General features: G+C 70.3%; 55 protein-coding genes, 3 tRNA genes and 1 riboswitch (2 of these 59 cut by a window edge). Of the genes, 34 read left to right on the top strand and 24 right to left on the bottom strand.

What is annotated here, in order from left to right:
* The 4 genes in view from ACIHFD_RS50990 to ACIHFD_RS50975 are tightly spaced (each overlapping or abutting the next) and all read left to right on the top strand, a layout consistent with a single transcriptional unit that may run on beyond the window.
* Positions 1–526: the final stretch of an ABC transporter substrate-binding protein gene (locus ACIHFD_RS50990; RefSeq protein ID WP_397373067.1), read on the top strand. It extends 527 nt beyond the left edge of the window; the window shows 526 of its 1,053 coding nt (coding positions 528–1,053); the start codon falls outside the window, past its left edge; it ends in the stop codon at positions 524–526.
* The gene (locus tag ACIHFD_RS50985; protein ID WP_350729627.1) at positions 523–1,275 is read left to right on the top strand and encodes an ABC transporter ATP-binding protein; all 753 of its coding nucleotides are present in this window, start codon (positions 523–525) and stop codon (positions 1,273–1,275) included. Before ACIHFD_RS50990 ends, ACIHFD_RS50985 begins: the two co-directional genes overlap by 4 nt.
* Entirely contained in the window at positions 1,272–2,021 is a 750-nt protein-coding gene (locus ACIHFD_RS50980; protein WP_350729629.1) for an ABC transporter permease subunit, read from the top strand. The genes ACIHFD_RS50985 and ACIHFD_RS50980 overlap by 4 nt, the downstream gene beginning before the upstream one ends.
* A complete protein-coding gene (locus ACIHFD_RS50975; RefSeq protein ID WP_355208791.1) occupies positions 2,018–2,791 on the top strand; it encodes an ABC transporter permease subunit in 774 nt (257 codons plus the stop codon). Before ACIHFD_RS50980 ends, ACIHFD_RS50975 begins: the two co-directional genes overlap by 4 nt.
* Positions 2,792–2,924: 133 nt before the next feature.
* On the opposite strand, the gene ACIHFD_RS50970 is transcribed toward ACIHFD_RS50975, so the two are convergent.
* The 3 genes from ACIHFD_RS50970 to ACIHFD_RS50960 form a co-directional block, all read right to left on the bottom strand.
* On the bottom strand, positions 2,925–3,698 hold the full coding sequence (locus ACIHFD_RS50970; protein ID WP_397373065.1) for a CAP domain-containing protein: 774 nt from the start codon (positions 3,696–3,698) through the stop codon (positions 2,925–2,927).
* A 164-nt stretch (positions 3,699–3,862) separates the two neighbouring features.
* Positions 3,863–5,407, bottom strand: coding sequence for a D-alanyl-D-alanine carboxypeptidase/D-alanyl-D-alanine-endopeptidase (gene dacB / locus ACIHFD_RS50965; protein WP_397373064.1), 1,545 nt, complete (start codon positions 5,405–5,407; stop codon positions 3,863–3,865).
* A gap of 106 nt (positions 5,408–5,513) precedes the next feature.
* Complete coding sequence (locus ACIHFD_RS50960; protein ID WP_350729636.1) at positions 5,514–6,065, bottom strand: DUF1707 and FHA domain-containing protein; 552 nt, start codon at positions 6,063–6,065, stop codon at positions 5,514–5,516.
* 88 nt (positions 6,066–6,153) lie between these two features.
* Between ACIHFD_RS50960 and ACIHFD_RS50955 the strand changes: the two genes are divergently transcribed.
* From ACIHFD_RS50955 to ACIHFD_RS50945, 3 genes are read left to right on the top strand one after another with little or no spacing between them, the layout of a single operon-like run.
* Positions 6,154–6,675, top strand: coding sequence for a PadR family transcriptional regulator (locus tag ACIHFD_RS50955; protein ID WP_397373062.1), 522 nt, complete (start codon positions 6,154–6,156; stop codon positions 6,673–6,675).
* Entirely contained in the window at positions 6,672–7,352 is a 681-nt protein-coding gene (locus ACIHFD_RS50950; protein ID WP_350729640.1) for an ABC transporter ATP-binding protein, read from the top strand. Before ACIHFD_RS50955 ends, ACIHFD_RS50950 begins: the two co-directional genes overlap by 4 nt.
* Complete coding sequence (locus ACIHFD_RS50945) at positions 7,349–9,904, top strand: FtsX-like permease family protein (RefSeq protein WP_397373061.1); 2,556 nt, start codon at positions 7,349–7,351, stop codon at positions 9,902–9,904. Before ACIHFD_RS50950 ends, ACIHFD_RS50945 begins: the two co-directional genes overlap by 4 nt.
* Here the strand turns inward: ACIHFD_RS50945 and ACIHFD_RS50940 are convergent.
* Both ACIHFD_RS50940 and ACIHFD_RS50935 read right to left on the bottom strand, forming a co-directional pair.
* Positions 9,864–11,225: an MFS transporter gene (locus tag ACIHFD_RS50940; protein WP_397373060.1), complete on the bottom strand. Its 1,362-nt coding sequence runs from the start codon at positions 11,223–11,225 to the stop codon at positions 9,864–9,866. The two genes, ACIHFD_RS50945 and ACIHFD_RS50940, sit on opposite strands and share 41 nt — an antisense overlap.
* Positions 11,226–11,322: 97 nt before the next feature.
* Positions 11,323–12,084, bottom strand: a complete 762-nt coding sequence (locus tag ACIHFD_RS50935) for a hypothetical protein (protein ID WP_357743582.1) — start codon at positions 12,082–12,084, stop codon at positions 11,323–11,325.
* Between the two features lie 333 nt (positions 12,085–12,417).
* Here ACIHFD_RS50935 and serA point away from each other — a divergent pair, with 333 nt between their 5' ends.
* On the top strand, positions 12,418–14,007 hold the full coding sequence (gene serA, locus ACIHFD_RS50930; RefSeq protein WP_350729647.1) for a phosphoglycerate dehydrogenase: 1,590 nt from the start codon (positions 12,418–12,420) through the stop codon (positions 14,005–14,007).
* A 351-nt stretch (positions 14,008–14,358) separates the two neighbouring features.
* Here the strand turns inward: serA and ACIHFD_RS50925 are convergent, their stop codons facing one another.
* Genes ACIHFD_RS50925 through ACIHFD_RS50905 form a run of 5 tightly spaced genes read right to left on the bottom strand, consistent with a single transcriptional unit; the run spans position 14,359 to position 19,031 of the window.
* Positions 14,359–15,174 (bottom strand): class I SAM-dependent methyltransferase, encoded by an 816-nt coding sequence (locus tag ACIHFD_RS50925; protein WP_397373059.1) that lies wholly within the window; start codon positions 15,172–15,174, stop codon positions 14,359–14,361.
* A 4-nt stretch (positions 15,175–15,178) separates the two neighbouring features.
* Positions 15,179–16,030, bottom strand: coding sequence for an ROK family protein (locus ACIHFD_RS50920; protein ID WP_397373058.1), 852 nt, complete (start codon positions 16,028–16,030; stop codon positions 15,179–15,181).
* A complete protein-coding gene (locus ACIHFD_RS50915; RefSeq protein WP_363976111.1) occupies positions 16,027–17,211 on the bottom strand; it encodes a sugar ABC transporter permease in 1,185 nt (394 codons plus the stop codon). The genes ACIHFD_RS50920 and ACIHFD_RS50915 overlap by 4 nt, the downstream gene beginning before the upstream one ends.
* The gene (locus ACIHFD_RS50910) at positions 17,208–17,927 is read right to left on the bottom strand and encodes an ATP-binding cassette domain-containing protein (protein WP_397373057.1); all 720 of its coding nucleotides are present in this window, start codon (positions 17,925–17,927) and stop codon (positions 17,208–17,210) included. The genes ACIHFD_RS50915 and ACIHFD_RS50910 overlap by 4 nt, the downstream gene beginning before the upstream one ends.
* The gene (locus ACIHFD_RS50905; RefSeq protein WP_397373056.1) at positions 17,928–19,031 is read right to left on the bottom strand and encodes a sugar ABC transporter substrate-binding protein; all 1,104 of its coding nucleotides are present in this window, start codon (positions 19,029–19,031) and stop codon (positions 17,928–17,930) included.
* A 100-nt stretch (positions 19,032–19,131) separates the two neighbouring features.
* On the opposite strand from ACIHFD_RS50905, the gene ACIHFD_RS50900 reads away from it, so the two are divergent.
* Positions 19,132–20,298: an ROK family protein gene (locus tag ACIHFD_RS50900; RefSeq protein WP_397373055.1), complete on the top strand. Its 1,167-nt coding sequence runs from the start codon at positions 19,132–19,134 to the stop codon at positions 20,296–20,298.
* A gap of 32 nt (positions 20,299–20,330) precedes the next feature.
* Here ACIHFD_RS50900 and ACIHFD_RS50895 read toward each other — a convergent pair whose 3' ends face one another.
* Positions 20,331–20,861, bottom strand: a complete 531-nt coding sequence (locus ACIHFD_RS50895; RefSeq protein ID WP_397373054.1) for a C40 family peptidase — start codon at positions 20,859–20,861, stop codon at positions 20,331–20,333.
* 48 nt (positions 20,862–20,909) lie between these two features.
* Positions 20,910–21,053, bottom strand: a riboswitch (cyclic di-AMP (ydaO/yuaA leader).
* Positions 21,054–21,154: 101 nt separating this feature from the next.
* Between ACIHFD_RS50895 and ACIHFD_RS50890 the strand changes: the two genes are divergently transcribed.
* Together ACIHFD_RS50890 and ACIHFD_RS50885 are read left to right on the top strand one after the other, a co-directional pair.
* Positions 21,155–22,201, top strand: coding sequence for a 3-isopropylmalate dehydrogenase (locus tag ACIHFD_RS50890; RefSeq protein ID WP_397373053.1), 1,047 nt, complete (start codon positions 21,155–21,157; stop codon positions 22,199–22,201).
* 217 nt (positions 22,202–22,418) lie between these two features.
* On the top strand, positions 22,419–23,516 hold the full coding sequence (locus ACIHFD_RS50885) for a branched-chain amino acid aminotransferase (protein ID WP_397373052.1): 1,098 nt from the start codon (positions 22,419–22,421) through the stop codon (positions 23,514–23,516).
* Positions 23,517–23,554: 38 nt separating this feature from the next.
* Here ACIHFD_RS50885 and ACIHFD_RS50880 read toward each other — a convergent pair whose 3' ends face one another.
* Entirely contained in the window at positions 23,555–24,199 is a 645-nt protein-coding gene (locus tag ACIHFD_RS50880) for an O-methyltransferase (protein WP_397373051.1), read from the bottom strand.
* Between the two features lie 59 nt (positions 24,200–24,258).
* Between ACIHFD_RS50880 and ACIHFD_RS50875 the strand changes: the two genes are divergently transcribed.
* Entirely contained in the window at positions 24,259–24,903 is a 645-nt protein-coding gene (locus ACIHFD_RS50875; RefSeq protein ID WP_397373050.1) for a DsbA family protein, read from the top strand.
* A 192-nt stretch (positions 24,904–25,095) separates the two neighbouring features.
* Positions 25,096–26,673 (top strand): citramalate synthase, encoded by a 1,578-nt coding sequence (cimA, locus tag ACIHFD_RS50870; RefSeq protein ID WP_397373049.1) that lies wholly within the window; start codon positions 25,096–25,098, stop codon positions 26,671–26,673.
* 194 nt (positions 26,674–26,867) lie between these two features.
* Here the strand turns inward: cimA and ACIHFD_RS50865 are convergent, their stop codons facing one another.
* Positions 26,868–27,818, bottom strand: coding sequence for a GNAT family N-acetyltransferase (locus ACIHFD_RS50865; RefSeq protein WP_397373048.1), 951 nt, complete (start codon positions 27,816–27,818; stop codon positions 26,868–26,870).
* Positions 27,819–28,066: 248 nt separating this feature from the next.
* A complete protein-coding gene (locus ACIHFD_RS50860; protein WP_397373047.1) occupies positions 28,067–28,849 on the bottom strand; it encodes a helix-turn-helix domain-containing protein in 783 nt (260 codons plus the stop codon).
* A gap of 96 nt (positions 28,850–28,945) precedes the next feature.
* Between ACIHFD_RS50860 and ACIHFD_RS50855 the strand changes: the two genes are divergently transcribed.
* On the top strand, positions 28,946–29,770 hold the full coding sequence (locus ACIHFD_RS50855; RefSeq protein WP_397373046.1) for an SDR family oxidoreductase: 825 nt from the start codon (positions 28,946–28,948) through the stop codon (positions 29,768–29,770).
* Positions 29,771–29,804: 34 nt separating this feature from the next.
* Here ACIHFD_RS50855 and ACIHFD_RS50850 read toward each other — a convergent pair whose 3' ends face one another.
* Complete coding sequence (locus tag ACIHFD_RS50850; protein ID WP_397373045.1) at positions 29,805–30,689, bottom strand: helix-turn-helix domain-containing protein; 885 nt, start codon at positions 30,687–30,689, stop codon at positions 29,805–29,807.
* 77 nt (positions 30,690–30,766) lie between these two features.
* Between ACIHFD_RS50850 and ACIHFD_RS50845 the strand changes: the two genes are divergently transcribed.
* The 3 genes from ACIHFD_RS50845 to ACIHFD_RS50835 all read left to right on the top strand — a co-directional run bounded on the left by ACIHFD_RS50845 (position 30,767) and on the right by ACIHFD_RS50835 (position 32,556).
* The gene (locus ACIHFD_RS50845; RefSeq protein ID WP_397373044.1) at positions 30,767–31,603 is read left to right on the top strand and encodes an alpha/beta fold hydrolase; all 837 of its coding nucleotides are present in this window, start codon (positions 30,767–30,769) and stop codon (positions 31,601–31,603) included.
* A 116-nt stretch (positions 31,604–31,719) separates the two neighbouring features.
* The gene (locus tag ACIHFD_RS50840; RefSeq protein WP_397373043.1) at positions 31,720–32,082 is read left to right on the top strand and encodes a VOC family protein; all 363 of its coding nucleotides are present in this window, start codon (positions 31,720–31,722) and stop codon (positions 32,080–32,082) included.
* Between the two features lie 93 nt (positions 32,083–32,175).
* Entirely contained in the window at positions 32,176–32,556 is a 381-nt protein-coding gene (locus tag ACIHFD_RS50835; RefSeq protein ID WP_397373041.1) for a nuclear transport factor 2 family protein, read from the top strand.
* 14 nt (positions 32,557–32,570) lie between these two features.
* On the opposite strand, the gene ACIHFD_RS50830 is transcribed toward ACIHFD_RS50835, so the two are convergent.
* Positions 32,571–33,191, bottom strand: a complete 621-nt coding sequence (locus ACIHFD_RS50830) for a TetR/AcrR family transcriptional regulator (RefSeq protein ID WP_397373040.1) — start codon at positions 33,189–33,191, stop codon at positions 32,571–32,573.
* A 73-nt stretch (positions 33,192–33,264) separates the two neighbouring features.
* On the opposite strand from ACIHFD_RS50830, the gene ACIHFD_RS50825 reads away from it, so the two are divergent.
* Positions 33,265–34,020: an SDR family NAD(P)-dependent oxidoreductase gene (locus tag ACIHFD_RS50825; protein ID WP_397373039.1), complete on the top strand. Its 756-nt coding sequence runs from the start codon at positions 33,265–33,267 to the stop codon at positions 34,018–34,020.
* 10 nt (positions 34,021–34,030) lie between these two features.
* Here the strand turns inward: ACIHFD_RS50825 and ACIHFD_RS50820 are convergent, their stop codons facing one another.
* A complete protein-coding gene (locus tag ACIHFD_RS50820) occupies positions 34,031–35,662 on the bottom strand; it encodes a heparinase II/III family protein (RefSeq protein ID WP_397373038.1) in 1,632 nt (543 codons plus the stop codon).
* Positions 35,663–35,812: 150 nt separating this feature from the next.
* Here ACIHFD_RS50820 and ACIHFD_RS50815 point away from each other — a divergent pair, with 150 nt between their 5' ends.
* Complete coding sequence (locus tag ACIHFD_RS50815) at positions 35,813–36,409, top strand: HD domain-containing protein (protein ID WP_397373037.1); 597 nt, start codon at positions 35,813–35,815, stop codon at positions 36,407–36,409.
* A gap of 30 nt (positions 36,410–36,439) precedes the next feature.
* Here the strand turns inward: ACIHFD_RS50815 and ACIHFD_RS50810 are convergent, their stop codons facing one another.
* A complete protein-coding gene (locus tag ACIHFD_RS50810) occupies positions 36,440–36,796 on the bottom strand; it encodes an antibiotic biosynthesis monooxygenase (protein ID WP_355208858.1) in 357 nt (118 codons plus the stop codon).
* A gap of 139 nt (positions 36,797–36,935) precedes the next feature.
* Between ACIHFD_RS50810 and ACIHFD_RS50805 the strand changes: the two genes are divergently transcribed.
* Both ACIHFD_RS50805 and gltX read left to right on the top strand, forming a co-directional pair.
* A complete protein-coding gene (locus tag ACIHFD_RS50805; RefSeq protein ID WP_185068095.1) occupies positions 36,936–37,712 on the top strand; it encodes a fumarylacetoacetate hydrolase family protein in 777 nt (258 codons plus the stop codon).
* A gap of 34 nt (positions 37,713–37,746) precedes the next feature.
* Positions 37,747–39,078: a glutamate--tRNA ligase gene (gene gltX, locus ACIHFD_RS50800; protein ID WP_397373079.1), complete on the top strand. Its 1,332-nt coding sequence runs from the start codon at positions 37,747–37,749 to the stop codon at positions 39,076–39,078.
* A 44-nt stretch (positions 39,079–39,122) separates the two neighbouring features.
* Here the strand turns inward: gltX and ACIHFD_RS50795 are convergent, their stop codons facing one another.
* Positions 39,123–41,090: a M3 family metallopeptidase gene (locus ACIHFD_RS50795; RefSeq protein ID WP_397373036.1), complete on the bottom strand. Its 1,968-nt coding sequence runs from the start codon at positions 41,088–41,090 to the stop codon at positions 39,123–39,125.
* A 163-nt stretch (positions 41,091–41,253) separates the two neighbouring features.
* Between ACIHFD_RS50795 and ACIHFD_RS50790 the strand changes: the two genes are divergently transcribed.
* Positions 41,254–41,325: transfer RNA gene (locus tag ACIHFD_RS50790), tRNA-Gln, on the top strand.
* Positions 41,326–41,327: 2 nt separating this feature from the next.
* On the opposite strand, the gene ACIHFD_RS50785 is transcribed toward ACIHFD_RS50790, so the two are convergent.
* Positions 41,328–42,257, bottom strand: coding sequence for an alpha/beta fold hydrolase (locus ACIHFD_RS50785; protein WP_397373035.1), 930 nt, complete (start codon positions 42,255–42,257; stop codon positions 41,328–41,330).
* A 109-nt stretch (positions 42,258–42,366) separates the two neighbouring features.
* On the opposite strand from ACIHFD_RS50785, the gene ACIHFD_RS50780 reads away from it, so the two are divergent.
* The 5 genes from ACIHFD_RS50780 (at position 42,367) to ACIHFD_RS50760 (ending at position 45,501) form a co-directional block, all read left to right on the top strand.
* On the top strand, positions 42,367–43,734 hold the full coding sequence (locus ACIHFD_RS50780; RefSeq protein ID WP_397373034.1) for a sensor histidine kinase: 1,368 nt from the start codon (positions 42,367–42,369) through the stop codon (positions 43,732–43,734).
* Positions 43,735–43,942: 208 nt separating this feature from the next.
* Positions 43,943–44,557: a response regulator transcription factor gene (locus tag ACIHFD_RS50775; protein WP_192787601.1), complete on the top strand. Its 615-nt coding sequence runs from the start codon at positions 43,943–43,945 to the stop codon at positions 44,555–44,557.
* Between the two features lie 115 nt (positions 44,558–44,672).
* Complete coding sequence (locus ACIHFD_RS50770) at positions 44,673–45,254, top strand: hypothetical protein (protein WP_397373033.1); 582 nt, start codon at positions 44,673–44,675, stop codon at positions 45,252–45,254.
* An 80-nt stretch (positions 45,255–45,334) separates the two neighbouring features.
* A tRNA-Glu gene (locus ACIHFD_RS50765) sits at positions 45,335–45,410 on the top strand.
* Between the two features lie 18 nt (positions 45,411–45,428).
* Positions 45,429–45,501 (top strand) — tRNA-Glu (locus ACIHFD_RS50760).
* Positions 45,502–45,831: 330 nt separating this feature from the next.
* On the opposite strand, the gene ACIHFD_RS50755 is transcribed toward ACIHFD_RS50760, so the two are convergent.
* The gene (locus ACIHFD_RS50755; protein ID WP_363976042.1) at positions 45,832–47,544 is read right to left on the bottom strand and encodes a hypothetical protein; all 1,713 of its coding nucleotides are present in this window, start codon (positions 47,542–47,544) and stop codon (positions 45,832–45,834) included.
* A 58-nt stretch (positions 47,545–47,602) separates the two neighbouring features.
* Entirely contained in the window at positions 47,603–48,319 is a 717-nt protein-coding gene (locus tag ACIHFD_RS50750; protein ID WP_350729701.1) for an IclR family transcriptional regulator, read from the bottom strand.
* A gap of 233 nt (positions 48,320–48,552) precedes the next feature.
* On the opposite strand from ACIHFD_RS50750, the gene leuC reads away from it, so the two are divergent.
* The 4 genes from leuC to ACIHFD_RS50730 all read left to right on the top strand — a co-directional run bounded on the left by leuC (position 48,553) and on the right by ACIHFD_RS50730 (position 51,145).
* Positions 48,553–49,938 (top strand): 3-isopropylmalate dehydratase large subunit, encoded by a 1,386-nt coding sequence (leuC, locus tag ACIHFD_RS50745; RefSeq protein ID WP_397373032.1) that lies wholly within the window; start codon positions 48,553–48,555, stop codon positions 49,936–49,938.
* Between the two features lie 14 nt (positions 49,939–49,952).
* Positions 49,953–50,540: a 3-isopropylmalate dehydratase small subunit gene (leuD, locus tag ACIHFD_RS50740; RefSeq protein WP_397373031.1), complete on the top strand. Its 588-nt coding sequence runs from the start codon at positions 49,953–49,955 to the stop codon at positions 50,538–50,540.
* Positions 50,519–50,746, top strand: a complete 228-nt coding sequence (locus tag ACIHFD_RS50735; protein WP_355208881.1) for a hypothetical protein — start codon at positions 50,519–50,521, stop codon at positions 50,744–50,746. The genes leuD and ACIHFD_RS50735 overlap by 22 nt, the downstream gene beginning before the upstream one ends.
* Before the next feature lie 99 nt (positions 50,747–50,845).
* A complete protein-coding gene (locus tag ACIHFD_RS50730; protein WP_350729708.1) occupies positions 50,846–51,145 on the top strand; it encodes an HU family DNA-binding protein in 300 nt (99 codons plus the stop codon).
* 91 nt (positions 51,146–51,236) lie between these two features.
* Here ACIHFD_RS50730 and ACIHFD_RS50725 read toward each other — a convergent pair whose 3' ends face one another.
* Entirely contained in the window at positions 51,237–51,476 is a 240-nt protein-coding gene (locus tag ACIHFD_RS50725) for a hypothetical protein (protein WP_350729709.1), read from the bottom strand.
* A gap of 57 nt (positions 51,477–51,533) precedes the next feature.
* On the opposite strand from ACIHFD_RS50725, the gene ACIHFD_RS50720 reads away from it, so the two are divergent.
* Entirely contained in the window at positions 51,534–52,742 is a 1,209-nt protein-coding gene (locus ACIHFD_RS50720) for an MFS transporter (RefSeq protein WP_397373030.1), read from the top strand.
* 33 nt (positions 52,743–52,775) lie between these two features.
* Here the strand turns inward: ACIHFD_RS50720 and cofC are convergent, their stop codons facing one another.
* On the bottom strand, positions 52,776–53,411 hold the full coding sequence (gene cofC / locus ACIHFD_RS50715; protein WP_397373029.1) for a 2-phospho-L-lactate guanylyltransferase: 636 nt from the start codon (positions 53,409–53,411) through the stop codon (positions 52,776–52,778).
* 80 nt (positions 53,412–53,491) lie between these two features.
* Here cofC and ACIHFD_RS50710 point away from each other — a divergent pair, with 80 nt between their 5' ends.
* Both ACIHFD_RS50710 and ACIHFD_RS50705 read left to right on the top strand, forming a co-directional pair.
* The gene (locus ACIHFD_RS50710; RefSeq protein ID WP_364262563.1) at positions 53,492–54,202 is read left to right on the top strand and encodes a lysophospholipid acyltransferase family protein; all 711 of its coding nucleotides are present in this window, start codon (positions 53,492–53,494) and stop codon (positions 54,200–54,202) included.
* Positions 54,203–54,206: 4 nt separating this feature from the next.
* A protein-coding gene (locus ACIHFD_RS50705; protein WP_350729715.1) for an NAD(P)H-dependent glycerol-3-phosphate dehydrogenase crosses the window boundary here: on the top strand, positions 54,207–54,692 show its beginning. The gene runs 525 nt beyond the window's last position; 486 of the gene's 1,011 nt are visible here — the first part of the coding sequence; the start codon lies at positions 54,207–54,209; its stop codon lies off the right edge, out of view.

Raw genomic sequence — 54,692 nt, 5'->3', positions numbered from 1 at the left:
CGTGCCGTTCCAGTCGGACCCCTCGATGCTCACCTCCGGGCAGCTCGACGGTTACGTCGGCTACGTCACCAGCGGTCCCGTACGCCTGCGGATGCAGGGCCACGACCCCGCCTACCTGCTGTTCGCCGACGCCGGCCTGCCGCTGGTCGCCGAGACGTTCACGGTGACGCAGGAGACGATCGACAAGGAGCGCGACAAGCTCAAGGCGTTCCTGACCGCCGAGATCAAGGGCTGGAGGGACGCCGTCGCCGACCCGGCCAAGTCCGCGGAGCTGGCCGCCACCGTCTACGGCAAGGACCAGAACCTCGACGTCAAGGAGCAGACCGAGGAGGCCAAGATGCAGAACGAGCTCGTGGTCACCCCCGACGTCAAGGCCAACGGCCTGTTCACGATGACGCCGGAGCTGATCGAGCAGAACATCGCCTCGCTCGCCAAGGCCGGCCTGACCATCAAGGCCGAGCAGCTCTTCGACCTGACGATCCTGGACGAGATCTACAAGGCTGACCCGAGCCTGAAGCTGTCATGACGGGGATCAGCATCGCGGGGCTGAGCAAGTCCTTCGGCAAGGGAGTGACCGCGCTGCAGGGCGTCGACATCCAGACGCCGAAGGGCTCGTTCCTGTCGCTGCTCGGTCCCTCCGGCTGCGGCAAGTCCACGGTGCTGCGCATCCTCGCCGGGCTGGAGGAGCCCACGTCGGGCGAGATCCGGGTGAACGGCGAGACGCCCGAGGAGCTGCGCAGGAGCCACCACCTCGGCATCGCCTTCCAGGACTCCGCACTGCTGCCCTGGCGCAGCGTCGCGGCCAACATCCGGCTGCCGCTGGAGGTCGCCGGGCTCAAGCCGGAGCCCGGCGTGATCGAGGACCTGATCAAGCTGGTCGGGCTGGAGGGGTTCGAGAAGGCCCGGCCCGCCGAGCTGTCCGGCGGCATGCGGCAGCGCGTGTCCATCGCCCGCGCGCTCGTGGTCAAGCCCAGCGTGCTGCTGCTCGACGAGCCGTTCGGCGCGCTGGACGACATGACCAGGCAGCGGCTCAACCTGGAGCTGCTGCGCATCTGGACCGAGAAGCCCGCCACGACGCTCATGGTCACCCACGGCATCGGCGAGGCCATCTTCCTCTCGGACGTGGTCGCCGTCATGAGCCCGCGCCCGGGGCGGGTCATCGAGATGGTGGAGATCGGGCTGCCCCGGCCCCGCACCCCCGAGATGATGCGTACGCCCGAGTTCCACGCGATCCACGACCACCTCAGCGACCTGCTGTTCGGGCACGGCGCATGAGGCGCGTCCAAGGGCTGCTCGGCGTCGTCGCGCTCGTCGCGCTGTGGTGGCTGCTCGCCGTCACCGTGTTCGCCGGCGGCGGCGCGGTGCCCACCCCGTGGGCGGTGCTGGCCGCCATGGGCGCCGACGGCTGGGCCTTCTACGGCCCGAACGTCTCGGCCACGCTCGGCGCGGCGGTCCAGGGCTTCCTGTGGGGCAACGGGCTGGCCATCGGCGTGGCGCTGCTGGTGCTGCTCGTGCCCCGGCTGGAGGCCGTCGCCACCCAGCTCGCCGTCATCAGCTACTGCATCCCGCTGCTCGCCATCGGCCCCATCGTGCTGGTGGTCTTCGGCGGCGACGCCACCGTGGTATTCCTCGCCGCCATCTCCGTCTTCTTCACCACGCTCATCGGCGCCCTGCTCGGGCTGCGCTCGGCCGACCGGGCCAGCCTGGACGTCGTCACCGTGTACGGTGGCGGCCGGCTGGCCAGGCTCCGCTACGTGCAGATCATCTCCGCCCTGCCCAGCACGTTCGCGGGCCTGAAGATCTCCGCACCCTCCGCGCTGCTCGGCGCGATCATCGGCGAGTACCTCGGCAGCAACGACTCCGGGCTGGGCGTCTCCCTGATGATCTCCCAGCAGCAGTTCCAGGTGCCGCGCACGTGGGGGCTCGCGCTCGTGTCCGGGCTGATCGCCGGGCTCGGGTACGCGATCGTCGCCCTCCTCGCCCGCGTGGTCACCCCCTGGTCGAGAGGCGAGTCACAGTGATCGGCCGCACCGTGCTGAGGATCGTCGGGCCGCTGGTTCCTTCCGTGGTCATCGTCGTGGCCGCGTGGTGGGTGGCTCTGGAGGCGTTCGGGATCAGCCCGCTCGTCGGCAAGCGCCCGCCGCAGGTCTGGGAGTACCTGACCTCGTCGGCCGCCCACCGCGAGGCCGTGTTCGGCGCGCTGGGCATCACGATCAGGGACGCGGCCATCGGGTTCGCCACCGGGATGATCGCCGCCATGGTCGTGGCGGTCGCGTTCGTGCTGTTCAGGACCGTCGAGCAGACGTTCATGCCGGTCGCGATGCTGCTGCGGTCGGTGCCGCTCGTGGTGATGACGCCGCTGATCACCCTGATCTTCGGCCGCGACCTGCTGGGCGTGGCCGTGATCGGCGGCATCGTGGTCTTCTTCCCCGCGCTGGTGAACATCGCCTTCGGGCTGCGCTCCGCCTCGCCGCAGGCCACCGACCTGATCATGGCGTACGGCGGGACGCGCCTGACCGTCCTGCGCAAGGTGGCCGTGCCGACCGCGATGCCCTCCGTCTTCGCCTCGGCCCGGATCTCCGTGCCCGCCTCGATCATCGGGGCGCTCATCGCGGAGTGGCTGGCCACCGGGCGGGGGATCGGCGCCGAGATCCTGCGGGCGATCGGCGGCTTCCGCTACGACGAGGTGTGGGCGGACATCGTGGTGGTCACCGCCGTGTCGATCCTGGCGTACGCGGTCGTCGGCGTGGTCGAGTCGCTGGTCCTGGCCCGCTTCTCCGACCGCTCGTAAGCGGGGAGTTTGCGGGCCCGGCCGCGGTCCTGTGTGCGGGGGAGACGCGGCCGGACCCGCTCGGAAGGGAGCGCGTGGGCGTGCGGTGGGATACCGGCGGGTGTGGCCGGTGGAGGCCCGACGCTCCCGTGGCTCAGTGGGTGGCGAGGACCTGGGTCCAGGTTGGTCCCTTGGCGTTGTGCCCGACACCGATGTGGGTGAAGGAGCAGTTGAGGATGTTGGCCCGGTTTCCTGAGCTCTTGAGCCAGCCGCTCATCACGGAGGCCGCGGTGGGCTGGCCCATGGCGATGTTCTCGGCGGCTGAGCTGAAGGAGAAACCGGCGGCCCTGATGCGCCGGTCGAACGTGCGGCCGTCGCGTGAGTCGTGCGAGAAGTAGTTGTTCTCCCCCATGTCGGCCGAATGGCGTTCGGCGGCAAGGTGCAGCCTGGGGTCGTGGACGAGGGGGCGGCAGCCCTTCTTCGCCCTGGCCCTGTTCGTGATCTTGACGACCTCCGTCTCGATCGAGGACGCGAAGCCGCCGCCCGACGCGCACGACAGCCTCAGCGGGCGCGACCGGCTGCTGCGCCCCTTCGAGTCGACCGCGACCACGTAGTAGCTGCGCGGGGTGGGGGAGCACCGCACGCCTGCGGTGATCCGTCCGGTGCCGACCGTCTTCGAGCCGCTCTTGAGGACCCGGTCGGGGCCCGGCGCGACGACCTGGATGCGTACCCTGAGCCGGGCCTGGTCGGTGCAGCCCGTCCTGGTTGCGGTGCCCTGGACCACGCCCCTGGTCGCGACCGGCTTGGCCGCGACCACGCGGCACGCCTGCGCCGAGGCGGCCTGGGTGACCGCCTGCGCGGGGGTCGCGGGGAAACTCAACGCCGCCAGACTCCCGAGGCAGATGAGTGCCTGGAGCTGTCCGCGCATTCTTTCCTCCGGTGCAGGGCTCGACATTGCGTCGAACCCGAATTCTGGCGCTCCCAGGTCGGCTATGTACGGAAATTTTAAACCTAACCTGGAGCTCCAACTGGATTCCGGTAAACCACAGCGGCCCCCTGAGCGTCAGAGGGCCGCGTGGTTTCAGGTGCCGGCTAGCACTGCACGGGCTTCAGCCAGGAGCATTCGAGATCTCCCGCCTCGCCCTGCTCCGTGGCGCGGAGCTGCGTGGCGTCGGCGGTCGCGGTGGCGCGCGTGAACTGGGCGAGCCGGATGGCGATCTTGTCCTCGATGTCCTTGGGGGAGCCGGACAGGTACTGGTTCAGCATGATCGAGAAGATCAGCGGCTCACCCTCGGCGCTCGTGACGTACCCGGACAGCGAGGTCACCCCCGTCAGCGAGCCCGTCTTGGCGTGGACGTTGTTCGCGGCCGGCGTGTTCCGCATCCGGCTGCGCAGGGTGCCGCCCACGAAGCGCTCGGCGTTGCCCGCGATGGGCAGGGACTCGTACCAGGTGGTGAACCAGGGCTTGCTCCGCACCGCCGTCAGCAGCTGCACGATCGAGCCCGGCGAGAAGCCGTCGCGGCGCGACAGGCCGGAGCCGTCCCGCATGTTGATCACCTGCACCCCGTTCGCCTTGGCGAAGTCGGTGCTGACCTTGAGCCCGGCCGACCACGTGCCCTGGTTCGCGACCTTGCGGCCCATGGCCTTGGTGAGGATCTCGGCGTGGATGTTGTTGCTCAGCTTCAGGAACGGGACCAGCAGCTCGCCCAGCGTCATCGACTGGTGCCCGGCCAGCTCCTTGGCCTCGGCCGGGGCCGCGCCCGTGACGGTCGGCCCGAGCACCTTGACGCCGTGCTTGGTCAGCGACGTGCGGAACAGCGACGCGACGTACGCCGTGGGGTCGTCCACGGCCACCCACTCCTGGTACGGGTCCTTCACCGTGCCGGTGATCACGACGGTGCGGCTGTTGTGCTGCCGCTCGATGAGCACGTCGGTCTCCGAGCCCACCGTGGCCTTGTTGACGATCTTCAGGTAGCCGGTCTCCGGGGTGGTGGACACCTTGACCTTGTCGCCGTCAGCGGCCACGGAGACGATCACCGAGCCGGCGTCGTAGTCCCTGTCGGGCGAGGCGGTCAGCGCGGAGATGGGCGCCGCGTAGTAGGCGGTCTCGTCGTCCCACGACCAGTCGTTGCCGAGCCGCTGCGAGTCGAACCAGGTGTCGTCGGTCACCAGCTTGCCCGTCACGACCTTAACGCCCGCGGCGGCGACCTTGGCGGCCAGCGCGTCGTAGTCGTCGGCCAGCATGGTCGGGTCGCCGGTCCCGCGCAGCACCAGGTCCCCGGCCAGCAGCGACCCGGCCTTGCGGCCCGAGGAGAGCACGGTGGTGGAGAAGCGGTAGTCGAGCCCGAGGGTCTCGGCGGCCGCGGCGGAGGTGAACAGCTTGGTGTTGGAGGCGGGGGTCAGGAGCTTGCCCGCGTCCGTGGCGTACAGCTCCTCGCCGGTGGCGGCGCTCTTGACGACCACGCCCGCTCTGGCGATCGTGAGCCGGGAGTCGCTGAGGATCTTGTTGATGTCCTGGTTGAGGTCCGCCACGCCGGCGGAGGGCTCCAGGGCGACGGCTGGGGAGGAGGGGCTGGACGCCCACGCGAGGGCCGCGACGAGCGTGCCCGCGACGAGGGATGCTGAGGTGCGCCGCATGGGGGGTCTCCAAATGAATGGGGAATCGCCATGCCAGCGTGGATCACCGCAAGCCAGCTGTAATCCGCAAATATCCGTATTTGTCGGGCGACTCTGGGCGGACGCGTCAGAAGGACGGCTGGCCCGAGCTCACCATGAAACCGCAGTCGCCGAACGAGATCTCGTCACCCGACCGCACCCGCGCCGGCCCCACCAGCCGCCACCCGTTGAGCCGGGTGCCGTTGAGCGAGCCGAGGTCCACCAGCATCCACTCGCCGTCGTCCTCGCGGCGCAGCTCGGCGTGGACGCGGGAGACGGTTAAGTCCGACAGGACGAGGTCGCACGCCGACCCGCGCCCCACCACGTAACGCAGCCGGTCGTCGTCGGGCAGCGCCAGCTTGGGCAGCCGGGGCCGCCGCCACGCGGACTGCACCCGGGTGGTGAACTCGGAGACCGACGCGACGGCGTCGGTCAGCCGCTGCCTGATCGTCGGCTTGCGCGGCAGGTCCGCGACCAGCTTGTCGAGCTCGTGCCGGTTCTGCGCGCGCAGCGCCTGGTCAACCCGGCCTACGAACGTGTCGTGGGAGATCCGGCCCTCCACGGCCTGGTCCCTGAGCTCCCCGATCGCGCGGTCGCGTTCCCCGTCTGATGCGCGAAAAGGCGGCTGCGTCGAGCTCATGTAGCGAGTATCGGACCGAAGGGCGCTCGCTGTCCAGAAAACACGGATCGCTTGCGATGGGCATACTCAGTATGCATACTCAGTATCCATGTCGATAAGACACGGACTGCTCGCGTTGCTGAGCAGCGGACCGCGTTACGGCTATCAGCTCAGGGTTGAGTTCGAGTCGTCCACAGGGGCGACCTGGCCGCTGAACATCGGCCAGGTCTATACGACGCTCTCCCGGCTTGAGCGCGATGGCCTGGTGGCCCCAGGGGGAGCCGACGAGCAGGGCCGCGCGGTCTACACGATCACCGAGGCCGGCCGGGAGGAGCTGGAGCGATGGTTCAGCACCCCCGTCGCCCAGTCCGACCGGCCTCGGGACGAGCTGGCCATCAAGATCGCGATGGCCGTGGCCGGTGGCCTGGACGTGGCCGAGGTCATCCAGACCCAGCGCGTGGCCACCATGCGCGGGCTGCAGGAGCTGACCCGGGCCAAACGGGCCGCGGCAGGTGGGTTCGCACAGCGGCTGGTCCTCGACTCGCTGATTTTCAAGGCCGAGGCGGAGCAGCGCTGGCTGGACCACTGCGAGGCCGTTTCCAAGCAGATGTCCAAGGAGCAAGAGCGATGACTGTGGTGAGTTTGCGGGACGTGACCCGCGAGCACGGCCAGGTGCAGGCCCTGAAGGGCGTGAGCCTGGAGGTGGCGGCGGGGGAGCTGGTCGCGGTCATGGGCCCGTCGGGCTCGGGCAAGTCGACTTTGCTCAACGTGGCGGGCGGTCTCGACCGGCCCACCTCGGGGACCGTGACCATCGAGGGCGAGGACCTGACCAGGGTGAAGGACCTGGCCGCGCTCAGGCGCACCAGCGTCGGGTACGTCTTCCAGGACCTGAACCTGATCCCGTCCCTGACGGCCGCCGAGAACGTGATGCTGCCGAGGGAGCTCGACGGCGTGCGCTCCGGGACCGCCCGCGAGGAGGCGCTGGCCGTGCTCGCCGAGGTGGGGGCCGGGGAGGTCGCCGGCCGTTTCCCCGAGGAGCTGTCCGGCGGGCAGCGCCAGCGTGTGGCCATCGCCAGGGCGCTGGTCGGCGAGCGGCGGCTGCTGCTGGCCGATGAGCCGACCGGCGCGCTCGACACCGCCACCGGGGACGAGATCCTGCAGCTGCTGCGCACCCGTTGCGACGCCGGCGCGGCGGTCCTGCTGGTCACCCACGAACCGCGCTACGCGGGCTGGGCCGACCGGGTGGTCTACCTGCGTGACGGCGCCATCGTGGAGTCGAGCGCCGTGCGGCTGGAGAGCGCCCGATGAGCGCGTTCCGCGCCGCGCTGCGCATCTCCCGCAGGGACGCCCTGCGTTTCAAGGGCCGGACCGCGCTGATCATGGTGATGATCGGCCTGCCCGTCCTGGTCATCACGGCGGTGCTCACCGGCGCGGCCACCACAAGCATCACCAGCCGCGACAAGCTGGAGGCGACGTTGGGGGCGGCCGACGCCCGCATCGCCACGACCCCGTTCCGCACCCCGGTCGAGCAGAGCGCGGACGGGGAGATCACCAATGGGCGCCAATCGGAGCGTCCCGAGCAACCGTGGACGCCCGCCGAGATCGGCACCCTGCTCCAGGGCCGCCTGCTCCGCTACCAGGCGAACGTCGTGGAGGCCCGCCTGGCGGACGGCTACAGCCGGGTCGACGCGTTCGAGGCCGATCTGCGCGACCCCTTGACCAGGGGGATGCGCCGCCTGGTCGAGGGCAGGTTCGCCGCCGCACCCGGTGAGGTCGCCGTGTCCCCCGCGCTGATCGACAGCGGTGTCCGGGTCGGCGACACGATCAAGACGTGGCGGCCGGACCGCACCGTGCGGGTGGTCGGGGTCGCCGAGCACCCGAACCGGCCCGGCCTGCGCGAGATGCTCGCCCTGCCGGAAGGGCTGCTCCCGCACCAGAACGACGGCAACGACAGCGGCTGGCTCATCGACACCGCCGCCCCCGTCCAGCAGCCGGACGTGCAGAGGCTCAACAAGGTGGGCCTGGGCGTCAAGTCCCGGTTCCTGATCGAGCGCTCCGGCGCCGGCGACTCCGGGCCCCGGGACCTGCACGGGCTGGTCGAGCTGGGTGTCGGCGTCGTGCTCATCGTGACCGAGACCGTCCTGCTCGCGGGCCCCGCCTTCGCCGTCGGGCTGCGCCGCAGGCGCAGGGAGCTCGCCGTGATCGCCGCGCAGGGCGGCTCCGCGCGGCACCTCAAGACCATCGTGCTGGCCGACGGCCTGGTGCTCGGCGGCGCGGCGGCCCTGCTGGGCGCCGCCCTGGGCATCGGCGCCGGGCTGCTGGGGGAGTGGCTCGCGGCCCGCTGGCTGGACTGGACGCACGGTCCGGCGGACGTGCCCTGGGCGCAGGTGCTCGGCGTGGCCGCGCTGGGCGTGGTGAGCGCGCTGACCGCGGCGATCGTGCCCGCGATCCAGGCGAGCCGGCAGAGCCCCGTGCACGTGCTCGCCGGGCGTGCCGCCGTGGACACGTCCGGCCGTGCGGGCCGTCCCGTGCTCGGGGCCGTGCTGGTGCTGCTCGGGCTGGCCGCGACGGGGGTCGCCCTGCACCGGGGCCTGCTGTCGGTCGCGCTGGCCTCGATGCCGGTGGTGTTCGGGCTGGTCGCGCTGATGCCGTGGCTGGTCCAGGCCACGGGGCGGCTCGCCGGGCGGCTGCCGCTCCCGCTGCGCCTGTCCGTGCGCGACGCCTCCCGCCACCGCGTCCGTACGGCCTCCGCCATCGCCGCGGTCATGGCGGCCACGATGGGAGCCGTCACGCTGGGCATCGGCCTCAACAGCGAATATGTCGACCAGGAGGCGAGACGCAACTCGATCGTCCCCGCGGACACCATGGTGATCCGTGCCTGGAAGGCGGACGATCAGGGGTGGGCGCGGGTGCGGGAGCTCGTGCAGCAGAAGCTGCCGGGGGCGAGCCTGGTCAACGGGCTGAACGTGATGGACGCGCGGGGCGAGCCTCTCAGTCTGAGCGTCGCCATGCCGGAGGACTGCCCGTCCCCGTGCGACCCCCGCGACCATGACTACGGCTCCGCGGAGGTGGCCGACGAGGAGGTGCTCGCCTTCCTCCAGAAACGCAGGGATCCGCAGGCGGCGGCGGCACTGGCGGCGGGCAAGGCCGTGGCGTTCAGCCCGGGCGCCGTGCGCGACGGCGTGATCAGGATCGGGGTCGAGGACTGGGACGGGAAGCCGGTCACGACCCTCCGGGTTCCCGCCGTGGCGGCGACGCCGGCCGACGTCGGTCAGACAGGCGTGCTGATCCCGCCGTCCGTGCTGACCCAGGCGGGACTCAAGGTGTCGCAGCGGACCTTCTACGCGGCGTACACAGATATCGACGATCAGCGGCTGACCACGGAGATCAGGGTCCTTGTCGGAGATCAGGCCTACGCCCTCACGGAGCGGGGCAACGCCGAGAGCCGCTTCTTCACCCTGATGATCCTGCTCGTGGCCGCGCTGGTCCTGGTGCTCGGCGGCACGTTCGCCGCCACCGGGCTGGCCGCCGCCGACATGCGCCCGGACCTCGACACCCTGTCCGCGGTCGGCGGGACGGCGCGGGTCCGCAGGCTCGTGGTGGCGGCCCAGGCCGCCTACATCTCCGGCCTCGGCGCCCTGGTGGGCCTGGCGGCGGGCACCGTCAGCGGCATCGCGCTGACCTGGCCGCTGACCCGGAGGGTTTACGGGACCATGGAGCTCTTCAACCCGGGAACCACGACGATCGCCGTCCCCTGGCTCTTCCTGGCCGGGGTCGTGGTGGGGCTGCCCCTGCTGGCGGCGCTGATGGCGGGGTCGTTCACGCGGACGCGTCTGGTGCCGGCGCGCCGGGTGGCGTGAGGCGGTACTTCAGCGTCATCAGCACCGACAGGAAGATGATCAGTGCCGGGACCGCGGTCTGCCCGATCAGGACCGCGGTCACCGCGCTGTCCGGCTGCTCGACCGGCCTGCTCGGCTCGGACTCGATGAAGCCGCCGATCGACAGGATCACCCCGAAGATCAGCGCGCCGAACGCGCTGACGCCGCTCTCGATGGCCGTCCACAGCCCCGTCAGCACGCCCGCCCGCCGCTTGCCGGTCTCGGCCGCGTCCGCCGCGATCACGTCCGCCAGCATCGAGAACTGCAGCAGCTGCACCCCCGCGTAGCCGACGCCGACCACCAGGATCGTCACGTGCGCCCACGCGATGCCGAGGACCGGCGTGGCCAGGGCAGCCGTCGTGCCGCCGGCGTACAGGAGCGCCGCCAGGATCATCGCGCCCCGCTTGTCGAAGCGCTTGGCCAGGCGCACCCACAGCGGCATCGTCAGCAGGATCGGGCCGACCAGCGCGGCGAAGAGCGTCTGCGTGGCCTTCGGCGAGCCGAGCGTGTACGCGGCGAAGTACGGCGCGGCGGCCAGCATCATGCTCACGGCGAGCATCTGCGTGCAGGCCAGCATGGTCAGCCACAGGAACGGCCGGTTGCCCTTGATCGCGGCGAACTGCTCGCGCCACCCTCCCCGGTCCGCCTCCGGCGCGCCGGTCATGGGCGCGCGGGCCGTGCCGAAGAAGGAGCCCAGCATGGCGAGGAGCAGGATGACCGCGATCACCGTGGCCATCAGCCGGTAGCTGTCCAGCGTGCCGTGCTCGCCCTGGCTCGTGACGATGGCCGGGGCGAGCACGCCGCTGACCGCGGTGGCCGCGCCGATGAAGATCATGCGCCACTGCAGCAGCGAGGTGCGCTCGTGGTAGTCGTGGGTCATCTCGCCGGGCATCGCCTTGTACGGCACCTCGAACAGCGCGTACGCCGTCGCCGTCACGAGGAAGCACACCCCCACGTAGAGCGCGGCGGGCACGCCCGTCAGCGGCGGCCCCGCGAACACCAGGAAGAACGCGATCGGCAGCGTGCAGGCGCCCGCCAGCAGCCAGGGCCGCCGGGGGCCCAGCCGCGACCGGGTCCGGTCCGACCAGCGGCCGATCAGCGGGTTGACGATCAGGTCCCAGACCTTGGGCGCGGTCACCACGACCCCGGCCAGCCAGGCGGGCACGGCCAGGAAATTGGTCATGTAGTACAGCAGGAGCAGGCCGGGCACGGTGCTGACCGTGGCCGTGCAGAAGGACCCGACGCCGTAGCCGAGGCGCACGCCCCTGGAGACCGTGGACGAGCGCACCGCCGGTGTGATCATTTACTCATTGAACCCGAGCGAGGGCTTGTTCGGGAGGGCCCACTTTTTCCCATGCCGCGGGGCCCGGTCACCCGGGCCCCGCGCCATATGGCTCGCGTCAGTCGATGACGTTCGCGCACACCACGTGCGCGCCGATCTCGATCATCCGTTGCTCGCTGCGCGCGTCCGCCACCCTCGCCATGAGGATCGGCGCACCGGAGGCCGCGAACTGCGGCAGCCGGGCGCGTACCAGGCGGTGCAGGTCGCGTACGACGTCCTCGGCGGCCGACATGTGCACCTTCACGTGCAGCATGATCCCCGGAGCCCCGGACGCCGTGCGCGCCTCGGAGATCCAGACGTGGTGCACCAGCGGGAAGTCCATGAGCAGCAGCCCGATGGCCTGCCGCAGCGCGGGCAGGATCGGATGCGCGCACCGCCGGTAGCCGGGGTCCACCTGCTGCATGGGCCCCGACAGGTGCGGCCGGGGCGCGGGCACCCACGGCAGCGTCGGCGCCTGCGGAGTCGGAGGTGCCACCTGGGCCAGCGCGGCGCCGCGTGACACGGTCGCCATCGCCCCCGTCGCGTACGCGGCCGGCACCGCCCCCGAGAGGACGGGCATCGGCCCCGAACGCGACGAGGACATGAAGCGCTGGAGGTCGTCGATGGGCACGGCCGCGGCGGCTGGTCCGGCCGCGTCGATGACGATCTCCCGCACGCCGGTGACGCGCTGGATGTCCAGGATGGTGTCGGCGTCGCACGCCGATAGGGAATGACTGCCGCGGTGCCTGGCATAGGTGACAGAGCCGGTGTAACCGAGCAACACCCGGTCTCCGGCCTGGGTCGTCCCGAGGACGACCGAGCGGTCTGACCGCACTGCCACCAGGACTCCACCGTCGGCGAGAGCGCTCAGCAGGCGATGCGGAGTGCCATGCTGAGCGAGCGCGTCGGCAAGCGCAGGATTCCCGATGCTCATAAGACGAACCCTAGGTACTCGGCCACGGCTTATCAGGCTAATGGCGAATAAATCTCCCGATCAAGACAAAGATGTGAGCGGAGTGGATGAGTTTCTTCCTCCGGGGGTAGAGCGGAGCTGTCTCACATCGTGGGTGCCTCGTGAACGCGTTCACAAGCGCCGGATAGAATCTGTGGGACCGTCGGGGGATCCGTGGACGTGTCCCCCGAATGCCCGCCGTGCCGTTAAGGATCCACACCAGTGAACAAGCCCGTCGTTCTGGTCGCAGAGGAGCTGTCCGAGGCTGGCCTCGCCGTACTCGGCGCTGATTTCGAGGTCCGCCACACCGACGGCGCCGACCGTTCCCAGCTGCTGCCCGCCCTCGCCGGGGTGGACGCCCTGATCGTGCGCTCCGCCACGCAGGTCGACGCCGAGGCCATCGCCGCGGCGCCGAAGCTGCGCGTGGTCGCCCGCGCCGGCGTCGGCCTCGACAACGTCGACGTCGAAGCCGCCACCAAGGCCGGTGTCATGGTCGTCAACGCGCCGACCTCCAACATCACCAGCGCCGCCGAGCAGACCCTCGCGCTCATCCTGGCCAGCGCGCGCAACACGGCCCAGGCCCACGCCGCGCTGAAGAACGGGGAGTGGAAGCGCTCCAAGTACACCGGTGTCGAGCTCGACGAGAAGGTCATCGGCATCCTCGGTCTGGGCAAGATCGGGCAGCTCGTGGCCCAGCGGCTGCAGCCGTTCGGCGTCGAGCTGATCGCCTACGACCCCTACCTGCCGCCGGCTCGCGCCGCGCAGATGGGCGTCAAGCTCCTCAGCCTCGAAGAGGTGCTCAAGCAGGCCGACTTCATCACCGTCCACCTGCCCAAGTCCAAGGAGACCCTCGGTCTCATCGGCGACAGGGAGCTGCACCAGGTCAAGCCGTCGGTGCGCATCATCAACGTCGCCCGCGGCGGCATCGTGGACGAGGGCGCCCTCTACTCGGCGATCAAGGAGGGGCGCGTCGCGGGAGCGGGCCTCGACGTGTTCTCCAAGGAGCCGTGCACCGACAGCCCCCTGTTCGAGCTCGACCAGGTCGTCGTCACGCCGCACCTCGGCGCTTCCACGCACGAGGCCCAGGAGAAGGCCGGCACCCAGGTCGCGCGGAGCGTGAAGCTGGCGCTCGCGGGCGAGTTCGTGCCGGACGCGGTCAACGTCCAGGGTGGCGTGGTGGCCGAGGAGGTCAAGCCGGGCCTGCCGCTGGCCGAGAAGCTCGGCCGCGTCTTCACCGCGCTGGCCGGCGAGGTGGCCACCAAGCTCGACGTCGAGGTGCGCGGCGAGATCGCCTCCGAGGACGTGCGGGTGATCGAGCTGGCCGCCCTCAAGGGCGTGTTCACCGACGTGATCGAGGAGCAGGTCACGTACGTCAACGCGCCGCTGCTGGCCAAGGACCGCGGTCTCAACGTGGAGCTGGTGACCAGCTCGGAGAGCCCCGACTGGCGCAACGTGGTGACCGTGCGCGGCGTGCTCGCCGACGGCCGCCAGGTCTCGGTGTCCGGCACGCTCTCCGGCCCGCGCCAGATCACGAAGATCGTCGAGGTCAACGGCTACGAGATGGAGATCGAGCCGACGGCCCACCTGGCGTTCTTCACCTACACCGACCGTCCCGGCATCGTCGGCGTGGTCGGCCGCCTCCTCGGCGAGCACAGCGTCAACATCGCCTCGATGCAGGTGGCCCGCTCCACCAAGGGCGGCAACGCGCTCATCGCGCTGACCGTCGACTCGGCGATCCCGGCCGACGTGATCGACCAGATCGGGAACGAGATCGGCGCCGAGAGCGGCCGCTCCGTGGACCTGGAGGGCTGAGCCTCCTTCCCGGCCTGAAGGCCGCCACCCGGTTCCGGGTGGCGGCCTTTGTTGTCTCAGCATGCAAGATACTAGGACATCCAATGAGATTGCTGGGGTAGTGTTGCTGGTAATGCGCCAGGTGCTCGTACTTATTACCTGCCGCGGCGGGGCCTGTTAGGGCAGGTCGACGACTCGCCGCGGAGCGTCGTGGTGTCGGCCAATAAGTCCCATTCGTCCGCCGAACGGCTCGCGAAATGAGATGAGTCACATGTACGAGATGTATGCCTGGAACCGTGCCGAGGAGCATGAGGACGAGGCCGCGCAGGCCCTGCAGACCGCCCTGGACCGCAGGGACAACGGCGGCGCCCCTCAGAACCCGAGCCGGTAGAACACCGCCGCCCGCTTCACCCCCGGCAGCAGCCCGGCGATCCGGGCCGCGACCCGGTGCGGCGTCGGCAGGCGGTCGAACCCCTCGATGTCGAACGCGCTCACCGCGCTCAGGCAACGCAACCTCGGATGGATCGCCAGCAGCTCGCCCGGCCCGTCGATGCCCCAGACCAGGTGGGCGTCCGCCTTGCGCACCGGCCTGTTGAGCTTCTGCGTCTTGAGCCCGAGCGGGCTCACCGCGTCGAAGACGAACTGGCCGCCGGGGAAGCGGTCGACGATCGCCCTGATGAGGGCCCGGCCCTCGCCGGGGTCGAGATAGTAGAGCAGGCCCTCGGCCACGACCAGCACAGCGGCGTGGCCCGGGACCTGCTCCAGCCACTTCAGCTCGGTGACCGACGAGCCGATCAGGCGGTAGCCGGGCCGCTCGGGGAACAGGCGCCGCCGCAGCTCGATCACGTCGGGGTAGTCCACGTCGTACCAGCGGACGCTGGGCGGCGGGTCCAGCCGGTGGACGCGGGTGTCGAGGCCGCAGCCCAGGTGGAGCACGGTGGCCTCGGGATGGGTGGCCAGGAACCCGGCCGCCCACCGGTCGATGAACCGCGCCCTGATCGCGACCGAGACGGCCAGGCCGGCGTTCATCCCGGTCTCGGTGAAGTCGTGGTCGATGCGTTCGACCGCCTCGGCGGCCAGGTCGTCGCCGAGGATCGGATCCGGGGACCGCGCGTCCAGCGCCCGCCCGTACAGGGTGGCGAGCAGGGTGGCCTTCTCCCCGGTGAGATGCACCTGCTCCAGTGCCATACCCCTACGCTACCGCCGCGCGGGCCAGCGCCAGCGCGCCCAGCAGGGGCGCGTCGTCCGCGAAGCGGGCCGGGCGCACCTCCGGCGGGAACGGCACCGCACGGCCGACCTCGGCCGCCAGCCTCGGCAGGATCAGCTCCGCCGCGCCCATCATGCCGCCGCCGATCACCAGGCGCTCGGGATCGAGGACCACGCACAGGTTCGCCACGCTCATGGCCAGCGTCCGCAGCGCCTCGTCCACCAGCTCCCGCGCGTGACCCCCGCCCAGGAGCTCGGCCGCCGTGACGGGGCGGCCCAGGAGGGCGGTGCCGCGGGCGGCCAGCGCGCCGCCCGCGACGCGCTCCTCCAGGGGCACCCGGCCGTCGGCGAAGGCGGGCTCGCCCGGCGTCACCTGGAGGTAGCCGATCTCGCCTGCCGCGCCGTGGGCGCCCGGCACCACCCGGCCGTCCACCACCAGGGCCGCCGCCAGGCCGGTGCCCAGGTTCAGGTAGACGCCCGTGGAGACCCCGCGCAGAGCGCCCCAGCGCAGCTCCGCGGCGGCCGCCGCGTTCACGTCGTTGTCGATGGACACCGGAGTGGCGCCGTACGCCTCCTGGAGCAGCCTCGGCAGTTCGAGGCCCTCCCAGCCGGGGACGTTCGGGGCGAGCCGTACCACGCCATCGCGGATCACCCCGCACGTCGAGAAGCCCACCGCGGCGGGCGCGCCGTCCAGGGCCCGGGCCGCCGCGAGCGCCCGCGCGAGCGTGTCAGGCCCGGTGTCCAGGCGGACGTGGGCGGACAGCGCGGGGCCGTCGGCCGTGGACACCCCGATGGCCACCTTCGTCCCGCCCACGTCGATGCCCAGGACCCGGGTCACCGGGCGGCGCCCCTGCGGGCGAGCGAGTCGATGGCCACGGCCAGCGCCAGCACCGCGGCGGTCACCATGAACCGCACCGAGGAGTCCACGCTGAGCAGGTACATGCCGTTGGAGATGGCCTGGATGACCAGGACGCCGAGCAGCGCGTCGTAGGCCCGGCCGCGCCCGCCGAACAGCGAGGTGCCGCCGATGACCGCGGTGGCGATCGCCATGAGGAGGATGTCGCTGCCGCCCGAGCCCTGGTTGACGGCCGACAGGCGGCTGGCGGCGAGGATGCCCCCGGCCGCCGCCAGCGTGGAGGCCAGCATGAACGCGAGGATCCTGATCCTGGTGACGTTGATGCCGGCGCGCCTGGCGGCCTCGGCGTTGCCGCCGACGGCGTACAGGTGCCGCCCGAACGTGGTGTGCCTCAGCATGAGGTCGAGCAGCACCACCAGCGCCCCGAAGATGATCAGCAGGAGCGGCACGCCGCGGTCCGCCGACATGACGATCACCGCCGCGGCGAGCAGCACCGCCAGCCCGCCCGCCTTGGCCAGCGACCACCACAGCGGCGTCACCGGCAGCCCGGCCGCCAGCCGCAGCCTCCTGACCGCGAGCGACGCGCCCGCCGACACGGCCACCAGGGCCGCCGCGACCGTCCACGCGAGCCAGCCCGGCAGCCAGGTGTCGCTCAGCTTGGAGATGAACCCGGTGAACGGCAGGTTGATCGTCCCGCCCTGCCGCAGCAGGTAGAGCAGCAGGCCGAGCCAGCCCATCAGCCCGGCCAGCGTCACGACGAACGACGGCATCCGCAGCTTGGTCAGCATCAGGCCGTGCAGGAACCCGATCGCCGCGCCGACGGCGAGCGCCAGGAGGATGGCGAGCAGCGGGTTCCAGCCCTGCTTGACGTGGACGATCGTCATGATCGTGGCGCACAGGCCGCTGACCGAGCCCGCCGACAGGTCGATCTCGCCGAGCAGCAGCACCATGATGATGCCGAGCGCGATCGTGCCGGTGGCGGCCATCTGGAGCACGAGGTTGGTGAGGTTCTCGGGGGACAGGAAGCGGTCGTTGAGCGTGCTGAACACGATCGCGATCGCGATCAGCCCGCCGACCACCGGCCACGCGCCGACGTCCCCCTGGCGCAGCCGCTCGACGGCGACCTTCGGCGTGTACGGGCTGCGTACCAGCGTGTCGGTCATGTCCCCGCCCCCGTGATCGCGGCCACGATCTCCTCCTGGGAGGCGGTGGCCGTGGTGAACTCACCGGCGTTGCGGCCCAGCCGCAGCACCACCACGCGGTCGCTCACCGCGCGTACGTCGGCGAGGTTGTGCGAGATGACCAGCACCGCGAGCCCGCGCTCGCGCAGCCGCCCGATCAGCGCCAGCACCTGCGCCGTCTGCTCGACCCCCAGGGCCGCCGTGGGCTCGTCGAGGATGACCAGCCGCGGCTCGCCGATGAGCGCCCTGGCGATGGACACCGACTGCCGCTGGCCACCGGACAGCATGGCGACCGGCACCCTGATGTCCCTGATGCGCACGTCGAGCTGGCCGAGGAGGTCGCGGGTCGCGCGTTCCATGGCGATGTGGCGCAGCAGCGAGCCGCGGCGGCGCTCGGTGCCCAGGAAGAGGTTGGCCACGACGTCGAGGTTCTCGCAGAGCGCGAGGTCCTGGTAGACGGTCGAGACGCCGAGGGCCTGCGCGTCGTGCGGGTTGGCGATCCTGACCGGCGAGCCGTCCACGGTGATCGTGCCGGCGTCCGGCGTCACGACCCCCGAGATGGCCTTGACCAGCGTGGACTTGCCCGCGCCGTTGTCGCCCATGAGGGCCACGACCTCGCCGGGGCGCAGGTCCAGGCGGGCCCCGTCGAGCGCCTGGACCGCCCCGTACCGTTTGGAGATGTCTGTCGCCGAGAGCATCTACTCGATGCCCTGCTTCTCGCAGGCGGCCTTGACCTCGCCCGTGCAGAGCTGGGCGGCGGTGTAGAAGCCGTCCTTCACGATCGTGTCCTTGACCTTGTCGGCCGTGACGGGGATGGGGTCGAGAAGGAAGGCCGGGATGTCGGCCGCGCCGTTGTTGACCTTGGCGGGAGCGGTGGGCTGCTCGCCCTTGGCGACGGCGACGGCGAGCTCGGCGGACTTCTCCGCCTCCGCCCTGATGTTCAGATATATGGTCATGTACTGCTCGCCGGTGAGGATGCGCTGGACGGCGGCCAGCTCGGCGTCCTGGCCGGTGATCGGCGGGAGCTGCTTGTAGCCCGCGCGTTTCATGGCCGCGATCGCGCCGCCCGCCATGCCGTCGTTCGCGGACAGCACACCGGTGATGGTGTCCTTGCCCAGCGCGGTGATGGCCTGCTCCATCTCCTGCTGCGCCTTGTCGGGGCTCCAGTCCGGCGTGTCGAACTCCCTGCCGACCTTCACCTTCCCGTCCAGCACGCTCTTGGCGCCCTTCTTGTAGTCGGCCGAGCTGGGGTCGGTGGGGGAGCCGTGGATCATCACGATCTGGCCCTTCGCCGCCGTGCCCCTGGCGGTCATGGCGTCGAGCAGGGCCTGGCCCTGCATCTCGCCCACCCGTACGTTGTTGAACGAGACGTAGTACGCGTAGTCGAGCCCCGAGATCAGCCGGTCGTAGGCGATGACCGGGACCTTCTTCTGCTTGGCCTGGTTCACCAGGGGAGCCACGGCGTTGGCGTCCACGGCGTCGAGCACGAGCACGTCGGCCTGCTGGGTGAGCGCGGCCTCGACCTGTTGCTGCTGCTTGGGGGCGTCCTGCTCGGCGTTGCTGTAGAGAATCTTGCAGTCGGGGCAGAGCGACTTGACCTTCGCCTCGAACAGCGGGCGGTCGAATGCCTCGTATCGGGTGGTCTTGGACTCGGGCAGGAACAGCGCGATCGTCTTGCCGCCCTGGTTCTGCGTGGTCGTGGTGGTGGCGCCGGTGCCGTTTCCGGTACTGTTCCCGGCGTTTCCGCAGGCGGCGGCCAGGAGGACCGCCGCGACAGGGATTGATCGCCATGCTCGGTGCATCGCACTTCGTCCTTCCGGATGTGCCGCCCCTGTGCTTGGTAAGAAAGGTAATTTACTATCAGGCAAGTTGGCTAGGCTCTGTTTCCTCAAGGAGGGTGAGATGCGGGGCGACCTGGGTAATCCGCGGATGCTGCGAGTGCTGAACGAGCGCCGCCTGCTCGACCATCTTCAGGAGCACGGCCCCGCCTCGCGCACCGACCTCGCCAAGATCACCGGCCTGTCAAAGCCCACGGTGTCCGCGGCCCTGGCCGGGCTGGAGGTGGACGGGCTCGTTCACCTCGTCGGCGAGGTCTCCGGCCGCCCGGGGCCGGTCACGTCCCTGTACGACGTCAACGCCGCCGCCACCCACGTCGCCGGCGTCGACATCGGGCGTGACTGGATCAGGGTCGCCGTCGCCGATCTGCGCGGGAAATTCGCCGGCCGGAGGGACGGGCGCAACACCGCCCTCACCTCCGCCGAACTGGCACTCCTGGTCGGACAGCTGTGCCGGGCCGCCGCCTATGAGGCCGTCGTCGACTGGCCCGACATCGCCTGCGCCGTCGTCGGCACGCCCGGCGTGTACAACCCGGAGCTCGGCCGCCTGGAGTTCGCCCCCAACCTGCCCGGCTCCGACCTGGCCGAGCGCCTGCGCGCCGAGATGGAGGTCGACCTCGTCATCGAGAACGACATCAACCTGGCCGCCGTCGGCGAGCACACGCACGGGGCGGGGCGCGGCAAGTCCAACTTCGCGCTGGTGTCCGTCGGCACCGGCGTCGGGATGGGCATCGTGATCAACGGTGAGCTGTACGTGGGCGCCCGGGGAGCGGCGGGGGAGGTCTCGTACCTGCCCGCGACCGAGGACCCGGCGCCGCCGGCCGGTGACGCCCTGGCCCACGGCGCCACGGAGGCGGTCGCCGCCGCGCCCGGAGTGGTCCGCGCGGCCCGCGCCGCCGGCCTGAGCCTGCGGACGGCCAAGAAGGTCTTCGCCGCGGCGGCCTCCGGTGACAGAGTGGCCCGCTCGGTGGTGGAGGCCGAGGGGCGCCGCATCGGCGGCCTGCTGGTGGCGGTGGCCGCCGTGCTGGATCCGGAGGTGATCGTGCTCAGCGGCGGCGTGGGCCGCAACCTGGACCTCCTGGGGGAGTCCATCGAAGCCCGCATCGCCGAGCTCGGCCCGCTGCGGCCGTCGGTGGTGGCCAGCACGCTGGGGGACAGCGGCGTCCTGCTGGGCGCGGTGGCCCGCGCCAGGACCCGCGCCTGGGAGCTCATCTTCGACGCCCGCCTCCCCTGACCGTCGCGTGGGGAGGCGGACGCCGCGGCCTCCTACAGGGTGGCCGTGAGGGTGGTGGGCGTTTCGTCGCGCTGCTTCTGGAGCTTGGACCAGAGCCGTACGCCCTTGCGGTCGGGGCGGACGCCACCCACGAAGGACTCTCTGCGCCAGGAGGTCAGGCGCTCTTCCTTGACCACGTCACCCGTGTGCGGCGAGTGGACCATGTAGCCGGGCCGGGAGATCATCCCGACATGCCCGAGGCCGTGGAAGAAGACCAGATCGCCGGGTTTGAGGTCCTTCCAGTCGATCTTCTGGGTGAACGCGCCGTACTGTTCGGCGGCGGTGCGGGGGAGTTCGATTCCGGCGTGCTCGTACGCCCTGAGCATGAGCCCGGAGCAGTCGTATCCGCTCGGGCTGGCGCCGCCCCACACGTACGGGGTGCCGCGCTTGCTCATGGCGAACTTGATGGCGACCTTCCAGGCGGGCGTCGGAGCCTGTTCCTCCTGGATTTCCTTGATCTGGCCGCCGGTCAGGGTGGTGAGGTCGTCGATCTTGGCCGAGGCATGGGCTGGGGAGGCCAGCATGAGCCCGGCGGCGCCCGCCGCCAGGACAATGGCGATTCGAGACAGGGGTCTGTCCTTCCATAAGGCCGGCCGGGTTAGCTGACGGGCTCGGGCCTGGAAGTAGCCCTACGGCATGGGGGTGCCGACTCGCCCCAGGGGGAATGTGGGTCCCCGGCTCCACGCAACGGCGCGCGGATTAGGCTGGTCGGTGACTTTAACGAAACGGTCAAAGAACCGCAATACCGGACAAAGGGGTCGTCCGAAAGATGAGATGAAGTGTTCGTCAGCCGAGACGACGCGGTAAGGTACCGCCCATGGAGTCGCGTAACATCCGTCTGGCCGTCATCCCCGGCGATGGGATCGGCACCGAGGTCGTGGCCGAAGGGCTCAAGGTCCTGGAGGCAGTGGGCACGAAGATCGAGCCCACTCACTACGACCTGGGAGCCGCACGCTATCACCGTACCGGCGAGACGCTGCCCGACGCCGTGCTCGAAGAGCTGCGCGGCTACGACGCGATCCTGCTCGGCGCCGTGGGCGACCCCAGCGTGCCGCCGGGCATCCTCGAGCGCGATCTGCTGCTGCGGCTCCGCTTCGAGTTCGACCACTACGTCAACCTGCGCCCGGTCAAGCTGTTCCCCGGCGTGGAGACCCCGCTGGCCGACACGCCGCCGGAGAACATCGACATGATCGTCGTCCGCGAGGGCACCGAGGGCCTCTACGCGGGCACCGGTGGCGCCATGCGGCGCGGCACCCCGCACGAGATCGCCACCCAGGAGTCGCTCAACACCGCCTACGGTGTCGAGCGCGTGGTGCGCTACGCGTTCGAGAAGGCCGTCACGCGGCCGCGCAAGAAGCTGACGCTCGTCCACAAGACCAACGTCCTCACCTTCGCCGGTGACCTGTGGCAGCGCACGGTCAACCGCCTGGCGGCGGAATACCCCGACGTCACGACCGACTACTGCCACATCGACGCGGCCTCGATGTTCTTCGTGAGCCAGCCGGAGCGGTTCGACGTGGTCGTCACCGACAACCTGTTCGGCGACATCATCACCGACCTGGGCGCCGCCATCGCGGGCGGCATCGGCCTGGCCGCCAGCGGCAACATCAACCCCGAGCGGTCCGCGCCGAGCATGTTCGAGCCGGTGCACGGCAGCGCCCCCGACATCGCCGGCCAGGGCAAGGCCGACCCGACCGCGACCATCCTGTCCGTCGCCATGCTCCTCGACCACCTGGGCCTGCACACCGAGGCGGCCAAGGTCGAGCAGGCGGTCGCCGATGACATCCTCGAGCGGCTGGCCGGCTGGGCGGGTCGCACCACCCACGAGATCGGTGACGACATCACCGCGCGAGTATCCGGCTAGGACCGCCTAGCCCCCAACGCGCCTGGTGGTCCGACGAGGGCCGCCAGGCGCTTTTTTGCGTCCAAAAGGGCTGATCGCCCCATTGGCCGCTTGCCATCCCATATAGCGAGACAATAGGAAGTACCGGGACTGTCTTCCGGGCAGCGCCCGCTCACCAGCACCGATCCGCAGATTTCTTGTAGATTTGGGCAGATTCGCAGAGAGAAGGACCGACGTCATGACCATCGCTCAGAAGCTCAGCTTCGACGTGCAGCTATCCGACCACGCTCGCACCGCGGCCGAGCGGGAGCAGGTACTGGCGAACCCCGGCTTCGGGCAGACCTTCACGGATCACATGGTCTCGATCGACTACACCGAGGGGCAGGGCTGGCACGACGCCAAGCTCCTTCCGTACGGCCCGCTCTCGCTCGACCCGGCCACCTCGGTCTTCCACTACGCGCAGGAGCTGTTCGAGGGGCTCAAGGCCTACCGCCAGGCCAACGGCTCGATCGTCGCGTTCCGCCCGTACGCGAACGCCGCCCGCTTCAACCGCTCCGCGCTCCGGATGGCCATGCCGGAGCTGCCGGAGGAGGCTTTCGTGGAGTCGCTCGAGCTCCTCGTCCAGACCGACAGGGAATGGGTGCCCACGACCGAGGGTCACAGCCTCTACCTGCGGCCCTTCATGATCGCCACCCAGGCGGGGCTCGGTGTCAACTACCCGTCGAAGTCGTACAAGTACATGGTCATCGCCTCCCCGGCGGCCTCGTACTTCACGGGTGGGCTCAAGCCCGTCTCCGTCTGGCTGTCCACCGAGTACACGCGGGCCGCCCCCGGCGGCACGGGCTTCGCGAAGTGCGGCGGCAACTACGCGGCCGCGTTCGTCGCGCAGCGGCAGGCCGTGGAGAACGGCTGCGACCAGGTGGTGTGGCTGGACGCCCACGAGCACAGGTACGTCGAGGAGATGGGCGGGATGAACCTGTTCTTCGTCTTCGGCGACAAGCTCGTCACCCCCGCGCTGACCGGCACCCTGCTGCCCGGCATCACCAGGGAGTCGATCCTGGAGCTGGCCGGCGACCTGGGCCTGGAGACCGAGGAGCGCCTCATCTCGATCGACGAGTGGCAGGCCGGATGCGAGTCCGGGGAGCTCACCGAGGTGTTCGCGTGCGGCACGGCGGCCGTGGTCACGCCGGTGGGCACGGTGAAGGGCGCCGACCGCTCCTGGAGCGTCGCCGACGGCAACCCCGGCCCGGTGACGATGCGGGTGCGCGAGGAGCTGGTGGGCATCCAGTACGGCGCCCGCCCCGACGCCCACAACTGGATCCACAAGATCGTCTAGTGGGGACGGCCGGGTCCGCGAGGGCCCGGCCGCCGCGCCTAGTTCTTCCTGATCAGGGTCATCCCGTCCGCGACCGGCAGCATGAGGACCGTCACCCGCGGATCCTCCATCACCAGGTCGTTGAACTGCCGGATCTCCACGGTGGTCTGCTCCTCGTGCGCCGGGTCCGCCACGTGGCCCCGGCGCAGCGTGTTGTCCGCCACGATCAGGCCGCCGGGCCGCAGGCGCTCCATGAGCAGCTCGTAGTAGCCGGGGTAGTTGCCCTTGTCGGCATCGAGGAAGGCCAGGTCGACGGTCTGGTCGAAGGCGGCGAGCGTCTCCAGCGCAGGCCCGAGCGTGAGCGTCACGCGGTCCTCCACCCCGGCCTCGCGCCAGTAGCGGCGGGCGACGGAGGTCCACTCGTCGCTCACGTCGAAGCAGTGCAGCCGCCCGCCGGACAGGCCCCTGGCGATGCACACGGACGAGTAGCCGGTGAACGTCCCCACCTCGACGACGACCTGGGGCGCCACGAGCTGGGTGATCATGGTCAGGAAGGTGCCCTGGTCGGGCGAGATCTGCATGCCGGCGGCGTCCCCGGTGGCGCCGAGCGTCTCCTTCGCCAGCTCGTCCAGCAGGGCGTCGGGCGGGGTCGTGTGCGCGAGGACGTACTGTGCTACGGCGGGATCTAGGAGGTATGCCTTCATATATCCATTCTCCCGGCATCGGGTAAGGTCTGCGCGATCAATGAGGTGAGAGTGGGCTGATGATGAAGCGGTTGCTGGCGGTGGCGCTCGCGTGCGTGGCCATCGCCATACTCGGGGTGGTGTCGTTCTCGGGGCCGGGCCGATCGTCCGACGGGGTGCGGCTGACCCGGCAGATGGACGGATCGATGGTCCTGGCCGACCGGGGCGGGGACGCCCCCGTGCTGGACGTGTACGAGGACTTCGACTGCCCGGTCTGCAAGGACATGCACGCCAAGGTAGACGGCGCCATCAGGAAACTCGCCATGGAGGGCAAGGTCAAGGTCGTCTTCCACCCGGTGACGATCTTCCAGGAGGAGCCCATGCGCTCCAACTCCATCCGCGCCGCCGCTGCCGCCCGCTGCGTCCCCGAGGAGAACTGGCTCAGCTTCAGGGACGAGCTGTACGCCATGCAGCCCGCGCCGCACGGCGAGGCGTCCGGATTCGCCGTCGAGGACCTGGTCAAGGCCGCCAGGCAGGCGGGGGCGTCGGTGGACGAGTGCGTCAGGTCGCAGTCGTACGCGCAGGCCCACCTGGCGGAGACCGCGAAGGTCCGCCTCCAGGGCACGCCCACGGTGCTGCTCGACGGGAAGCTGCTGGGCAACGAGGCGTTCGACCCGGCCGCGCTCGAGCGCGTCATCACAGGTGGTGACGGTGTCACCGTGTAAAGGCTTGTCCCAGAAGCTGAGATCGATGTGCCAGATGCTGAATGCGTATGGCAGACTGGGCGGCACCATGTTCTACGGTCTGCTCATTATCAGCAGGCGCGCTGGCTGACAAGGGACACCGCCAGCGCGCAGACCTCTCACGTCCGTGAGGGGTCTTTTTGCTTTCCAGAGGCTTCCAGAGAAGAGAGACTCATGGCCGACGACCGCTTCCACGTATACGACACGACGCTGCGTGACGGCGCCCAGCAGGAGGGGCTCAGCCTCACCGTCGCCGACAAGCTCGCCGTCGCGCGCCACCTGGACAGCCTGGGCGTCGGTTTCATCGAAGGGGGCTGGCCGGGCGCCAACCCCAAGGACACAGAGTTCTTCAGGCGTGCTCAAACAGAGCTGGACCTGAAGCACGCGCAGCTCGCCGCGTTCGGTGCGACCCGCCGAGCCGGTGTGAAGGCAGCCGACGACCCGTTGGTGGCCGCATTGCGCGAATCCGGCGCGCCGGTCGTGACCCTTGTCGCCAAGAGCCACGACCGGCACGTGGAGCTGGCCCTCCGCACGACTCTCCAGGAGAACCTCGCGATGATCCGCGACACGGTCTCTCACCTTCGTGCGGAGGGACAGCGAGTCTTCCTCGACGCCGAGCACTTCTTCGACGGTTACAAGTCCAACCCAGCCTACGCGCTCGAAGTCCTCAGGACCGCCGCCGAAGCCGGGGCCGACGTCATCGCCCTGTGCGACACGAACGGCGGCATGCTCCCCGACGAGCTGGCCGAGATCGTCCACGAGGCCGTCCTGACCAGCGCCCGCGTCGGCATCCACTGCCACGACGACACCGGCTGCGCCGTCGCCAACACCCTGGCCGCCGTCAAGGCCGGGGCCACGCACGTACAGGGCTGCGCGAACGGCTACGGCGAGCGCTCCGGCAACGCCAACCTCTTCACGGTCGTGGCGAACCTCCAGCTCAAGCGCGGCTTCGACCTCGTCCCCACGACCGCCCTCGCCGAAATGACCCGCATCGCCCACGCGATCACCGAGGTCACCAACGTCACCCCCAACTCCCACGCCCCGTACGTCGGCACCTCCGCCTTCGCCCACAAGGCCGGACTGCACGCCAGCGCCATCAAGGTCGACCCCAACCTCTACCAGCACATCGACCCCGCCGCCGTCGGCAACGACATGCGCATGCTCGTCTCCGACATGGCCGGCCGCGCCTCGGTCGAGCTCAAGGGCCGCGAACTCGGCTACGACCTCACCCCGGAACACACCAAGACCCTGGTCGAACGCGTCAAGGACCTGGAGTCGCGCGGATTCACCTTCGAGGCCGCGGACGCGTCGTTCGAGCTGCTGCTGCGCGACACCGTGGAGGGGAAGCGCAAGCGCCACTTCGAGGTCGAGTCGTGGCGCGTGATCGTGGAGCGTACGAAGGGCGGCGAACTGGTCAGCGAGGCCACCGTCAAGCTCCACGCCAAGGGCGAGCGCATCGTCGCCACGGGCGAGGGCAACGGCCCCGTCAACGCCCTGGACAAGGCTGTGCGGCTGGGGCTGGAGCAGCTGTACCCCGAGCTGGCGAAGCTGGAGCTGGTGGACTACAAGGTCCGCATACTCGAGGGCACCCACGGCACGGACGCCATCACCCGCGTCCTCATCACCTCCAGCGACGACACGACCGAGTGGGCCACGGTCGGGGTGGCGGAGAACATCATCGACGCGTCGTGGCAGGCCCTGGAGCAGGCAGTCACCTACGGCCTCCTCCGCGCCGGCCACAAGACCGCCTGAGCGGCGGTCCTCCACAACGGGGCGCTACGCCTACGCGCGAGGGCGCTGCGGGCAGCGCCTCCCAGGGAGCTCCCGCCCCCTTCGACCCCCCCGAAACCCCCGCTCGCCGACCCCGCCCGTTGCCTGGTTACGCGGTGGGCCTGCTGGAGCCCCGGGCGGGAAGGCCGTTTGTGGCCTCCCGCCCGAGGCCCGGATCAGTCCCAGGTCATGTTGATCGTCCGTTCGAAGTTGACGTATCCGGCGCGTTGGAAGGCGCGCGCCATGGGAACGTTGCCGAGATCCGTGGCCGCCCGGATACGCGGGACATCCTGCGCGCTGAGGATACGGGTGCCTTCGGCAAGGATGTCGTCGATGTAGCCGTTGCCTCGGTGCGCGGGCAGCACGGCGAGGTAGCCGATGATGGGGTTGTAGTCGTTGCGGGCCGGGGTGACGAACCCCACCGGCTCGCCGTCCGGCAGCGTCGCGACCCGCCACCAGTCTCGCGGGCTCCGGTAATGCGCAAGCTCGTCCTCATAGTGTCTGACCGCCGCTTCGCGGGGGGACATCCGGGTCAGATCGTCGCGGCTGTGCGCGTCCAGCGTGCCATCCAGGACCAAGGTCATCAGGGCGAGGATATCTTCGGTGTCCCGGACCGGCCGGAACGCCAGGCGTCCACCGGGATCGGAGATCGGCGTCCCGGGGCGCCACTCCAGGCGTAGCCGTTCGACGAGCAGGCGGGCGCCGGTCCGTTCCAGGGCGGCCATGCGGTCCTCGACGACGCGCCTGGTCGCTCCGGCCTCGCGCCAGTCAGGCGGGATCATGCGGCTGTACCCGGGGGGACGGGTGCCTGCCGGGACGACTTCGGCCATGGCGGTCTGCAGCAGGCGTACGCCGATCTCTATGCGCTCGTGATCCGCGCTGCTGTCGTCGATGTCGAAAATGTCCAAGAGGAACGGTGTGTCGTCGCCGTTCCGGCCCCACCAGGCGGCTCTGGCCACCAGGTGGTCGCCGCGAAGGGCCACCCACATCCACTGCGGTCGGCGGCGGCCGGCGGCGAGGTCGTCCGCCAGTTCCTCGTTGAGGACGTAGGGAAGTCGGGAGAAGAGGTTGAGTTCTTCGTGCCCGGTGATCGGGCGGATGGTCAGGTCGTTCTGTTTCACGGTCAAGGCACTCTCCGGTGAAGGCGCCTGTCCGCTCCGGGGTCAGACGTGGTCCGCGCCCCGGGAGGACACAAGCGCAGTGATCATGGGGATCATGGGCTTATCCCTCCTCTCGATGTCGTGGCTCCTCGGTCCTGCCGACAGGAGTCCGGCAGCAAGGTCTATCTGATCGCCGCCCCTCGCGCAAACCCTTTGGGACCAGCGCGCCCGGAGACTGATGCCGTTGAGGCTCCTTGCCCGGGGAGAGCTGTTGATCATGAGGTGGCCAGGCGACGTAGGTAGGCGGTGGTCGTGGGGTCGGCGGGGAAGAGGGTTTCGATGGCGATCTCTTCGAGGGTGATGTCGAAGGCCGCCCCGAACGTCGTGATCGTGCTGAAGAAGCTCAATTCGACCCCGTCGTGCCGGAGCCGGATGGGCATGGCGATGTCGGCGGCCCCGGCGGTGGGCGGGTCGTCCTCGCTGCCGTAGGACCGGAGTTCCTCGTACAGCGCACTCAGTTCGGGGTCTCCCGTGCGGGCGGCCTGGCGGGCGAGCCGGGGCAGCAGGTACGCCCGGACCTGCCCCAGATTCTGCAGCCGAGGCGCGAACCCGCGCGGGTCCAGGCCCAGCCGCATCATGTTGACGGGCGATTTCAGGAGCTCCGGGTCGACGCCGTCCAGGAAGATCTCCATGGCCGGGTTGCTGAGCAGCACGTTCCAGTGGTGGTCCACGGCGACGGCGGGGAACGGCTCGTGCCCGCGCAGCACGCCCTGGATGGCCTCGTACGCCTGCGCCAGCTCCGGGTCCTCCAGCGGGCGCCGCTCGTAGGCGGGGGCGTACCCGGCGGCGACCAGGAGCCGGTTGCGTTCGCGCAGGGGGACGTCCAGGTGCTGGGCCAGATGCAGGAGCATCCGGCGGCTGGGGACCGTACGGCCTGTCTCGACGAAGCTGATGTGCCGGCTGGACACGTCCGCCTGTACGGCCAGGTCGAGCTGGCTCAGCCGGCGGCGCCTGCGCCACTCCCGCAGCAGTTCGCCGACCGTGCGATCGCGATACATGCTCCAGTTCTACCGGGCCGCCGTGGTGAGCCGGCCGGGACCTGCCACTACAGGCGTAACGTCGTGGCGTAGCCCAGTCCGCTACGGTCGCAGCTCATGAGAATCCTCATCGTGGGCGGCAGCGGCTTTCTCGGCGCCGAACTCGTGCGGCAGTCCGCGACGGCCGCTGACGTCGTGGCCGCGACCTGTCTGACGCGGCCGGGAACGGCAGCGGGGGTCGACTGGCTGCCGCTCGATGTTCGCGACCGTACGGCCGTGGTCGACCTGATCGGCGCGTTCGGCCCTGACGTCGTCATCAACGCGGCCTACCGCCAGTCGGACTGGGTGACGACGGCCATGGGCGCCGCTCACGTGGCCGTCGCGGCCTCCGGGAACGGCGCACGTTTGGTGCACGTGTCTAGCGACGCCGTCTTTTCGGGCAGGGCGATCACCTATGCCGAGGATTGCGTGCCCGACCCGGTCAGTCCGTACGGAGCGGCGAAGGCGGCCGCGGAGGTGGCCGTGCAGGCGATCGATCCTGCGGCGGTGGTCGTACGGACGTCGCTGATCATCGGTGACGGCGGCTCTCCGCACGAGGACTTCGTGCACGCGCTGGCCGCAGGCGGCACGCACGGGGTGTTGTTCACCGACGACGTGCGCTGTCCGGTGCATGTCGGTGATCTGGCGGCAGCCCTCCTGGAGCTCGCGAACTCCGATCGCGCCGGGATCCATCACGTGGCCGGGGCGGATGCGGTGAGCCGATATGAGCTGGGCTGCCTCGTAGCCCGGCGCGACGGACTGGATCCGGCTCGGTTGCCGTCCGGTCGGCGTGCCGACACCGACCTGCCTGGGCCGCTCGATGTGCGGTTGGACTGCGCCGTGACCCAGCGGCAGCTGCGGACCAGGCTGCGCGGTGCGCGGGAGTTCGTGATCGCCCGGTAGGGGTGGGCCGCCTCACATCTGGCCGGCGACCGTCTCACGTGCGGTCGGCGACCGAAGTGGTGGCCGTCTCACGTGCAGCGGCGGGTGTCACCTGGCTGGGCCACGCGATGTCGTCGACCGCCAGAAACGGCTCGCCGGCCACGGTCGCGGGCGTCACCCCGGTGAACGCCACGACGTCCCGATGCAGGTGGGACTGGTCGGCATAGCCGGCGTCGGCCGCGACTCGGGCCGGGCCCTCACCCGCGACCAGGCGGTGGGCGGCATGATCGAAGCGGACCAGCTTCACCGCGCGTTTGGGCGGCAGGCCGATCTGCGAGCGAAATCGGGACCACAGGCGCTTGCGGCTCCATCCGACCTCGGCAGCCAGCCCGTCGACCCGGACCAGGCCGCGGCCGGCGACGATCCGCTGCCAGGCCCAGGCCACCTCCGGGTCCACCGGCGGCCTCGCCTCATGCCGGCGGGCGAGCAGCGCGTCCGTCAACGCGAAGCGTTCCTGCCACGACGAGACCTCGCTCAGCCGTTCGCGGAGGCGGGACGCCTCCCGGCCCCACAGGTCGTCGAGGGCCACCACGGTGCCGTCGAGGTCGGCGGGGGAGACGTCCAGAACCGCTCGTGCGATCGCCGGGGACAGGCGCACCTGCACGCACTCGACGTTCTCACCCCGTGCCCGGACCGCGCCTCCGGACCCGAGCCCGGGCCCGGCGACGATGCTTCCCCGCTGCTGCCGCCCGGCGGCGTAGTCCATGACGGCCGAACCGGCGCCGAACTCCACCAGCAGCGTCACGGCCGGATGCGGGACCATCCGGAGCGTGTCCAGGTCACGGACCCGGAACCCGGCCATGGTGACACCGGCCACCCGGCTGGGCCGCCGCGGGCATGCCACGTCCCACACAGCCGCGCCGTGCACGAATGTCCGCACCGTTTCATGCTACGCGGGCCGATCGAGGGGAACATTTGTCCAATCCAGCCACCCGTACCGGCGGCGACAGTGGCCTCATGACCATTTCTGACGGTGGAACCGAGGCCACCGAGACCCTGTCCTTGGACGACGGCGACATCCACGTGTGCCAGGACGGCCCCCGCGACGCGCCCCCACTCCTGCTCATCCACGGGACGGCATCCTCGGCCATGTGGTGGGACCTGCTGGTTCCGCTGCTGACCAGCTCCCATCGCGTCATCCGGATCGACCTGCTCGGGCACGGCCGGTCGGGCCAACCGGCCGACGGCAGCTACGCGGTCCCGGACCAGGCACGCAGGGTCGGCGCGGCGCTGGACCGGCTCGGCGTCGGGCACGCCGTGGTCGCCGGCCATTCCAGCGGCGGCGCGGTCGCCACCGCCCTCGCCGAGCAACGACCCGACCTGGTGACCGCGCTCGCGCTCATCAACACCGGACCCAGCATGGACGCCTTCATCGCGCAGGAGTCCGCCGCGATCGGACCCTCGCAGTGGCCGCCGAGCGACGAGCTGATCCGCCAGTTCTCGAGCACCGGTTTCAGGCGGGCGGACCACCCGATCCCGCAGGCGTTCGTGGACGAGCTGCGCGGTATGAGCTTCCATGCGTTCGTCGCGATCATGCAGGCGCCCCGCGAATACCTGGAGGAGCGGGCGCTCCCGGATCGGCTGAAGGCCCTCGGCAAGCCGCTGCTGGTGATCTTCGGTGCGGAGGACCGGAGGTGGCGATCCTCGTCCGCGGCCGACTATGGCGTCGTTCCGGGCGCGAAGATCGAGCTGCTGCCCGGTTCCGGACACTCGCCCATCGTGGAAGATCCGCCGCGGACCGCCGAACTGCTCCTGGCCTTCACCGCGATCCACCGTCGATCGCATGGGATGTGACGCCGGCGGGTTCGGCAAGGTCGGCTCGCATAGGCTTCTGCAATGTCGCGCTGCGCAGAGAGGGCAGTGCGGGCATCGCTGACAACCGATGCAGCCGAGCCGACAAAGGGATATCCATGATCACCCACATCAACGTCGCCGTCATGTACGTAGCCGATCAGCAGCGGTCGGTGGATTTCTACGTCGACAAGCTCGGCTTCACCAAGACCGTCGATGCCGAGATGTGGCCAGGTGCGCGCTGGGTGGAGGTCAAGCCGCCGAACGGACAGACCTCGATCACCTTGCACAGCGCGGAGGCGTTCGACAAGAAGCCGGGCGAGGGCGCCTTTCTCACCTTCGCCTGCGATGACATCGACGAGACGGTGCGTCAGTTGCGTGAGCTCGGCGTCACCGTGACCGACCCGGTAGAGGAGGCCTGGGGCACTTACATCAAGGCCACCGACCCGGACGGCCACGAGGTCATGATCTCCAAGAAATGACGGACCAGGAGCTCCCCTGACCCCCTGGTAACCGGTTGTCCATTACATGGGATGTAATCGACGGGCCGGGCCGGGACGCCGCATGGTGGGCGCATGAGTAAGAACGGCATCGCCGAACGCAACAAGGAAATCGTCCTGCGCGGCTTCTCGGAGTTCGCGGCGGGGAACGTGGAGATACTTCGCGATCTGCTCCGGGAAGACTTCATCGAGCACAGCCCGGGAAATCCCTCGGGCAGAGACGCGTTCATCGAGTTCATCGCGAGCGCCCCGGTCGCCGGGGCGAAGCTCGACCTCAAGCGGGTCATCGCCGAGGACGACCACGTGATGCTGCACTATCACATGGTCCCGCCAGGGGACGGGCGCGGGATCGCGGTCGTCGACATATGGCGGATGGTGGACGGGCAGATCGTCGAGCACTGGGACGTGGTGCAGCCGGTGCCCGACCCTGGCGAGATCCCGAACGGGATGTTCTGACGGCGGCCGCCGGCTCAGGGTGAGGCGCCGACCATCAGGGGCCAGACCGCCGCGGAGAGCTCCTCGGGGGTGCCCGGGCACCCCCGCCGCACCCAGTCCGCCGCCACCGACAGCAGCGCCCCCGCGACGAACGCCGCCGGAACGTCATGAGGGATGTCCGCAGGATCGTCGACATGGGTGGAGCCGCCGTCGTCCGGTGAGGTGTGCTGTCCGCTGACGTGGATGGCGACGGTCATGCGGTGCCGCAGGTGGTCCTGGAGCCGGGCGCTGCCGTCGGGGCCCAGCAGCGCCCGGTACAGGTGCGCGTGCTCGGCGACGTGCGCGAACAGCCGCGTGGTCTCGACGGGTGGCTCGCTCCGGGCCACCACGTACCGGCCCAGCTTCGGCGCGGCGGCGACCAGGCCGTCGAACATCGCCGCGCAGGCCGACTCGGCGAGGGCGTGGACGTCGGAGAAGTGGTCGTAGAAGGTCGAGCGGTTCAGGCCGGCCCGCTTGGTGACGTCGGCCACCGTGATCTGCCCCAGTTCCTTGTCCAGGACCAGATCCAGCAGCGCCTGCTGCAGCGCGGCCAGGGATCGCCGCGCGCGGGGGTCTGCCTGGACGCGGCCGGTCAGCGGGGGCTTCTCTTCGGGCACGGGCTCAGTGTACTTTGACGGCACCCGTTGTTTAGCCGACAGGTGTTGGATAGTGCGAAGGGAAGGAGCCGTCATGGGTTCGTTGGAGGGCAAGGTCGCGGTAGTGACAGGCGCCGGGCAGGGGATCGGGCGCGGCATCGCGACGGCCATGGCCAAGGAAGGCGCCTCGATCGCCGTCGTCGACCTCAACGGCGAGGCGGCGGCCGGGACGGCCGGCGAGATCGAGCGCCTCGGCGCCGCGGCGATCCCGCTGACCTGCGACATCCGCGACTCCGCTGCCGTCGGTGCCGCGGTGGCCGCGGTGGTCGAGCGGTTCGGCACCGTGGACATCCTGGTCAACAACGCGATGGCGGCCCGCGTCGGGGTGCCGCTGGAGGAGATCACCGACGAGGATCTCGAGCTGGCGTTCCGCACCGGCCCCATGGCCAGCACGTACTTCATGCGGGCCTGCTTCCCCCACCTCAAGGGCGGCGGTCGCGTCATCAACCTGCGCTCCGGCTCCGAGATCCAGGGGCTGGTCGGTTACGGCGCGTACGTCTCGGCGAAGGCCGCCGTCGGCGGCCTCACCAGGACCGCGGCCCGCGAGTGGGGTGCCCACGACATCACGGTCAACGCGATCTGCCCCTTCGCGCTCAGCGAAGGGGCGAAATCCTACTTCGACACGCGGCCGGACGAGCTGGACGCGGCGCTGTCCGGCCTGTCGCTGCGCCGCACCGGTGACGCGGAGGCCGACATCGGCCGCGCCGCCGTCTTCCTGGCCGGGCCGGACGCCTCATTCATCACCGGCTGCTCGATCATGGTGGACGGAGGCGGCTCTTTCCTGGGCTGACGGCAGGAGGCTAGAACGCCTTGGCGGAGAACGAGGTGCCGTCCACCGTGACCTTCCCGCCCGAGCAGGACACCTTGGGCGAGTCCGTCCCGGGCACGATCAACGTCAGCAGCGACCGCGCCGCCGGTGACACCACCACATTGGTCGGCAGCTTCGACAGGTACGTGGGCGAGACCCAGCCCACCTTCCCGCCGCGCTCCACCTTCTGCCCGCCGACCCGGTCGCACGACGACGAGAACTGCAGCAGGGTGACCTTGAACTTGCCGTCCCCGAGCACGACCTTGCCCCCGCTGTTGGACACCAGCTTGAGCGACGGGTCGAACCGCCAGAGGTTGCTGATCTTCTTGCCGCCCGAGGCCGTGTCCAGCACCGCCATCAGGTCCTCGCCGTGGTTCACCAGGACCGACCTGGTGCGGCTCACCCCGTACGCCTTGTCGGTCAGCTTGAACGACTGCCGGTCCTTGCCGTACTTCGACGCCACGAGCTTCGAGGACGTCCGCGGCTTGAAGCGGGCCCCGACCACCGTCGGCACGTTGTGGGCCTCGGGGGAGAGCGTCCAGTAGCGGTAGGCGCTCTTCTCGTAGGAGTGGAAACCGCCGTCCACCAGGAGATTGCGCCCATGGGCGTAGTACGTGACGCCCAGGTGGTCCTCGTGGCCGTGGAACTTCAGCCCGGGCCCGAACCTGATCGAGTAGTACGCCGAGTCCGGCTTGCTCCAGGCCGTGCGGCCGAAGACGTAGCCCGCCCGGTAGGTCTTGACCTCCTGCTTCGGCGTCCCCGTCTCGATCTTCGGCTCGGTCTCGGCGGTGCCGTCGCCGATGGGCACCATGTAGCCGGTCGGCATGGTGGCGTGGGCGATGAAGTCCTTCATCGCCTCGGCCCGCCTGGCGATCTCGCCGGGCACCTTCCTGCCGCACGCCTTCATGTTGGTGATCGCGACCTGCAGCCGGCTGTAGACGTACACGGCATAGCGCGGAGCCTGCTCCATGAGCGCGCCCTGCGAGTCGACGTCGAGCTTCACCGTGCCGGTCAGCCGGCGGGAGGCCAGGTCCGACCAGTCCTTGCGGCCGTACCTGCAGCCGATGCCCATGAGCGCGATGTCCTGGTCGATGCCGTGGTTGTGGCCCTTCTTGTAGAGCCGCGAGTCCGACAGGAGCTTGGCGTGGTCGGCGAGGCTGTCCTTCAGCCAGCTCTCCTTGACGTGCATGCTCAGGCAGAGCAGCGGCTGCGTGCGCAGCGAGACCGGGTGGTCCTTCCACGTGTACGGCTTGGTGCCGCGCGCCCCGGGCTTGTTGTTCGCGACCCAGTCCTTGGTGATCTCGGTGGCGCGATCCAAATAGCTGCGGTCACCGCTGTTCTCGTACGCGACGACCAGCGTGCCCATCCAGCGCAGCGACTGGAACACGAACTCCCACGAACGGTTCCCGTACGGGCTCGCGCTCCAGTTGATCTTCTTGCCGAGCTTGTACGCGGGCAGCCCGACCAGCGAGATCTCGCCCTTCATGACGTCGTCGGCCGTGGGGGTGCCGGGCAGCCAATCGCCCTGGCACTCCGCGGTCCGGGTCACCTTGTCGGCGTGCGCGGGGCTACCTAACCCGCCGAGCGCCAGTAAAAGGGCAAGAGGTATCGCGAGCCGGCGCACGCCAGTTCCTTTCGGGACAAAAAGTGAAGGTGGGACATGCTTTCCGAATCGCGATCAATGGGTCAAGTTGAGTGGCGGATTCGTTAGATGCTCGATGCGCCCCCGGTGTCCCGCATGGCGTAGCCGTACCTGGCGCGACATGCTGGTGCGGTGACATTCGACGACCTCGTGATCCCGGACACACCCGCCTGCCGCGGGGCGCTGGAGGTGGCCGCCCGCTACCACACGCCCTCGCTGCTCAACCACTCGATCAGGGCCTACCTGTGGGCGGCCGCGTACGCGCGTGAGCACGGCATCGCGTTCGACGCGGAGCTGCTCTACGTGTCGGCCATGCTGCACGACCTCGGGCTGGTGGCCGAGTTCGACAGCCACTCGGTGCCGTACGAGGAGGCCGGCGGCGACGTGGCCTGGGTCTTCTGCGCCGGCGCCGGCTGGTCACCCGAGCGGAGGGTACGCGCCCGCGAGGTGATCATCCGGCACATGTGGGACGAGGTGCCCCTGGAGGAGGACCCGGAGGGCCACCTGCTGGAGCTCTCGACCGGCATGGACATCTCGGGCCGCCGTACGGAGGAGATCCCCGAGGCGATCAGGCGCGAGGTCCTGGAGCGCTACCCGAGGCTGGAGATCGCCAAGGAGTTCGGGGCGTGCATCTCGGAGCAGGGCGCGCGCAAGCCGTCCAGCATCGCCGGCCAGTTCGTGCGCGCCGGCATCGTGGACCGGATCGCGCGCAACCCGCTGGACGCCTGACCCCGAAAAGGGTCTTGGAAGCCGGATCGGCTATGACTTGGGGCCGGTGCTCTCGGCGACCTCGAAGGTCCACACCTCCGAGCCGGTCGCCGCGGGCCCCTGCCCGTGGCCGTGACCGTGGCCGTGCCCCTGTTCCTGGGCGGCCTGCGCGGCCTGCGCGTGCCCGCGCCGGAAGGCCTCACCCTGCTGCCAGTTCTGGAAGTCCTCCTCGCTGCGCCAGCGCGTGTAGACGAGGTAGCGCTCGGTGCCCTCCACCGGCCTGAGCAGCTCGAACCACTCGAACCCGTCGGCCGACTCCACCATGCCCGCCCGGTTGGCGAAGCGCCGTTCGAGCTCCTCGCGCATGTCGGCGGGCACGTTCAGGACGTTGATCTTCACGACGGACAACGGGGCCCCTCTCGTCGGCGACACCACCTGCTGAGAGATCCAGGCTAACGCGGGCGGCCTCAGGGTCCTGCTCCTGGTCCGGCGCGGCACGAGGTACGCGTTGGGCGGAGCCTGGCGGTGGCGGCGATAGCCTTGTCAGGTGCGTATAGCGAGGTTCTCCACAGGCGAAGGCGTGTCGTTCGGCGTGGTCGAGGGCGGCCCGGGCGAGGAGGTCATCTCCGCGGTCGCCGGTCACCCCTTCGGCCAGGTGCAGTTCACCGGCGAGCGGCACCCGCTGTCCCAGGTGAAACTGCTGGCCCCGATGCTGCCGAGCAAAGTGGTCGCCATCGGCAGAAACTACGCCGAGCACGCGGCCGAGCTGGGCAACGAGGTGCCCGAGGAACCGCTGATCTTCATGAAGCCGTCCACGTCGGTGATCGGCCACGGCGAGAACATCGCGTACCCCACGACGCTGTCCGACCGCGTCGACTACGAGGGGGAGCTGGCCGTGGTGATCGGCAGGCTGTGCCGCGAGGTGCCGGTCGAGCGGGTCAAGGACGTGATCTTCGGCTACACCTGCGCCAACGACGTCACCGCCCGCGATCTCCAGAAGAAGGACGTGCAGTTCACCCGGGCCAAGGGGTTCGACACGTTCTGCCCGCTGGGGCCGTGGATCCAGACCGACCTCGACGCGAGCGACCTGGCGCTGACGACCACGGTCAACGGCGAGATCCGGCAGAGCGGCCGCACCAGCCAGCTCATCAACGACATCCCCGCGCTGGTGGCCTACGTCAGCGCGGTCATGACCCTGATCCCCGGCGACGTCATCCTGACCGGCACCCCCGCGGGTGTCGGCCCGCTCGAGATCGGCGACGAGGTCAGCGTCGGCATCGAAGGCATCGGCACACTCACGAACAAGGTGGTCTCCCGTGACTGAAGTACGGGTGCGGTTCGCCCCGTCCCCAACCGGCATGTTCCATGTGGGCGGTGCCCGCACGGCGCTGTTCAACTGGGCGCTGGCCGAGCAGTCCGGCGGCCGCTTCGTGCTGCGCATCGAGGACACCGACGCGTCGCGAAACCGTCCGGAGTGGACGGAGGGCATCATCTCCGCCCTCGACTGGATCGGCATCAACGGCGGAAACCCGGCGTTCGAGGGCCCCTACTTCCAGTCGGCGTACGAGGCCCAGCACCGCGAGGCGGTGGCGAAGCTGCTGGCCGACGGCCGGGCCTACTACTGCGACTGCACGCGTGAGCTGCTGGTGGCCCGCACCGGCTCCGAGCACCGGGGCTACGACGGCCACTGCCGCGACCGCGGCCTGACCGAGGGCGCGGTCCGCTTCCGCACCCCCGACGACGGCGTCACGGTCGTCGAGGACCTCATCCGGGGCAACGTGGAGTTCCCCAACGAGGCGCAGGAGGACTTCGTCATCGCCCGCACCGACGGCTCGCCGCTCTACGTGCTGGCCAACGCGGTCGACGACATCACCCAGAACATCACCCACGTCGTCCGCGGCGAGGAGCACCTGGGCAACGCGGCCAAGCAGATGCTGCTGTGGCCGGCGCTGGGCGCCACGCCGCCGGTCTGGGCGCACCTGCCGGTGATCGTCAACGAGCAGCGCAAGAAGCTGTCCAAGCGCCGCGACAAGGTGGCCCTGGAGGACTACCGCGCGGAGGGCTACCTCGCGGAGTCCACGGTCAACTACCTGATGCTGCTGGGCTGGGGGCCGGGCGAGGACCGCGAGATCATGCCGTGGTCCGAGATGATGCCGCTGTTCCGGCTGGAGGACGTCAACTCCGCCAGCGCGTTCTTCGACGAGAAGAAGCTGCGCGCGTTCAACGGCGAGTACATCCGGGCGCTGCCGCTGGAGACGTTCGAGCACCGCTGCGAGCCCTACCTCGACCCGTCCTGGGACCGCGAGCTGTTCAGCAAGGTCGCGGCGCTGGCCCAGACCCGCATCGCGGTGCTGTCGGAGATCCGGCAGAACGTCGACTTCCTCTTCCTCGACGAGCCGGTCTTCGACCAGGCGTCCTGGGACAAGGCGATGAAGAACTCGCCGGTGGAGATCCTCACCGACTACCTGTCGCGGCTGGAGACGGTCAGCTGGGACCCCGAGTCGCTCAAGGAGGCGCTGGAGGAGGTCGGGACCGCGTACGGGCTCAAGCTCGGCAAGGCCCAGGCGCCGATCCGCGTGGCGATCACCGGCCGGACGGTGGGCCTGCCGCTGTTCGAGTCGATCGAGGTGCTCGGCCGCGCCCGGGCGCAGGAGCGCCTGCGCGCCGCGCTGGCCCGCCTGAAGGGCTGATCCGGCGGCCGGCGGCCCGCAGGGCGGGCCGCCGGCGCACGGGCTCAGTCGAGGCCGCGGCGGACGAGCAGCGGCTGGATGCTGGGCTCGCGCCCGCGGAAGTTGCGGAACGCGGTCAGCGGGTCGAGGCTGCCGCCGCGGGAGAGCAGCTCGCGGCGGAAGTGGTCACCGTTGGCCCTGGTGAGCCCGCCGTTCTCCTTGAACCACTCCACGCTCTCCGCGTCGAGCACCTCGCTCCAGATGTAGGAGTAGTAGCCGGCGCTGTAGCCGCCGGAGAAGATGTGGGCGAAGTAGTTGGTCCTGTAACGCGGCCCGACCTGTGGCACGGCGATCTGGGCGGCCTCCAGGGCCGCGGACTCGAACGCCTCGGGGTCGGCCACCGTCTCCCCGGACGCCAGCTTGTGCCAGGCCCAGTCGAGCAGGGTCGCGGCGAGATATTCGACGGTCTTGAAGCCCTGGTTGAACTTCTCCGCCGCCTGCAGCTTCTCCACCAGCTCGGCCGGCATCGGCTCGCCCGTCTCGTGGTGCTTGGCGTAGTTGGCCAGCACCTCGGGCCAGGTCACCCACATCTCGTTGACCTGTGACGGGTACTCGACGAAGTCGCGCGGCACGTGGGTGCCCGACACACGCGGGAAGCGCACCTGGGAGAACAGCCCGTGCAGCGCGTGCCCGAACTCGTGGAAGGCCGTGTTGACCTCGTCGTACGTCAGCAGCGTCGGCCCCGAGGCCGGCTTGGTGACATTGAGGTTGTTGATGACCACCGGCAGCTGCCCGAACAGGAACGACTGGTCGACCAGGTTGTTCATCCACGCGCCGCCGCGCTTGGTCTCCCTCGCGTACGGGTCGAGCACGAACAGCCCCAGCCGGCTCCCGTCCTCGTCGAACACCTCGTACACCGTCACGTCGGGGTGGTATCCGCCCAGGTCGGGCCGCTCGGTGAAGGTGAGGCCGTACAGCTTCCCGGCCGCGAAGAAGATGCCGTCACGGTAGACGCGGTCGAGCTCGAAGTACGGCCGCATCTCGGCGGCGTCGAAGTCGTAGCGGGCCTGGCGCACCTTCTCGGAGTAGTACGACCAGTCCCACGGCTCGATGTCGAACCCGGCCTGCTCCGACAGCGCCTCGGCCTCCTTGCGCGCGTTGCGCACGGCGGGGGCGACGAGCTGGCCGAGCATCTCCTCGACCGCCTCGACGGTCTTGGCCGTCTGGTCGGCCACCACGTACGCCGCGTGGTTGGCGAACCCCAGCAGCTCCGCCCGCTCGGCCCGCAGCGCCGCCATCCTGGCCGCCAGCTCGAAGTTGCCCGGCGCCCGCCCGACGCTCAGCTCGTACAGCCTGCGGCGCACGTCGCGGTCGGTGAGCTGGGCCAGGCCCGGCTGGACGGTGAAGTTGAGCAGCGGCAGGACGTACTTGCCGTCCTTGAGCAGCGACTCGATCTTGGCCTGGTCGAAGCCGTCGAGCTCCTTGGGGTCCGACACCACCAGCGCCGACTCCGTCGAGGCCTTTAGCAGCGTCTGCGCGAACTCCGTCGAGAGCTTCGACAGCTCCTCGTTGAGTTGCCGGAGCCGGTCCTGGTCCGGCTCCGACAGGTCGGCGCCCGCCCTGATGAAGTCCTCCCGGTACTTCTCCAGCAGCCAGGCCTCCTCGGGATCCTCCGTGGACACCTGCTTGATGCGCGCCCACAGCGCCCGGTTGAGCCGGATCGCGTCGCCGTGCCTGGTCAGCTGGGGAGAGATCTCCTTCTCGATCTCCATGATGCCGTCGGTGGTGTTGGAGGCGGCGATGCTGAAGAAGACCGTGGCCGTGCGGTCGAGAATCCGTCCCGACCGCTCGAGCGCGGCGATCGTGTTGTCGAACGTCGGCGCCTCGGTGCTGCCTGCGATCGCGTCGACCTCCGCCAGCTGCTCCGCCATGCCGCGCTCGAACGCGGGCAGGTAGTGCTCCTCGCGGACGTCGGCGAAGGGCGGCAGTTCGTACGGCAGGTCGCTAGGGGTGAAGAACGGGTTACCGGCCAACGGTGGGGCTCCTCCACGTGGTGTTTTGTCCCCTTCAGCTTGGCACGTGAGGGCCGCTGCTGTGGGCGCTGGAGGGTTCGTTGGCTATTCGTTTTGGTCTTACCCCCAGAGCTGGGCTATTCTTTCGGACGTCGCCGAGAGCGCCCTCAGGGGTCGCAAGCGGTGGGGTATGGTGTAATTGGCAGCACGACTGATTCTGGTTCAGTTAGTCTAGGTTCGAGTCCTGGTACCCCAGCTTTATCGTTTCGCCAGTTTGTGCAGGATTTCGGTAATCAGCCGGTACGTTCTTGCCGTCGGCGCATGCGAAGCCTCCACCGAGTAAACCTTGAACTTGTTGCCTGGCGTGGCCGCATCCGCTTCCTTGATCATCCGGTCCTGCAGTGCGAGCGGGATCACCCTGTCCCGCGTGTGCCTGATGTAGACGCGCGGCACCCGTCCCCACGCCTCCTTGCGCCCCCGAGCGTCGGCGCTCCCCACCAGGAGACTCTCATCCGGCAGCAACGTGTTCAGCATGGCCAGGAGCTCGCCCTCGCTCGCCTCCGCCATGAACGCCGCCTTGACCGCGTCCAGAAACTTCCTGTCGCCGGTCCGCCAGTTCATGCGGATCGCGCCGATCACCCTCGGGTCGGCGATGATGCCCGCCGCCACGCTGCCCGCCAGGCTCTCCTTGCCCTCCGGCGTCCCCAGATAGTCGTTGGGCGAGCTCAGCTTCGTGCAGCAGAACGCGGTGTCGTAGACGAGCAGGTCGATCAGGTCGGGCACCGCGTCGGCCGCCTTCGTGATGGTCGCGCCGCCCAGGCTGCCGCCCACCAGGATCACCGGGCCGTAGCCGGAGACCCGGCGCACGGCGTCCACCGTGGCCTCGACATAGTCGTCCAGCGTGACCCCCGCCACCGGCGACGGCAGCGTGGCCAGCTTCTCCAGGTCCTGCGGGGTCTGGTAGGCGAGGTGAAACTGCTCCTCGGGGCCGTGCCCCGGCAGTGCCACGCCCACGGTGCGGTGGCCGCGCAGCGTCAGCTCGGAGTCGCCGCTGGCCGAGCCGTTCGCGCCGGTCACGAAGACGTACGTGGTCACCTCCCGCCTCGGCTTGGCGGCCTGGGCGCCTACGGCGCCCGCGCCCGCGACGGCGGCGTACTGAAACATGTCCCTACGGGTCGGAAAGCTCATGACTCGATGTTCGCCCAGCTCAGAGCGGGTGCGCATCGCCTGCCCGGCTCGTCGTGCGGTGGACGTCCGGCATCCACCGATCGGTTGACGCCATGCCAGGCTTGACCCCATGAGCTGGCTCGACGGGCGCGAACGCGGGGCCTTTCTGTGCCTCGCCTACGGACTGCTCGGGATCTCCTCGACCGCGGCCGCCCTCGCGGACGTGCCCTGGCCCCTCCTCCGTTGGCTGGCCGGTCCCTTGCCGGCCTGGCTCGCCGAAACGGCAGGCCCGGGGTGGGCGGCGACGGGCGGCCTCCCGACGGCGTGGACGGCGACGGGCGGCGGCCCTGTGGCGGCGTGGAAGGCGGTCGCCGGGTCGTGGTCCGGCGGGCCGGCCGCCGACTTCGGCCCCGGCCCGGCGTCGTTCGCGCCGTGGTGGCCGGCGGTCGCGCTGGCCGCGGCGGTGTGGGTGGCGCCGATCGGCTGGCTCCACCCGCGCCGGGACACGCGCCGCGCGCTCGTCGTGGGCCACTTCCTCGTACTGATCGCGCTCGCCGCCGTGCTGACGGCCGCGAGCCCCGCCTTCATCGTGTTCGCCTCGATCGGCTACCCGCTGGCCAGCGCCCTGCTCCCGGCCAGGCTGACCATGGCGGGCGTGACGCTCACCGCCATCGTCATCGTGACGGCCCAGGCGGGGCCGGGCGCCCGGGGCACCCTGCTGACCGTGATCGCGGGCGTGGCGCTGCCGCTGGTCGCGGCCGGCTGGTACGTCTCCGGCGAGCACGACAAGCGCCGCCGCCTGGTCGAGCGCCTGCGCGCCGCCATGGCCGAGAACGCCTCCCTCAACGCCCGGCTCCTCGACCAGGCCAGGCGGGCGGGCGTGCTCGACGAGCGGCACCGCGTGGCAGGCGAGATCCACGACACGGTCGCCCAGGACCTCGTCGCCCTGATCGGCCAGCTCAACGCCGCCGACCGCACCTCCCGGGCCGAGACCCGCCGCCGCCACCTCGACCAGGCCGCGGAGCTGGCCCGCCGCGGTCTCTCCGAGGCCCGCCGGTCCGTACGCGCCCTGCGTCCGGAGCCGCTGGAGACCTCGAAGCTCCCGGACGCGATCACCGACCTGGGCGAGTCGTGGTCGCGGTCGGCCGGCGTCGACCTGACCCTCGAGATCACCGGCACCCCGGTCGCCCTGGCCGCCCCCATCGAGGACACGCTGTTCCGCGTGGCCCAGGAGGCTCTGGCCAACGTCGCCAAGCACGCCAGAGCCTCCAGGACGGGCCTGACCCTGTCGTACACGGACGAAAGCGTCCTCCTCGACATTCGAGACGACGGTGCTGGTTTCGCCTCGCAGGAGCCCGCTGACGGCTTCGGCGTCGACGGAATGCGCCAACGCGTCCGCGCCGTCGGCGGCACCCTCGACATCGAGTCCACCCCCGGCCAGGGCACCGCCGTAGCCGCCGCCATCCCCGCGATCCCCGCCGAGGACGACCCTCCATGATCCGCGAGCCGGCCACGGCCACCACCCGGGAGAGACCGCCGCACCCTGCTCACCCTCCCCAACGCCCGCCCAGCCCCTCTACCCCCTTTCCCAAAGGCGGAAGAGGCGCCCCGCGCCCTGTTCGTCGGACGTGTGGTCAGTCCACCCAAGGAGGGGCGATGGATGAGACCCTGACGAGGGACGACGGGTGCCGGCCGGAAGGGGAGAGATGCGGCTGAGGCTGCTGATAGCGGACGATCACCCCATCGTGCGCGACGGCCTGCGCGCGGCACTCGGCGGCGAGCCCGACCTTGAGATCGTCGGCGAGGCGGCCGACGGCGCGGAGGCCGTACGCCTGGCCGCAGAGCTCGAGCCCGACATCGTCCTCATGGACCTGCGCATGCCGGGGATGGACGGCGTCACCGCCATCCGCCGCCTCAGCGGCACGGGCCCGCGGGTGCTGGTCCTGACCACGTTCGACACCGACGTCCTGCCCGCCCTCGAAGCGGGCGCCACCGGCTACCTGCTGAAGGACGCCCCGCCGGAGGAACTGGTGCGCGCCGTCCGAGCCACCCACCGGGGCGAGACCGTCCTCGCCCCCGCCGTGGCCGGCCGGCTCGCGGCGGCCCTCCGCAAGCCCACCAGGGGCAGGCTCAGCAAACGGGAGCTGGAGGTGCTGCGCCTGGTGGCCGGGGGAGCGACGAACAAGGTGGCGGCGGCGAGCCTGTTCATCAGCGAGGCCAGCGTCAAGACTCACCTCCTGCACATCTACGCCAAGCTCGACGTCCGCGACCGCGCCTCCGCCGTGGCCGAGGCCTACCGCCGCGGCCTCCTCACCGACTGACAGTGATGATGGAGACGAGCGCCTCCCCGGCCAGGTTTTGACCCACCGACTGGCAGCGGGCGAGGGGCGTGAGGGTGGAGTCACGGCAGTGGTTTGGGTAGAGTCCGCCCGACTTATGGATGAGTTTCGTATTCGCGCGGGCAACTTCCCTCGCCTCGTCGCCCCGTTCGTCGCTCCGCTCGCCCTCTTCTTTGTCGTCTGCCTGCTCCTCGGCGCCATCTTCACCGGCAGCACCCCGCTGGGCGCCGTCATCGGGACGCTGGCCACCGCTGCCCTCCTGGCCGTGCTCGTGGCCAAGCACCGCCGCCTGACCACCGGCACCGTCGTCCGCTTCTCCGCCGACGGCGTGGAGCTGACCGACTCGTACGGCTTCCGCGTCCGCCTCCGCTGGCCCGACATCACCAGGATCGACATCGTGGACACCCAACTGGCCAGCCCCAGGCGCATCGGCCGTCCGGGCGGCGTGCGGGTACGGGTGGAGCCGCTGCGTTCGGTGGGGCTCGTCGGGTGGGGCGAACGTACGGTGCCGCCGCGCGTGCCGGGCTGGATGCGCGAGCGGCTGGCCCGCGTCCCCGTGGACCCGGCCACCGGCCGGCCGGAGGTGGCGATCCCGCTCGGGGAGTTCGACCCGCTGTGGGAAGGCGGGGCGATGGGGGCTTGGGTACGCCGCCACAGGCCCGACCTGATGGGCCGTTAAGCAGTTTGGTGTGGTCTCCGGGGTGCGGTAGAGTTACCTGCGTTGCCGGGGAGATCCCGGCACCAGCAGCTTGTGGACAGGGTCCCGTCGTCTAGTGGCCCAGGACGCCGCCCTCTCAAGGCGGTAGCGCCGGTTCGAATCCGGTCGGGACTACCACTGTCACAAGCCCGCGAAGGTCCCGTCGTCTAGTGGCCCAGGACGCCGCCCTCTCAAGGCGGTAGCGCCGGTTCGAATCCGGTCGGGACTACGTTTATCACACTCGCTCCGGCGCTCACAGCCCGGAGCGTTTCTGTTTTCCGCTCCCGCCTGCCACGCAACCGTCTCCCTGGACCCACCCACGTGCAGCGGCCCACCGACCCGAGACGTCCGGTTTTTGCGTGGCGGGTGCTCGCTGTGGGAGTGCAGGGCCGAGGGACTCGGCTACGCGTGGCGGGCCAGAGGTGTCCGGCCGCGTGCGGGTGCAGGCCGAGGGAGCCGGCCGCGTGTGGTGGGTGGCTCGCCTGAGAAGCGGAGGGGTTCCGGGGGCAGGAAGTGGAAAGGCCCTCGCCGAGTGGCGAGGGCCTCCATGGAGCGGTGGTTACACGGAGCGGGCCTTGAAGAGGGCGCGGCGGGCCGTCTTGGCGACCTGCTTGTCCGGGTGGACCTGGGAGATCAGGTCCAGCAACTCCTCCACATGCGCGTGCGGAATCCGCCAGATCACCTCGAGCAGGTTGTTGACCATCTCCGGCCCGATGTCCCGCAGGCTGCTCACGAACTCGGAACGCCCCAGCCCAGCCGAGATCGTCCACATGTCCAGGATCAGCCAGTGGGTGTCGTCCTGGGTGGGCTCGGGCGCCCCCTCGACCTCCAGCTGGCTCAGGTGCGTGGCCGCGTAGGGCCGGAGCGAGGGCTGTTTGAGCGCCGCCTGCCAGGCCGGGATGGCGGCCTCGCCCAGGGTGCCGACCACGCTGGCCGCCTGCACCCTGATCAGCGCGTCGCTCTCGTCCTCGGCCGCCGCCTCCAGCAGCTCCTCGGCCGCCTTGCCCGGCTCCCGGAGCCGCATCCAGGCCGCGAACTCCGCGTCGGCCTCGTCCTCGGGCAGCTCGGCGCTGAGCGCCAGCAGCTCGTGGGCGCTCATGGACTCGATCGCGGGCCGCGCGTCCACTTCGATGTCGGCGTCGTCCACCAGGTGGACGACCCCCTCGGTGCCGAGCGGCGTGAGGCGGACGGTGCTGCCGTCGACCTCGACCATGCCGTACCCGACGAGCCAGTCGATCGCGGGGGCCAGCGGTTCGCCTGCCGCCTCCCACGCGTCCGAGCCCAGCTCGTCGAGGTCGGCGGCGGACTCGGCCAGGTCCTGCGCCAGGTCGTCGAGCTCACGCGAGCCGCCCGCCAGCAGCAGCCTGACCAGCAGGCCCCGGGTCAGGCCCGCCAGCGCCATCGTGAGGTCTTCGTCGCTCAGCTCAGGGTCGCCGTAGTCGACGGAGTGGAGCCCGAGCATCCAGGCGTCGAGCACGTCCTCGTCGTCGTCGAACGGCCACTCAGAGGTGTCGTCCTGCACCGCGACCGTGTTGCCCTCGCCGGGCTGGAGGAACTCCAGGTCCACGGCCAGGTTCCAGATGTTCCAGAGCTGCGGGACGACCTCGGCGATCGGGCCGTCGGTGTCGGGCCTGGGCAGCCCGACGGCCGCCAGCGCCTCCTCCACCTCGGCGTCGGTGAGCAGGGTGTCCTCGCCCACCCGGCGGCCGGAACCCACCCAGAGGGCGAGGTCGCGGGCCTTGGCCACCAGCGGCGCCTGCCGGGCCGCCGCGGCGAGCTCCGAGTCGGGCCGCAGCCTGATCGTGTCGAGTTCGGCGAGGTCGTCCGCGAACGGCTCGAAATCGCCCAGGTCGCCGACCTCGTCCTCCCCGTCGTCGTCGCCTTCGGCGTCGTCGAGCAGCTCTTCCATGAGGTCGACGAACTCGTCCTCGACGTCGTCGAGCTCAGCCTGCAGATCGGCGAGGGAGTCCGAGCCCTCGGCCAGCCTGCCGGTCTGGGAGAGGAACGTCAGGTACGCGTCCACGGCCGGGAGCATCCCGTCGGCGGCGGCGTCGGGATCCTCCACGACCTTGGGCATGCGGTCGAGCAGCAGGTTGCGCAGGTCAGCACGCTTCCACGTGCCGAGGTCCTGCGAGAAGGCGAGACGGTGCCACAGTGCGGCGGGCCCCACGAGCTCGGGGTCGCTTCCGGGCGCGTTCGCACGCGCCCACATGATGAACTCTTCGAGCAGGGGTCGCAGCTCAGTGGCGGCTACCTCGATGCGATCTGTCACGCACTCAGGCTAGTGCGCCCACGAGGCACTCGGCTCCCCAAATACCTGCTTTCGCCGATCATGACGTGCGACGCATTGCCTCCGTTATACGTTCGGCCGCCGCCATAACGGGCACCGCGTGGAGCCGGCCCGGCGCCCTCGTGAGCCGTTCGATGGGGCCGGAGACCGACACGGCCGCGATCACCTTGCCGCCGCTGCCCCTTATGGGCGCAGACACGCTGGCCACCCCCTGCTCGCGCTCGCCGACGCTGTGGGCCCAGCCACGGCGCCGTACGGAGGCGAGGGTGGCGGCGCTGAACTTGGCGCCGCGCAGGCCGCGGTGCAGCCGGTCCGGCTCCTCCCACGCCAGCAGTATCTGCGCGGCCGAGCCCGCCGACATGGGCAGCGCGGAGCCCACCGGCACGGTGTCCCGCAGGCCGCTCGCGCGTTCGGCGGCCGCGACGCAGACGCGCTCGTCGCCCTGCCGGCGGTAGAGTTGCGCGCTCTCTCCAGTGAGATCCCTGAGCTGCATCAGTACGGGGGCGGCGACCGCCAGCAGCCGGTCCTCGCCGGCCGCGGTGGACAACTCGGAAAGCCGGGGACCAAGGACGAACCTGCCCTGTGTGTCACGACTCACAATGCGGTGGTGCTCAAGTGCGACGGCCAGCCGGTGGGCCGTGGGGCGGGCCAGACCGGTGGCCTGGACGAGCTGCGCCAGTGAAGCGGGTCCCGCTTCGAGGGCATTGAGTACAAGAACTGCCTTGTCGAGTACTCCGACTCCGCTAGAGTTGTCCATACACCGATACTGCCGTCTCGACATATGAGAAGGCAAGTCGGAGGCAAACTCCCCCGCGAGGGGTGCCGGTCTCTGGACTGAAGAACGAAAGGGACCGGACCTGAGCGACCGGGCCGCGATGCGAAGCATCGCAGAAGGCACGGAGGGAGCGCTGGTCCCCCGGAGCGGCGACCGGCGGGACCGGGCCTGAGCAAGCGGTGCGATGGCGCACCGCGAACAAACAGGAGGAGATCATGGGCCGCACACTGGCCGAGAAGGTCTGGGAGCAGCACGTAGTCCGGCGTGCCGAGGGCGAACCGGACCTGCTCTATATCGACCTGCACCTCATTCACGAGGTGACCAGCCCGCAGGCGTTCGACGGGCTCCGTCTCGCCGGCCGGAAGGTGCGGCGGCCCGATCTCACGATCGCCACCGAGGACCACAACGTGCCGACCGTGCTCGGCCCGATCTCCGACCCGGTGTCCAAGACGCAGGTCGAGACGCTGCGCAAGAACGCCGCCGAGTTCGGCATCAGGCTCCATCCGATGGGCGACGCCGGTCAGGGCGTGGTGCACATCATCGGCCCGCAGTTCGGGCTGACGCAGCCGGGCATGACGATCGTGTGCGGTGACTCCCACACCTCGACGCACGGCGCGTTCGGCGGCATCGCGTTCGGCATCGGCACCTCCGAGGTCGAGCACGTGCTGGCCACGCAGACGCTGCCCGCGTACCGGCCGAAGACGATGGCGATCGAGGTCTCCGGCGAGCTGCCCGCCGGCGTGACCGCCAAGGACCTGATCCTGGCCATCATCGCCAAGATCGGCACCGGCGGCGGCCAGGGTTACATCGTGGAGTACCGCGGCGAGGCCGTCCGCAAGCTCTCCATGGAGGGCCGCATGACGGTCTGCAACATGTCGATCGAGGCGGGCGCCCGCGCCGGCATGATCGCGCCGGACGAGACCACGTTCGAGTACCTGAAGGGCCGCCCGCACGCGCCCGAGGGCGCGGCGTGGGACCAGGCCGTCGCGTACTGGAAGACGCTGCGCACCGATGACGACGCCGTGTTCGACAAGGTCGTGGAGATCGACGCCACGACGCTGACCCCGTACGTCACGTGGGGCACCAACCCCGGCCAGGGCCTGCCGCTGGGCGAGTCCGTCCCGTCCCCGGAGAGCTTCTCCGACCCGGTCGAGCGCTCGGCCGCCGAGCGGGCGCTGGAGTACATGGGCCTGACCGCCGGCACGCCACTGCGTGAGATCGAGGTCGACACCGTGTTCGTCGGCTCGTGCACCAACGGCCGCATCGAGGACCTGCGCTCGGCCGCCGAGATCCTGCGCGGCCGCCAGGTGAAGACCCGCACGCTGATCGTGCCCGGCTCGATGCTGGTCAAGCTGCAGGCCGAGCAGGAGGGCCTGCACGAGGTGTTCAAGGCCGCCGGCGCCGAGTGGCGCGAGGCCGGTTGCTCGATGTGCCTGGGCATGAACCCCGACACGCTCCAGCCCGGTGAGCGCAGCGCCTCCACCTCCAACCGCAACTTCGAGGGCCGCCAGGGCAAGGGTGGCCGCACCCACCTGGTGTCGCCGCAGGTCGCCGCCGCGACCGCCGTCACCGGCCGTCTGACCGCGCCCGCCGACCTGTAAGGAGACCTGGACCGATGGAAGCATTCACCACCCACACGGGTACGGCGGTGCCGCTGCGCCGCAGCAACGTCGACACCGACCAGATCATCCCGGCCGTCTGGCTCAAGCAGGTCAGCCGCACCGGGTTCGAGAGGGGCCTGTTCGCGGCCTGGCGCGAGGACCCGACGTTCGTGCTGAACGACCCGTCCTACGAGGGCGGCTCGATCCTCGTCTCCGGTCCCGACTTCGGCACCGGCTCCTCGCGCGAGCACGCGGTCTGGGCGCTGCAGCAGTACGGGTTCCGCGTCGTGATCGCCGCCCGCTTCGGCGACATCTTCCGCAACAACTCCACGAAGATGGGCCTGCTGCCGGTCATCCTGCCGGGCGACAAGGTCGAGGCGCTGCAGTCGGCCGTCGAGGCGGACCCGAAGCTCGAGGTCACCGTCGACCTGGTCGAACGCCAGGTCCGCTGGGCCGATGAGGCCGTGTCGTTCGAGATCGACGACTACACCCGCTGGCGGCTCATGGAGGGCCTCGACGACATCGGGCTGACCCTGCGTCACGCCGACGATGTGGGGGCGTACGAGAATGGTCGGCAGCCATGGCTGCCGACGACCGTCTAGAAGACGACGAACTGGCGCGGCGGTTGCGCGAGGCGCACCGCCGCGTCCGCATGCTTCCCCCAGCCGAGAAGGACCGGCTGGCCCGCCGCTACCTCGCGATTTGCGATCTGGCGAAGCGTGACCCGGAAAGGGCCGCCGCCCGACTCGACGCCTTTCTGGCCTCTCTCGACACGCCACGTAGTGAGGAAAACGCGCTAGGTGATTGAGTTCACCGGCGATCCCGCCTACTTTCAAGCCCGTAAGGGGTTTCTAGGGCGAACTCATGAGCTGGAACCCCGAGCCGTAACTGGGGGAGCAGGACTTTCATGAACAAGCGAGAACTCGTCGAGGCCATCGCTGATCGGGTTGGCGACAGGAAGACGGCCACCGAGGCCGTGAACGCGGTCATCGACACCATCCAGAAGGCCGTGGCGAGCGGCGACAAGGTCTCGATCACGGGCTTCGGCGCATTCGAGATGGTGAACAAGCCCGCCCGCACGGCCAGGAACCCGTCGACCGGCGCGGAAATCAACGTCCCCGAGAGCTGGGGGCCGAAGTTCCGCCCGGGATCCGACTTCAAGGAACTGGTCAACCAGGGCGGCAAGAAAGCCGGAAAGAAGAAGTAAACCCAGCACGCGCTTCCGCCCGGGCCATCGGCCCGGGCGTTTCGCATTTCGGCCCGCAATCGGCCGGGCCGCGACCCGGCAAAAGGGCCTGTTACTCGGAATCGCCCGCCGGCGGGCGGCCGCGGAAGGCGTCCGGGACCGGGAAGGTCGAGAGCGTGATGTAGGCGATCTCCTCGCCGGACATCCCGATGTTGACCCGCTGTCCCGTGCGCAGCAGCCGCAGCGGCCCCGCGTCGAAGGCGGACGTGCCGAACTCCAGCACGGTCCCGTCGTCGAGGAACACCGTCCCCGAGCGCGTGGCCTCGTCGAAGCTGCGTACCGTTCCCTGCACGCTGATCAGCGTAATTCGTTTGCCCCTTGCCCGGCCAGGCGGCAAAGATCGAGAGACATGGGACGTACGGGCGATTTCTGGCGGTTCGCGTGGGCGAACGCCATCACGCAGCTGGGCACGCAGGTCACGGTCGTGGCCCTGCCCCTGGCGGCGCTCCTCGCCCTGGACGCCGGAGCCTTCCAGCTCGGCCTGCTGTCGGCGGCCCAGATGCTCGCCTTCCTGCTGATCGGGCTGCCCGCGGGCGTGTGGGTAGACCGGTCGCGGCGCCGCCCGATCCTCATCTGGTCCGACCTCGCGCGCGGCGTGGCGCTGCTGTCGGTCCCGGTGGCGGCCTGGCTCGACGTGCTGACGCTGCCGCAGCTGTACGCGGTCGCCCTGGTGCTGGGCGTGGGCACGGTCTTCTTCGACGTCGCCCACATGAGCTTCCTGCCCGCCATCGTGACCAAGGAGCGCCTCGAACGCGGCAACGGCGTCCTGGAGGTCACCAGGAACACCTCGCTGCTCGCCGGACCGGGCGTCGGCGGCTGGGCGGTGGCCGTGTTCACCGCGCCGATCGCGCTGCTCGCCGACGCCGTCAGCTACCTCCTCTCCGCGTTCCTGCTGTGGGGCGTGCGCGCCGAGGAGAGCCCGCGGCGCGGCGAGCGGAGGCTGCGCCAGGAGGTGGCGGAGGGCATCAGGTTCGTCGCGGGAGAGCGGGTGCTGCGCAGGGTCGCGATCGTGGGCGCGCTCGTCATGGCGGCCAACGGCATCGCGGCCGTCGGACTGCCGCTCTACCTGGTCAAGGAGCTGGGGGTCGGCTCCGCCCTGTACGGGCTGCTGCTGTCGGCCGCCGCCGTCGGCTCCCTCGTGGGCGCCGCGCTGGTGGCCCGCCTCACCGCGCGCTTCGGCAGCGGCCCCACCCTGTACGGCTCCGCCGTCCTGGCGGCCGTGCTCTACCTGCCCGCGCTGGCGACCGGCCCCGGTTGGCAGCTGCTGATCTTCCCGGTGGCCTCGTCGCTGTTCGGCGCGGTCAGCTCGATCTTCGGCGTGGCCCAGCTCAGCTACCGCCAGCGCATCACGCCCGACCACCTGATGGGCCGGGTCAACGCCAGCATGCGCTTCCTGATGTGGGGGGCGTACCCGCTGGGCGGGCTGGTCGGCGGCGCGTTGGGGGAGTGGCTCGGCGGCTACGCGGCCTTCGCCGCGGCAGTGGCCCTGATGAGCCTGGCGCACCTGGCGGTGGCGACCTCGCCCGCCATCATGAAGACCCCCGCGAGCACTTCATGAGCCCGCGGCGGGAAAACCCGGAGCCCAGCCGTCTCATGAGCCGGGCCACAGCTCGGCGACCACCGCGGCCGTGTGGCGGCCGAGGCCCAGCGCGATCGCCGCGCGCAGGTCGTCGGGCGTGTCCACGTCCCGCCGCACCGAGTCGATCCCCGTCAGGCACAGCTCCTTGGCCCCGCCCGCCAGGTGCTTGGCCCGCGACTCCCCGCCGAACCTCGGCGTGAACGCCATCCCCGGCCGCACCCCGTAGAAGGTCGTCCCGACGTCGAGCGCGTCCGGCACGAAGGACTGGTCGAACTCGGCGGCGGCCTCCAGCGCCGTCCCCAGCTCCGACGACCGCAGGGCGGGCAGGTCCGCCTGGAGCGCCCCCACCGCGTCGCCCGGCGCGACGCGTACGGCATGGGCGGCTCCGGTGCGCAGGGCGGTGTTCAGGCCGCGGTCCGGGTCGGGCACCACCTCGGCCCCCAGCGCGCCCAGAGGCCCGGCCGCGGCGGGATCGGCCGTCACCACGATCACCCGGGCGACCCGCGCGCACGAGAGCGCCGCCGCCACCGTGTCACTCGCCACGGCCACGGCCAGCCTGGTCCGGTGCGGGCCCGTGGCCGCCGCCAGCCTCGTCTTCGCCGCGACCAGCGTCTTCACCGGGATGACCAGGGACCAGCGGATGCTCATAGTCTTAAGCATCCCGCCTCGACATCCCGCGCGGCCAACCGGGAGACTTGGGGCGCATCCCGTACGTGTTGGAGGAGACCATGAGCCGCCCCGCGCGACCATCGCGTTTCTGGGAAACCCTGGCAGTCGTCATCGTGAAACCGCTGTCCTGGCTCCTGGTCAAGAGGGACTGGCGTCGTGGGGAGCGCATCCCGCGCACCGGTGGTGTGATCATCGCGACCAATCACCTCTCCTGGGCTGATCCGGTCCTGCTGTCGCACTTCCTCTACAACAACGGGCGCTGGCCGGTAATCCTGGCCAAGTCCGCTCTGTTCAAGGTGCCGTTCCTGGGCAGGGCGGTGACGGGGCTCCTGGCCATCCCCGTCGACCGGGGCAGCGCCGAGGCGGCGAAGTCCCTGCACATCTCGGCCCAGCGGCTCGAGGACGGCGGCGCGATCCTGTTCTACCCCGAGGGCACCTGCACCCGCGATCCCGATCTGTGGCCCATGGTGGGCAAGACGGGCGCGGCCCGGCTGGCGCTGGAGAGCGGCGCGCCGGTCATCCCGGTGGCCCACTGGGGCGCGCATGAGTTGCTGCCGTACGGGGAGAAGAAGCCCAGGCTGTTCCCGCGCAAGACGTTCCGCGTGACGGTGGGCCCACCGGTGGACCTGTCGAAGTACCAGGGCCGGCCGCTGCAGGCGGAGGTGTTGCGCGCGGCGACGGCCGACATCACGGCCGCGATCACCCAGCAGCTCGCCGAGCTGCGTGGCGAGAAGGCCCCCGAGACTCCCTACGATCCGGCCAAGGAGTGATGGCATGACAAAGGTGGCCGTTTTCGGGACGGGCTCGTGGGGGACCACGTTCGCGACGATCCTGGCCGAGGCAGGCAACGAGGTCACGCTCTGGGGCCGCAGACGGGAGCTGGTCGAGGCGATCGACCGCGACCACGTCAACCCCGACTACCTGCCGGGCCTCCCCCTCCCGGAGAAGCTGCGCGCCACGACCGACCCGGCCCGGGCGCTCGAAGGGGCCGAGTTCGTGGTGCTGGCGGTGCCGTCGCAGCAGCTGCGGCCCAACCTGGCCGCCTGGCGCGAGCACATCCCGCCGAACGCCGTCCTGGTCAGCCTGATGAAGGGCATCGAGCTGGGCACGACCAAGCGGATGAGCGAGGTGATCCGCGAGGTCGCCGAGGTGCCCGAGGAGCGGGTCGCGGTCGTCTCAGGCCCCAACCTGGCCAAGGAGATCGCCGAACGCCAACCCGCCGCCACCGTCGTCGCCTGCACCGACGAGTCGGTCGCCGCC

It is taken from the genome of Nonomuraea sp. NPDC051941 (genome assembly GCF_044593615.1).
Note: the sequence above shows the minus strand (reverse complement) of the source record. Positions and strands in the feature narration are given on the sequence as shown.

Bases quoted from the DNA above. Each gene is read 5' to 3' on its own strand.
- ACIHFD_RS50985 (WP_350729627.1), top strand. From the start codon at position 523: ATGACGGGGATCAGCATCGCGGGGCTGAGCAAGTCCTTCGGCAAGGGA.
- ACIHFD_RS50980 (WP_350729629.1), top strand. From the start codon at position 1,272: ATGAGGCGCGTCCAAGGGCTGCTCGGCGTCGTCGCGCTCGTCGCGCTG.
- ACIHFD_RS50970 (WP_397373065.1), bottom strand. From the start codon at position 3,698: ATGCGCGGACAGCTCCAGGCACTCATCTGCCTCGGGAGTCTGGCGGCG.
- dacB (WP_397373064.1), bottom strand. From the start codon at position 5,407: ATGCGGCGCACCTCAGCATCCCTCGTCGCGGGCACGCTCGTCGCGGCC.
- ACIHFD_RS50960 (WP_350729636.1), bottom strand. From the start codon at position 6,065: ATGAGCTCGACGCAGCCGCCTTTTCGCGCATCAGACGGGGAACGCGAC.
- ACIHFD_RS50955 (WP_397373062.1), top strand. From the start codon at position 6,154: ATGTCGATAAGACACGGACTGCTCGCGTTGCTGAGCAGCGGACCGCGT.
- ACIHFD_RS50950 (WP_350729640.1), top strand. From the start codon at position 6,672: ATGACTGTGGTGAGTTTGCGGGACGTGACCCGCGAGCACGGCCAGGTG.
- ACIHFD_RS50945 (WP_397373061.1), top strand. From the start codon at position 7,349: ATGAGCGCGTTCCGCGCCGCGCTGCGCATCTCCCGCAGGGACGCCCTG.
- ACIHFD_RS50940 (WP_397373060.1), bottom strand. From the start codon at position 11,225: ATGATCACACCGGCGGTGCGCTCGTCCACGGTCTCCAGGGGCGTGCGC.
- ACIHFD_RS50925 (WP_397373059.1), bottom strand. From the start codon at position 15,174: ATGGCACTGGAGCAGGTGCATCTCACCGGGGAGAAGGCCACCCTGCTC.
- ACIHFD_RS50915 (WP_363976111.1), bottom strand. From the start codon at position 17,211: ATGACCGACACGCTGGTACGCAGCCCGTACACGCCGAAGGTCGCCGTC.
- ACIHFD_RS50910 (WP_397373057.1), bottom strand. From the start codon at position 17,927: ATGCTCTCGGCGACAGACATCTCCAAACGGTACGGGGCGGTCCAGGCG.
- ACIHFD_RS50905 (WP_397373056.1), bottom strand. From the start codon at position 19,031: ATGCACCGAGCATGGCGATCAATCCCTGTCGCGGCGGTCCTCCTGGCC.
- ACIHFD_RS50900 (WP_397373055.1), top strand. From the start codon at position 19,132: ATGCGGGGCGACCTGGGTAATCCGCGGATGCTGCGAGTGCTGAACGAG.
- ACIHFD_RS50895 (WP_397373054.1), bottom strand. From the start codon at position 20,861: ATGCTGGCCTCCCCAGCCCATGCCTCGGCCAAGATCGACGACCTCACC.
- ACIHFD_RS50890 (WP_397373053.1), top strand. From the start codon at position 21,155: ATGGAGTCGCGTAACATCCGTCTGGCCGTCATCCCCGGCGATGGGATC.
- ACIHFD_RS50885 (WP_397373052.1), top strand. From the start codon at position 22,419: ATGACCATCGCTCAGAAGCTCAGCTTCGACGTGCAGCTATCCGACCAC.
- ACIHFD_RS50880 (WP_397373051.1), bottom strand. From the start codon at position 24,199: ATGAAGGCATACCTCCTAGATCCCGCCGTAGCACAGTACGTCCTCGCG.
- ACIHFD_RS50875 (WP_397373050.1), top strand. From the start codon at position 24,259: ATGATGAAGCGGTTGCTGGCGGTGGCGCTCGCGTGCGTGGCCATCGCC.
- cimA (WP_397373049.1), top strand. From the start codon at position 25,096: ATGGCCGACGACCGCTTCCACGTATACGACACGACGCTGCGTGACGGC.
- ACIHFD_RS50860 (WP_397373047.1), bottom strand. From the start codon at position 28,849: ATGTATCGCGATCGCACGGTCGGCGAACTGCTGCGGGAGTGGCGCAGG.
- ACIHFD_RS50855 (WP_397373046.1), top strand. From the start codon at position 28,946: ATGAGAATCCTCATCGTGGGCGGCAGCGGCTTTCTCGGCGCCGAACTC.
- ACIHFD_RS50845 (WP_397373044.1), top strand. From the start codon at position 30,767: ATGACCATTTCTGACGGTGGAACCGAGGCCACCGAGACCCTGTCCTTG.
- ACIHFD_RS50840 (WP_397373043.1), top strand. From the start codon at position 31,720: ATGATCACCCACATCAACGTCGCCGTCATGTACGTAGCCGATCAGCAG.
- ACIHFD_RS50835 (WP_397373041.1), top strand. From the start codon at position 32,176: ATGAGTAAGAACGGCATCGCCGAACGCAACAAGGAAATCGTCCTGCGC.
- ACIHFD_RS50825 (WP_397373039.1), top strand. From the start codon at position 33,265: ATGGGTTCGTTGGAGGGCAAGGTCGCGGTAGTGACAGGCGCCGGGCAG.
- gltX (WP_397373079.1), top strand. From the start codon at position 37,747: ATGTTCCATGTGGGCGGTGCCCGCACGGCGCTGTTCAACTGGGCGCTG.
- ACIHFD_RS50785 (WP_397373035.1), bottom strand. From the start codon at position 42,257: ATGAGCTTTCCGACCCGTAGGGACATGTTTCAGTACGCCGCCGTCGCG.
- ACIHFD_RS50780 (WP_397373034.1), top strand. From the start codon at position 42,367: ATGAGCTGGCTCGACGGGCGCGAACGCGGGGCCTTTCTGTGCCTCGCC.
- ACIHFD_RS50775 (WP_192787601.1), top strand. From the start codon at position 43,943: ATGCGGCTGAGGCTGCTGATAGCGGACGATCACCCCATCGTGCGCGAC.
- ACIHFD_RS50770 (WP_397373033.1), top strand. From the start codon at position 44,673: ATGGATGAGTTTCGTATTCGCGCGGGCAACTTCCCTCGCCTCGTCGCC.
- ACIHFD_RS50750 (WP_350729701.1), bottom strand. From the start codon at position 48,319: ATGGACAACTCTAGCGGAGTCGGAGTACTCGACAAGGCAGTTCTTGTA.
- leuC (WP_397373032.1), top strand. From the start codon at position 48,553: ATGGGCCGCACACTGGCCGAGAAGGTCTGGGAGCAGCACGTAGTCCGG.
- leuD (WP_397373031.1), top strand. From the start codon at position 49,953: ATGGAAGCATTCACCACCCACACGGGTACGGCGGTGCCGCTGCGCCGC.
- ACIHFD_RS50735 (WP_355208881.1), top strand. From the start codon at position 50,519: ATGGCTGCCGACGACCGTCTAGAAGACGACGAACTGGCGCGGCGGTTG.
- ACIHFD_RS50730 (WP_350729708.1), top strand. From the start codon at position 50,846: ATGAACAAGCGAGAACTCGTCGAGGCCATCGCTGATCGGGTTGGCGAC.
- ACIHFD_RS50720 (WP_397373030.1), top strand. From the start codon at position 51,534: ATGGGACGTACGGGCGATTTCTGGCGGTTCGCGTGGGCGAACGCCATC.
- cofC (WP_397373029.1), bottom strand. From the start codon at position 53,411: ATGAGCATCCGCTGGTCCCTGGTCATCCCGGTGAAGACGCTGGTCGCG.
- ACIHFD_RS50710 (WP_364262563.1), top strand. From the start codon at position 53,492: ATGAGCCGCCCCGCGCGACCATCGCGTTTCTGGGAAACCCTGGCAGTC.